General features: G+C 51.2%; 52 protein-coding genes (2 of these 52 running past the window's edge). 10 read left to right on the top strand and 42 right to left on the bottom strand.

Annotation, left to right across the window (positions count from 1 at the left end; all coding sequences use genetic code 11):
- From CLC93_RS04670 to CLC93_RS04615, 12 genes are all read right to left on the bottom strand, one after another.
- A protein-coding gene (locus tag CLC93_RS04670) for a carbon-nitrogen hydrolase family protein (protein WP_095504788.1) crosses the window boundary here: on the bottom strand, nucleotides 1-782 show its 5' portion. Its footprint begins 49 nt before the window's first position; only the first 782 of its 831 coding nucleotides appear in the window; its start codon is at nucleotides 780-782; its stop codon lies beyond the left edge, outside the window.
- Nucleotides 694-4,701 carry a YhdP family protein gene (locus CLC93_RS04665; RefSeq protein WP_095504787.1) on the bottom strand — a complete coding sequence of 1,336 codons (4,008 nt, stop codon included), beginning with the start codon at nucleotides 4,699-4,701 and terminating at the stop codon, nucleotides 694-696. Before CLC93_RS04665 ends, CLC93_RS04670 begins: the two co-directional genes overlap by 89 nt.
- Complete coding sequence (rng, locus tag CLC93_RS04660; RefSeq protein ID WP_095504786.1) at nucleotides 4,702-6,192, bottom strand: ribonuclease G; 1,491 nt, start codon at nucleotides 6,190-6,192, stop codon at nucleotides 4,702-4,704. It abuts the gene before it with no gap.
- Nucleotides 6,189-6,770 carry a Maf family protein gene (locus tag CLC93_RS04655; protein ID WP_095504785.1) on the bottom strand — a complete coding sequence of 194 codons (582 nt, stop codon included), beginning with the start codon at nucleotides 6,768-6,770 and terminating at the stop codon, nucleotides 6,189-6,191. The genes rng and CLC93_RS04655 overlap by 4 nt, the downstream gene beginning before the upstream one ends.
- Nucleotides 6,771-7,259, bottom strand: coding sequence for a rod shape-determining protein MreD (gene mreD, locus CLC93_RS04650; protein WP_095504784.1), 489 nt, complete (start codon nucleotides 7,257-7,259; stop codon nucleotides 6,771-6,773).
- Entirely contained in the window at nucleotides 7,259-8,104 is an 846-nt protein-coding gene (gene mreC, locus CLC93_RS04645) for a rod shape-determining protein MreC (RefSeq protein ID WP_095504783.1), read from the bottom strand. Before mreC ends, mreD begins: the two co-directional genes overlap by 1 nt.
- A gap of 40 nt (nucleotides 8,105-8,144) precedes the next feature.
- A complete protein-coding gene (locus tag CLC93_RS04640) occupies nucleotides 8,145-9,191 on the bottom strand; it encodes a rod shape-determining protein (RefSeq protein WP_095504782.1) in 1,047 nt (348 codons plus the stop codon).
- Between the two features lie 191 nt (nucleotides 9,192-9,382).
- Nucleotides 9,383-11,659: a DUF6701 domain-containing protein gene (locus CLC93_RS04635; protein WP_095504781.1), complete on the bottom strand. Its 2,277-nt coding sequence runs from the start codon at nucleotides 11,657-11,659 to the stop codon at nucleotides 9,383-9,385.
- A 400-nt stretch (nucleotides 11,660-12,059) separates the two neighbouring features.
- Nucleotides 12,060-12,533: an MSHA biogenesis protein MshP gene (locus tag CLC93_RS04630; RefSeq protein ID WP_095504780.1), complete on the bottom strand. Its 474-nt coding sequence runs from the start codon at nucleotides 12,531-12,533 to the stop codon at nucleotides 12,060-12,062.
- The gene (locus tag CLC93_RS04625) at nucleotides 12,523-13,326 is read right to left on the bottom strand and encodes a PilW family protein (protein WP_095504779.1); all 804 of its coding nucleotides are present in this window, start codon (nucleotides 13,324-13,326) and stop codon (nucleotides 12,523-12,525) included. Before CLC93_RS04625 ends, CLC93_RS04630 begins: the two co-directional genes overlap by 11 nt.
- Nucleotides 13,326-13,838 (bottom strand): type IV pilus modification PilV family protein, encoded by a 513-nt coding sequence (locus CLC93_RS04620; protein ID WP_095504778.1) that lies wholly within the window; start codon nucleotides 13,836-13,838, stop codon nucleotides 13,326-13,328. The genes CLC93_RS04625 and CLC93_RS04620 overlap by 1 nt, the downstream gene beginning before the upstream one ends.
- Nucleotides 13,828-14,301 carry a prepilin-type N-terminal cleavage/methylation domain-containing protein gene (locus CLC93_RS04615; protein ID WP_095504777.1) on the bottom strand — a complete coding sequence of 158 codons (474 nt, stop codon included), beginning with the start codon at nucleotides 14,299-14,301 and terminating at the stop codon, nucleotides 13,828-13,830. Before CLC93_RS04615 ends, CLC93_RS04620 begins: the two co-directional genes overlap by 11 nt.
- Nucleotides 14,302-14,491: 190 nt before the next feature.
- Here CLC93_RS04615 and CLC93_RS04610 point away from each other — a divergent pair, with 190 nt between their 5' ends.
- Complete coding sequence (locus tag CLC93_RS04610) at nucleotides 14,492-16,162, top strand: O-antigen ligase family protein (protein WP_169902814.1); 1,671 nt, start codon at nucleotides 14,492-14,494, stop codon at nucleotides 16,160-16,162.
- A 53-nt stretch (nucleotides 16,163-16,215) separates the two neighbouring features.
- On the opposite strand, the gene CLC93_RS17895 is transcribed toward CLC93_RS04610, so the two are convergent.
- The 18 genes from CLC93_RS17895 to CLC93_RS04520 form a co-directional block, all read right to left on the bottom strand.
- On the bottom strand, nucleotides 16,216-16,662 hold the full coding sequence (locus tag CLC93_RS17895) for a type IV pilin protein (RefSeq protein ID WP_095504775.1): 447 nt from the start codon (nucleotides 16,660-16,662) through the stop codon (nucleotides 16,216-16,218).
- A gap of 229 nt (nucleotides 16,663-16,891) precedes the next feature.
- Nucleotides 16,892-17,359, bottom strand: a complete 468-nt coding sequence (bfr, locus tag CLC93_RS04600; protein ID WP_095504774.1) for a bacterioferritin — start codon at nucleotides 17,357-17,359, stop codon at nucleotides 16,892-16,894.
- Nucleotides 17,359-17,835: a bacterioferritin gene (bfr, locus tag CLC93_RS04595; protein ID WP_095504773.1), complete on the bottom strand. Its 477-nt coding sequence runs from the start codon at nucleotides 17,833-17,835 to the stop codon at nucleotides 17,359-17,361. Before bfr (CLC93_RS04595) ends, bfr (CLC93_RS04600) begins: the two co-directional genes overlap by 1 nt.
- A gap of 83 nt (nucleotides 17,836-17,918) precedes the next feature.
- Nucleotides 17,919-18,113, bottom strand: coding sequence for a bacterioferritin-associated ferredoxin (locus CLC93_RS04590; protein ID WP_095504772.1), 195 nt, complete (start codon nucleotides 18,111-18,113; stop codon nucleotides 17,919-17,921).
- Nucleotides 18,114-18,252: 139 nt separating this feature from the next.
- A complete protein-coding gene (locus tag CLC93_RS17890; RefSeq protein ID WP_095504771.1) occupies nucleotides 18,253-18,801 on the bottom strand; it encodes a prepilin-type N-terminal cleavage/methylation domain-containing protein in 549 nt (182 codons plus the stop codon).
- A 24-nt stretch (nucleotides 18,802-18,825) separates the two neighbouring features.
- Entirely contained in the window at nucleotides 18,826-19,341 is a 516-nt protein-coding gene (locus CLC93_RS04580) for a type II secretion system protein (RefSeq protein WP_095504770.1), read from the bottom strand.
- Nucleotides 19,342-19,527: 186 nt separating this feature from the next.
- The gene (locus CLC93_RS17885; RefSeq protein WP_095504769.1) at nucleotides 19,528-20,040 is read right to left on the bottom strand and encodes a type II secretion system protein; all 513 of its coding nucleotides are present in this window, start codon (nucleotides 20,038-20,040) and stop codon (nucleotides 19,528-19,530) included.
- 165 nt (nucleotides 20,041-20,205) lie between these two features.
- Entirely contained in the window at nucleotides 20,206-20,805 is a 600-nt protein-coding gene (locus CLC93_RS04570; protein WP_095504768.1) for a type II secretion system protein, read from the bottom strand.
- A gap of 119 nt (nucleotides 20,806-20,924) precedes the next feature.
- Nucleotides 20,925-21,428: a hypothetical protein gene (locus CLC93_RS04565; RefSeq protein ID WP_095504767.1), complete on the bottom strand. Its 504-nt coding sequence runs from the start codon at nucleotides 21,426-21,428 to the stop codon at nucleotides 20,925-20,927.
- Nucleotides 21,429-22,646 carry a type II secretion system F family protein gene (locus CLC93_RS04560; RefSeq protein ID WP_095504766.1) on the bottom strand — a complete coding sequence of 406 codons (1,218 nt, stop codon included), beginning with the start codon at nucleotides 22,644-22,646 and terminating at the stop codon, nucleotides 21,429-21,431.
- Nucleotides 22,646-24,409 carry a GspE/PulE family protein gene (locus CLC93_RS04555; RefSeq protein ID WP_095504765.1) on the bottom strand — a complete coding sequence of 588 codons (1,764 nt, stop codon included), beginning with the start codon at nucleotides 24,407-24,409 and terminating at the stop codon, nucleotides 22,646-22,648. The genes CLC93_RS04560 and CLC93_RS04555 overlap by 1 nt, the downstream gene beginning before the upstream one ends.
- 1 nt (nucleotide 24,410) lies before the next feature.
- The gene (locus CLC93_RS04550; protein ID WP_095504764.1) at nucleotides 24,411-25,550 is read right to left on the bottom strand and encodes a tetratricopeptide repeat protein; all 1,140 of its coding nucleotides are present in this window, start codon (nucleotides 25,548-25,550) and stop codon (nucleotides 24,411-24,413) included.
- The gene (locus CLC93_RS04545) at nucleotides 25,547-26,449 is read right to left on the bottom strand and encodes an ExeA family protein (protein WP_095504763.1); all 903 of its coding nucleotides are present in this window, start codon (nucleotides 26,447-26,449) and stop codon (nucleotides 25,547-25,549) included. Before CLC93_RS04545 ends, CLC93_RS04550 begins: the two co-directional genes overlap by 4 nt.
- Before the next feature lie 5 nt (nucleotides 26,450-26,454).
- Complete coding sequence (mshL, locus tag CLC93_RS04540) at nucleotides 26,455-28,119, bottom strand: pilus (MSHA type) biogenesis protein MshL (protein WP_095504762.1); 1,665 nt, start codon at nucleotides 28,117-28,119, stop codon at nucleotides 26,455-26,457.
- Nucleotides 28,120-28,138: 19 nt separating this feature from the next.
- Nucleotides 28,139-28,447, bottom strand: a complete 309-nt coding sequence (locus tag CLC93_RS04535; RefSeq protein ID WP_095504761.1) for an MSHA biogenesis protein MshK — start codon at nucleotides 28,445-28,447, stop codon at nucleotides 28,139-28,141.
- Entirely contained in the window at nucleotides 28,440-29,123 is a 684-nt protein-coding gene (locus CLC93_RS04530) for an MSHA biogenesis protein MshJ (RefSeq protein ID WP_095504760.1), read from the bottom strand. Before CLC93_RS04530 ends, CLC93_RS04535 begins: the two co-directional genes overlap by 8 nt.
- Nucleotides 29,123-29,719 (bottom strand): PilN domain-containing protein, encoded by a 597-nt coding sequence (locus CLC93_RS04525; protein ID WP_095504759.1) that lies wholly within the window; start codon nucleotides 29,717-29,719, stop codon nucleotides 29,123-29,125. Before CLC93_RS04525 ends, CLC93_RS04530 begins: the two co-directional genes overlap by 1 nt.
- The gene (locus CLC93_RS04520; RefSeq protein ID WP_169902812.1) at nucleotides 29,716-30,588 is read right to left on the bottom strand and encodes an MSHA biogenesis protein MshI; all 873 of its coding nucleotides are present in this window, start codon (nucleotides 30,586-30,588) and stop codon (nucleotides 29,716-29,718) included. The genes CLC93_RS04525 and CLC93_RS04520 overlap by 4 nt, the downstream gene beginning before the upstream one ends.
- Before the next feature lie 95 nt (nucleotides 30,589-30,683).
- On the opposite strand from CLC93_RS04520, the gene CLC93_RS04515 reads away from it, so the two are divergent.
- Complete coding sequence (locus CLC93_RS04515) at nucleotides 30,684-31,652, top strand: 1-aminocyclopropane-1-carboxylate deaminase/D-cysteine desulfhydrase (protein WP_095504757.1); 969 nt, start codon at nucleotides 30,684-30,686, stop codon at nucleotides 31,650-31,652.
- On the opposite strand, the gene CLC93_RS04510 is transcribed toward CLC93_RS04515, so the two are convergent.
- Nucleotides 31,621-31,836 (bottom strand): hypothetical protein, encoded by a 216-nt coding sequence (locus tag CLC93_RS04510; RefSeq protein WP_095504756.1) that lies wholly within the window; start codon nucleotides 31,834-31,836, stop codon nucleotides 31,621-31,623. The genes CLC93_RS04515 and CLC93_RS04510 overlap by 32 nt on opposite strands.
- 480 nt (nucleotides 31,837-32,316) lie before the next feature.
- Here CLC93_RS04510 and CLC93_RS04505 point away from each other — a divergent pair, with 480 nt between their 5' ends.
- The gene (locus CLC93_RS04505; protein WP_095504755.1) at nucleotides 32,317-34,737 is read left to right on the top strand and encodes an EAL domain-containing protein; all 2,421 of its coding nucleotides are present in this window, start codon (nucleotides 32,317-32,319) and stop codon (nucleotides 34,735-34,737) included.
- On the opposite strand, the gene CLC93_RS04500 is transcribed toward CLC93_RS04505, so the two are convergent.
- The gene (locus tag CLC93_RS04500) at nucleotides 34,734-35,693 is read right to left on the bottom strand and encodes a GlxA family transcriptional regulator (RefSeq protein ID WP_095504754.1); all 960 of its coding nucleotides are present in this window, start codon (nucleotides 35,691-35,693) and stop codon (nucleotides 34,734-34,736) included. The genes CLC93_RS04505 and CLC93_RS04500 overlap by 4 nt on opposite strands.
- A 113-nt stretch (nucleotides 35,694-35,806) precedes the next feature.
- On the opposite strand from CLC93_RS04500, the gene CLC93_RS04495 reads away from it, so the two are divergent.
- Nucleotides 35,807-36,598: an MBL fold metallo-hydrolase gene (locus CLC93_RS04495; RefSeq protein ID WP_095504753.1), complete on the top strand. Its 792-nt coding sequence runs from the start codon at nucleotides 35,807-35,809 to the stop codon at nucleotides 36,596-36,598.
- A gap of 105 nt (nucleotides 36,599-36,703) precedes the next feature.
- Here CLC93_RS04495 and ssb read toward each other — a convergent pair whose 3' ends face one another.
- The gene (ssb, locus tag CLC93_RS04490) at nucleotides 36,704-37,354 is read right to left on the bottom strand and encodes a single-stranded DNA-binding protein (RefSeq protein WP_095504752.1); all 651 of its coding nucleotides are present in this window, start codon (nucleotides 37,352-37,354) and stop codon (nucleotides 36,704-36,706) included.
- A gap of 21 nt (nucleotides 37,355-37,375) precedes the next feature.
- A complete protein-coding gene (locus CLC93_RS04485) occupies nucleotides 37,376-38,743 on the bottom strand; it encodes an MFS transporter (RefSeq protein ID WP_095504751.1) in 1,368 nt (455 codons plus the stop codon).
- A gap of 209 nt (nucleotides 38,744-38,952) precedes the next feature.
- Between CLC93_RS04485 and uvrA the strand changes: the two genes are divergently transcribed.
- A complete protein-coding gene (gene uvrA / locus CLC93_RS04480) occupies nucleotides 38,953-41,775 on the top strand; it encodes an excinuclease ABC subunit UvrA (protein ID WP_095504750.1) in 2,823 nt (940 codons plus the stop codon).
- A 205-nt stretch (nucleotides 41,776-41,980) separates the two neighbouring features.
- The gene (locus CLC93_RS04475; protein WP_095504749.1) at nucleotides 41,981-43,426 is read left to right on the top strand and encodes a DUF7467 domain-containing protein; all 1,446 of its coding nucleotides are present in this window, start codon (nucleotides 41,981-41,983) and stop codon (nucleotides 43,424-43,426) included.
- Here the strand turns inward: CLC93_RS04475 and CLC93_RS04470 are convergent.
- Entirely contained in the window at nucleotides 43,423-45,807 is a 2,385-nt protein-coding gene (locus CLC93_RS04470; protein ID WP_095504748.1) for a penicillin acylase family protein, read from the bottom strand. The two genes, CLC93_RS04475 and CLC93_RS04470, sit on opposite strands and share 4 nt — an antisense overlap.
- A 127-nt stretch (nucleotides 45,808-45,934) precedes the next feature.
- Between CLC93_RS04470 and CLC93_RS04465 the strand changes: the two genes are divergently transcribed.
- The 3 genes from CLC93_RS04465 (at nucleotide 45,935) to CLC93_RS04455 (ending at nucleotide 49,324) form a co-directional block, all read left to right on the top strand.
- Entirely contained in the window at nucleotides 45,935-46,795 is an 861-nt protein-coding gene (locus CLC93_RS04465; RefSeq protein WP_095504747.1) for a M20/M25/M40 family metallo-hydrolase, read from the top strand.
- Nucleotides 46,796-46,922: 127 nt separating this feature from the next.
- Nucleotides 46,923-48,752 carry a DEAD/DEAH box helicase gene (locus CLC93_RS04460; RefSeq protein ID WP_095504746.1) on the top strand — a complete coding sequence of 610 codons (1,830 nt, stop codon included), beginning with the start codon at nucleotides 46,923-46,925 and terminating at the stop codon, nucleotides 48,750-48,752.
- A 128-nt stretch (nucleotides 48,753-48,880) separates the two neighbouring features.
- Nucleotides 48,881-49,324, top strand: a complete 444-nt coding sequence (locus CLC93_RS04455; RefSeq protein ID WP_095504745.1) for a DUF3429 domain-containing protein — start codon at nucleotides 48,881-48,883, stop codon at nucleotides 49,322-49,324.
- Here CLC93_RS04455 and CLC93_RS04450 read toward each other — a convergent pair.
- The 4 genes from CLC93_RS04450 to metB all read right to left on the bottom strand — a co-directional run bounded on the left by CLC93_RS04450 (nucleotide 49,314) and on the right by metB (nucleotide 55,979).
- Nucleotides 49,314-51,326, bottom strand: coding sequence for a bifunctional 2',3'-cyclic-nucleotide 2'-phosphodiesterase/3'-nucleotidase (locus tag CLC93_RS04450; RefSeq protein WP_095504744.1), 2,013 nt, complete (start codon nucleotides 51,324-51,326; stop codon nucleotides 49,314-49,316). The two genes, CLC93_RS04455 and CLC93_RS04450, sit on opposite strands and share 11 nt — an antisense overlap.
- A gap of 52 nt (nucleotides 51,327-51,378) precedes the next feature.
- Nucleotides 51,379-52,269, bottom strand: a complete 891-nt coding sequence (metF, locus tag CLC93_RS04445) for a methylenetetrahydrofolate reductase (protein ID WP_095504743.1) — start codon at nucleotides 52,267-52,269, stop codon at nucleotides 51,379-51,381.
- Nucleotides 52,270-52,419: 150 nt separating this feature from the next.
- Nucleotides 52,420-54,810 carry a bifunctional aspartate kinase/homoserine dehydrogenase II gene (gene metL / locus CLC93_RS04440; protein WP_095505017.1) on the bottom strand — a complete coding sequence of 797 codons (2,391 nt, stop codon included), beginning with the start codon at nucleotides 54,808-54,810 and terminating at the stop codon, nucleotides 52,420-52,422.
- Between the two features lie 2 nt (nucleotides 54,811-54,812).
- Nucleotides 54,813-55,979, bottom strand: coding sequence for a cystathionine gamma-synthase (gene metB / locus CLC93_RS04435; RefSeq protein ID WP_095504742.1), 1,167 nt, complete (start codon nucleotides 55,977-55,979; stop codon nucleotides 54,813-54,815).
- A gap of 199 nt (nucleotides 55,980-56,178) precedes the next feature.
- Between metB and metJ the strand changes: the two genes are divergently transcribed.
- Entirely contained in the window at nucleotides 56,179-56,499 is a 321-nt protein-coding gene (gene metJ, locus CLC93_RS04430; RefSeq protein ID WP_095504741.1) for a met regulon transcriptional regulator MetJ, read from the top strand.
- 80 nt (nucleotides 56,500-56,579) lie between these two features.
- On the opposite strand, the gene arnF is transcribed toward metJ, so the two are convergent.
- The 3 genes in view from arnF to arnT are tightly spaced (each overlapping or abutting the next) and all read right to left on the bottom strand, a layout consistent with a single transcriptional unit that may run on beyond the window.
- Nucleotides 56,580-56,981, bottom strand: a complete 402-nt coding sequence (gene arnF, locus CLC93_RS04425; RefSeq protein ID WP_095504740.1) for a 4-amino-4-deoxy-L-arabinose-phosphoundecaprenol flippase subunit ArnF — start codon at nucleotides 56,979-56,981, stop codon at nucleotides 56,580-56,582.
- Complete coding sequence (locus CLC93_RS04420; protein WP_095504739.1) at nucleotides 56,978-57,331, bottom strand: EamA family transporter; 354 nt, start codon at nucleotides 57,329-57,331, stop codon at nucleotides 56,978-56,980. The genes arnF and CLC93_RS04420 overlap by 4 nt, the downstream gene beginning before the upstream one ends.
- On the bottom strand, nucleotides 57,331-57,671 hold the end of the coding sequence (gene arnT, locus CLC93_RS04415) for a lipid IV(A) 4-amino-4-deoxy-L-arabinosyltransferase (protein WP_095504738.1). Its footprint extends 1,330 nt past the window's final position; 341 of the gene's 1,671 nt are visible here — the last part of the coding sequence; its start codon lies off the right edge, out of view; the stop codon is at nucleotides 57,331-57,333. Before arnT ends, CLC93_RS04420 begins: the two co-directional genes overlap by 1 nt.

Genomic DNA, 57,671 nt, shown 5'->3' with positions numbered 1-57,671 from the left:
ATCATACGCTCTATTTCGAATATTTGGCTAACTCGGATTTCACTAGAGACCCATCCTGTGCCCTGGGCAAGCTGCTCAATTGGCTCTCCCCAAGGGTCAATAACAATGCTTTGGCCCCATGTGGCGCGGCCATTGTCGTGCTCACCCCACTGCCCTGCAGCGGCAATAAAGCACTGATTTTCTATGGCTCTGGCCTGTAATAGGGTTTGCCAATGGGCCTTGCCAGTTTTGGCGGTAAAGGCTGCCGGCACCAAGATTAACTGCGCGCCTTGCGCCTTGTACCATTGAAACAACTCTGGAAAGCGCAAATCGTAACAAACCGTCAAGCCGACTTTGACCCCATGCCAATCAATCTGCGCTGGCGCTTCACCAGGACAATAGCTATCGCTTTCTGCGTAGCGGCCACTGCCATCGGCAATGTCGACGTCAAACAGATGCATTTTGTCGTAGTGCCCCGCACACTCGCCGTCCTCATTGAACACAATGACTCGGCTGTAAAGGCGGCCGTCTGGCGAGTGCACTGGTAGCGTGCCAGCAACTAAGGTGATTTGATATTGCTTTGCCCAATCAGAAGCTTGCCTTGCTATCGACTGATGAGCATCAGCCAACTCGCGATTTTGTCCTTGGTGCTTGGCAAATACCCAAGCAGCTTCTGGCAAAAGCACCAAATGTGGGCCATCAGTGGCGAATTGGTCAGCCTTTTTCGCTAGCGCCTGCGACAGGGTTTTGAGGTTTTGGCTCAGATGCTGGCTCGATTGCATCTGCAGAAGGTGGACTTGCATTCTGGCTCTCCTTGTCTGTCGCCGAGGTGGGGGCTCCCGCCTCAGTGCCACCGGCCGCCTCTGGCAACAGCTCCTGCGGCACTTCGATTTCTTTACTTTCACGCCCAGTTTCGTTGACCAAAGGTTCGCTAATGGTACCGGTTAGTGTAAAGCGAATTTCCGAGATAACCTCGATCACCGGCTCCAATACTTTACTAATCGCAAATGCGCCAATCCCTAGGTTCCAGGCATTGGTGGTTAGCAATACCACGGTCGGTACACTGGAAGTAATGTGCGGCGAGAAGCGAACATCATAGTCGATTTTCTCGTTAACCAGGTTAGTGTAGCCTTTCACTTTGAGTACGCCGGCACCGCCATCCATTACCGAGTTTTGAGTGTCGACCACTCCATTTGCGAAGGTGAGATCACCACTGAACTTGTTGTAGTAGAAGCCCTTGCCAAACACGTCACTAAAGTCGAGGGACAGTTTTCTCACCAGCGAATCTAGGCTAAACAAGGAGAAGATCCGTGCCCCCTTGTCACTCACCTGAGTCAGGTGACCTTTGCCTAATTCAAAATTGAGGTCGCCAGACAGAGAGGCAATATCCGGGTTGAATGGTCCGCCGTTCCATTGCAGTTTTGCTTGGGTTTTGAGTGGCGATTCTTTTACACCAGGGTCAAAATCTAACGCGTCTGTCAGCTTGTCAAAGCGCTTTGAATTGACGCTGAACTCGATTTCAGTGATGTCATTGTCGACGTGATACCACCAGCCTTTACCGCGTAACTCGCTGAACTCGTCGTCTAGCTGAAGGGTCTGAATTTGATAGCCTTTATCACCAGGACTGCCTTGTAACACCAAGTGTCCCAGCTTAAATCCACCCAACTGAAAATCGTCGATGTCGATGGCCAGCGGTGGCAAGTTGGCGGCTAAGGTTTGCGAGTCCACTTCGCTAGGCTGACTCGAGTCCTCGTCGGATGGGGTTAGATACAAACGCGAAGCCACCAGCTTTAGCCCTTGAGTCGACCAGTTGGGATAAAAGGTCAACCCAGCATCCACTTCTGGCGAGCGCGCCAGTACTTGCCAAAACTCGCGATTGGGCTCGGCCATCAAATTGAGGTCGGTGAACGGAACCCCCCACAACTCAAACTGCTCAAACTTGCCTTCGACTCGCGCCAATTGGGGGAAAATGTTGGTGCGCTCGGCTGACGCTTGTTCGAGTGCCACTTGGCCTTGCTCGAGCGACTCTTGGCCATATTCAGTGCGCGAATCAATAAAGCTTTGAATAATTGGTAGCCAGTCGTCAAAGTTGGCTTGCTCCAGATTGAGCGAAATACTGCCCTGATCGCGACGGACCTTGTCGCCTGGCTTAAACAGTCGACCAATCATGGTGTCGTAGTGAGCAATCTTGGCACCGGTTTCCGAGTCGAAACCTGCCCAAAACTCCGCCTGTTTATCGTACTTAACTCCAAGGAATAACTGTTTGTTATCTCCGACAAGCTCTGCGCGCATCGGGCGCTTTTGCTCGGGGGTTTTAGCTAACTTGCCCGGCAGCGCTAACGACACTTGCTCAAGATCGCTGCGCACTTGCGCCTGTATTCGAAAACCGCCGTCGTCAAACACCATTTTGAGCTTGCCGCGCCAGTCCAACAGGCCGTCGTAATAATCGCGCAGCGGATTGTCCAGCTCGCTTGGCAACTCCTCCAGAGCCCACAACCCCGATAAGTCGATACCAACGCCATAGCCCTGATTCATCGACTCGCTAACAACGTCTAAGTTAACCGGCTGGCCATAAAGCTTGCCTTGCAAGGTCTTGGCTTCCACCTTGTCATTGGCAAAGCTCACCTGCCCCGACATTTCGGTCAGTTGAATACCCGGCGTATGAACGTATAACGGGATTTTATCCAAGCTCACTACCCCCTGGGCCAGGGTATTACCGTTAGGATAAAGCGCGATGTCTAAATCCAAATTGGCGGACAAATCGCCTTGGATCTCCACGATTTCCAAGGTGGCGCCCACCGAGTCAGCTAAGGCTGATTCGGTCATCACTTCGGTGACCTGCCAGCCCGGTGCGCTCAGATCCGCTTCGACCTTGAGACGGGATTTGGGTTGTAATCTTGGAATACCAACGTAGGCGCCTTTAGCATTAACGGATTTGAGTTTGCCCTTCTGAACCCAAAGGTCCATGCGAGCGTCCTCAAACAAGGCGTCTAAAGTTAAATCGGTCACCGCTGGCCAGTCGGGCTGGAATTTAAAGCGGCCCTTATCCAGCACAAACTCTGCTTGGAAAGAACCGTCGTTTTCATCGTAAGGGAAGCGATTCAGCGGCCCTTGCCACACCACCTTAGCATCGCGCACATTGCCTTTTTCTAGCGCCTCTTCAAGGTATTCAGATAGGTCTTCGCCCATGGCGCCGCGCGGGAACAATCGGCCAATCTCGGATACGTCGCGAATTTCTGCGCCCGCCAGTAAACTCAGTACCGGCGACTCACCTTCAGCAATTGCGATGGCAGCACGGCCATCCAGCCCCAAATTGCCGGTGTCTAATTTGATTTTGGGAATTAATATTTGCGAAGCGCTTTCGCCTTGGGCGTGATACACCAGCCAACTTGGGTCAATGTTGAGCTTTAGCGGATCGCTAAACTGGGAATCCATGGCGAAATTCACCAGCTGCTTGGGTAGGTGAGCGGCAATTTGTGTCGGTCGCCCAGCCAGTTCAACAGCCAAACCATCTACGCCGGGAATGCTATCACTTTGATTCCAACTCAGGCCTTCGGCCTTGGCGCCAAAGGACCAGCCTTTGGCGCTGTGTTGTAGCTTTAAGCCTTTTACCAGCCCGGTCAAATTCAGGTCTTGCCACTGCTTAATATTGTCTAACTTGACGCTTGGCGTTAGCGCAATGAATGGCTGCAATTGGGACAGTTCTAGCTCGTCTACATATATTTGGACGCCGTTAAAGTCGGTGTGTAAAAACACTCCGAAGTTTTGCCAGGCTTCACCATTCGAGCTCATTTCAAAGTCGCGACTGGTGACCTGCCAGCCGTCGTCACGAGGCAGCCATTGCAACACTCCAGAGTTCAATTCGAAGTGTTGTGGCGAGTCACCGACGTTCCATGCCAGCTCTGAGGGAGTGAACTCCAGCATCGCAGTCTGGAATTGTCGATTGGCAAATCGCGACCACAGCTCAAAGTTGAGAACGCCACTAAGCTGCAGTTGCTTTTGTAATTGTCCTGGGTGCCAGCCACCTAAATCTAGGTTATCGGCGGCCACATAAAACTGTCCTTTGAGCTTGTCCGGCTGATAGCCACTACCGCGCAATTGCACACTAAGCTCGAGCTGTTCGTCGTATTGGTCAGTGGCGTCTAGGGCTAAATAGCCGCTACCACGGTGATGCTGTCCTTGGTTGACGAAACGAAACTCGTTGAGATAAATGGGCTCACTTTGCCAATTGGGATGAAGCAAGGTGACCTGAGCACGCGTGATCGAATAACGCTCCAATCGCTCCAATAACAGCTCGTACAACCAGTCGCTGTTACCTGAGGTCTCAGGGGAGCGCATCGCACCTAGGTCCAACACGACATCCACACCATCAAAGGCCACCTCTTCGATTTGCGGAGAAGCCTTTAGCAAGGTCTGCCAGAAGTCCAACTTAAAGCGCATTTTCTCCGCGCTCAAAGACACCGGCACGCCGGGCTGCTTAGGTACTTCGACATCGTTTAAGGTAAGTTCGGGGCCATACGCCGCCCAAGCCGCTTCAATACGCCCTAAGCGAATATCCACTTGGTATTGCTCATCAACGTACTCTTCAACGTTGGCTCGAAGTTGGTCGAGTTGAGGAAGTAGTCCACGCACTAAGCTGACAGCCAGCGCAAACAACACCAGCACCACCGCAAGGGTGGCGCCGCATCGTCTGTACAGTGTGTTCAGCCAGCTGCCTTTCATTTACATCATCACCACGTCAAACTTTTCTTGGTTGTATTGCTGCTCGTTGCGCAAGTGAATTTTCTTGCCCAAATACACCTCAAGCTCAGCCAGTAGCTCATTGTCTTGAGTGCTCAACGACTCGTGCACAGCAGGTGCGCAATACACCACAAACTCGTCGGCGTCGTAGGTGCGATCCACTCGAATGATTTCGCGCAAAATTTCAAAGCTCACCGTTTCAACGGTTTTCAAGGTGCCCCGACCTTGGCAACAAGGGCAATCGGAACACAAAATGTGCTCCAAGCTTTCACGGGTGCGCTTGCGGGTCATCTCCACCAAGCCAAGCGAAGAGAAACCACTGATGTTGGTTTTGACCCGATCGCGACTCAGCGCTTGCTCAAGCGCGGTTAACACTCGATTCTTGTGGTTCTCATTCACCATATCGATGAAGTCGATAATGATGATCCCACCAAGATTGCGCAGTCGCAGTTGTCGGGCAATGGCTTGGGTCGCTTCGAGGTTGAGATTAAAAATGGTCTCTTCGAGATTGCGACTGCCGACAAACGCCCCAGTGTTGAGGTCGATGGTGGTCATGGCCTCGGTTTGGTCGACAATCATGTAGCCGCCTGACTTAAGGTCGACGCGCTTTTCCAACGCTCGTTGGATCTCGTTCTCAACGTCGTACTGGTCGAACAAAGGATTGGGACCGCGATACAGCTGAAGCTTGTCGTTCAGTTCTGGCATGAACTCCCGACAAAACAGCGCCAGCTCTTCAATGGTTTCGCGGGAATCCACCATGACTCGGTCAAGCTTGGTACCGACAAAATCTCGCACTATTCGCACCGGCAAAATCATATCTCGATACAGGTCTTTGACCCCTTTGCGGCGTTTGCGCTCAAGCACCTTTTGCCACACCTGACGCAGGTACACCGCATCTTGGACCAGCTCGTCCTCGCCCACGCCTTCGGCGGCAGTGCGAATGATAAAGCCACCATTTTCATCGACGAAGGGTTCGGTGAGCTTGCGCAAGCGCTCGCGCTCGGCTTCCGATTCGATGCGTTGAGACACACCCACATGGGAGGCGCCAGGCATAAACACTAGATAGCGAGACGGCAGGGTGATGTCGGTAGTCAGGCGCGCGCCTTTGGTGCCCAGAGGATCTTTAACCACTTGCACCACCAACTCTTGCCCTTGATGGACAAGGCGACCAATGTTGTTGGCCTGCAGTTTTTGCTTGTCGTCATCGGCAACGCATTCGTTGTGATTGACGATATCGGAGGCGTGTAGGAAAGCGGCTTTCTCTAAACCAATATCCACAAAGGCCGCCTGCATACCTGGCAGTACCCGAGTGACCTTACCCTTGTAGATATTACCCACCAAGCCGCGCTTCATGCGACGTTCAATGTGGATTTCTTGCAGTATGCCGTTTTCTACCAAAGCGACACGAGATTCAGTAGGGGTAACGTTAATCAAGAGCTCCGCGCCAAGGCGGCCGTCTGCGTATTCGTTCATTGACCCCATTCCATCGCTGATGCGATCAGCTGTCGTGTTTCTACTAAGGGTAAACCCACCACAGCTGAATAGCTGCCGTTGATGGCTTCTACAAAATTACCCCCAAGTCCTTGGATACCGTAACTGCCCGCCTTGTCGGCCGGCTCTCCCGTCGCCCAATATTGAGCGATGTCTTCATCAGTAAGACCGCAAAAACGTACTTTAGTTGTCACCACAAGCGATTGAATTTGGTTGCCATTTGTTACAGCAACAGCGGTCAAAACCCTATGCTCACGGCCAGATAAGGCGCGTAGAGTGGCGACACAGTCGGCCTTGTCTTTGGGCTTACCCAGCACTCTATCCTCTAGCACCACTATGGTATCAGATCCCAACACCAGCGATTCCCTCTCGCACAAGTGAGCCCCGGCCAGCGCTTTTTCGCGAGCCAGACGCTCAACTAGGTCGCAGGCTGGCTCGCCAGGTTTGGGTTGTTCGTCGATATCGGCGCTCAGTTGAGTAAACTGGTAGCCAAGCTGGCACAGCAACTGCTTTCTGCGCGGGGATGCAGAAGCCAGTACCAGTGGTAGTGATTTGCTCATTTAACGTACCTTGAAGTCTCGGCGAATTCGGCGCAACAGCCAGTATGCCCAAGACCAGATGATCAGGTTGGATACCACGGGAAGCAAAATAATTGGGTCGAATAGGGATTTACTGGTTACGAACTGAATCCAGAAAATAACCAAGTGGTATACACCACTGAGCACAGCCAGCAAGATAGCCTGTTGCCATACCGGGAAGTTTCGCAAGCGCTGGAAGTGCAGCGCCACCACATAAATCACCAGCGCCAGTGCTAGCGCGCGCACGCCCATGGTGGCACCCAAGAGAATGTCGAGCAGTAACCCCATCAACCAAGCGGTGAGAATGCTGTAGCGATGCGGCAAAGCCATGGTCCAGTAGGCCAAGGCGATGAACAGCCAATCGGGTCTGGCCGCCGAAACCACTTCTGGCAAAGGCATGATTTGCAGAAGCAACGCGAGGAATAGCGTGGCCCAAACTACGGCGCGCCCATTGGCGGCTTGCAGTGCCATTAAGAAGCCTCCTCTGCGTCTAGCCCAGGGCGCTCACCCTCGGGCCAAAGAAGTAGCAAGTATCGAATCCGGTCTAAGCTCGCCAGTGGCCGAACTCGAATCTTCGCGTAGCGACGTCCGTCACCGCGCTCCACAGAGTCTACTCGAGCCACCGGATAACCTTCAGGAAAACGCCCGCCTAAGCCCGAGGAAACCAGCAGGTCTCCCGCTTTAATGTCTGTGCTGGTTGGCAGATGACGAATCTCAAGCTCGTCGAGATTGCCCACCCCTTGAACCACAGCGCGCACATCGTTGCGAGCCACGCGCACTGGGATGGCATGAGTCGCATCGCTAATTAGCAGCACTTGCGAGCTCATATACGACACTTGAGTGATCTGACCAATGATGGCTTTGTCATCAATCACTGGCTGTCCGACAAACACTCCGTCTTTGCTACCGGCACCCAAAGTAACGTAGTGATGATAGGGGTCGGACTCAACGGCCATCACCTCGGCTACCATCTTCTGGGCATCTTGATGCATGGGTGAGCCAAGCAATGCGCGCAAACGATTATTCTCTTGATTGAGCTGCTCAAAGCGTTGTAAGCGCTCACTCATCAACAACTGTTGCTTGAGCATCTCGCGATTCTGGCGCTTCAACTCATTGCGACTGGCAAAGCTCTCGTTGGCCCAGTCGAGCATATCGCCGGGAACGTTGGCTATCAGTTGCAATGGAGATAAAAGAGAAGACAGAGATTGACGGGCAGGCTCGATGCTTTCTTTGGCGAACAGCAAAACCAGCGATAACACAATCGCAATGGTCAAGCGAAACTGGATCGATACACCGCGGCCAAATATTGGATTCATTTATTGCAAAGGGCGGCCTGCGCCGCCCTGTTATTAGTGACTAGATTTCTTCGGAGAACAGATCGCCGCCGTGCATGTCGATCATTTCCAGCGCTTTACCACCACCGCGAGCTACACAGGTCAGTGGATCTTCAGCAATCATCACAGGAATACCGGTTTCTTGCATCAGCAGGCGGTCTAGGTCTTTTAGCAGTGCACCACCGCCGGTCAGTACCATGCCGTGCTCAGAAATGTCCGATGCCAATTCTGGTGGCGATTGCTCAAGTGCAACCATGACTGCGCTTACAATGCCTGATAGTGGCTCTTGCAGGGCTTCCAGAATTTCGTTGCTGTTTAGGGTGAAGCTGCGTGGCACACCCTCGGCTAGGTTGCGACCGCGAACTTCGATTTCGGTGACTTCTTCGCCTGGGTAGGCAGTACCGATTTGAGTTTTGATGCGCTCAGCGGTGGCTTCGCCGATTAGCGAGCCATAGTTGCGGCGAACGTAGTTGATAATCGCGTCATCAAACTTGTCACCACCGATGCGTACGCTTGAAGAGTAAACCACACCGTTAAGCGAGATGATTGCAACTTCGGTAGTACCACCACCGATATCAACCACCATAGAACCGGTTGGGGCCGACACAGGCAGGTCTGCACCAATGGCCGCAGCCATAGGTTCTTCGATTAGATAAACTTCGCGGGCACCTGCGCCAAGGGCCGATTCTTTGATGGCACGGCGTTCTACCTGAGTGGCACCAACCGGTACACAAACCAGCACGCGAGGGCTTGGCAGGAAGAAGTTGTTGCTGTGAACCTGCTTGATAAAGTGCTGCAGCATTTTCTCGGTCACGTAAAAGTCGGCAATTACGCCGTCTTTCATCGGACGAATGGCTTGAATATTACCAGGGGTACGACCCAACATCTGCTTCGCCGCGGCACCAACCGCTGCTACAGACTTTTGTGAACCGTTGCGATCACCTCGAATGGCAACCACTGATGGCTCATCCAATACAATCCCTTCTTCGCGAACATAAATCAGTGTGTTCGCGGTGCCTAAATCGATTGATAAATCGTTAGAAAATACGCCGCGCAGCTTTTTTAACATGAAACAGGCCTGTTTTTATAAACTTGTCAAAACTCGGAAAACAGCTCACTTTAACAATGGAGCTCGCTTTCCACAAGGGTTTCGGGGCGATCGATAGCAACAAATTAGCCTCGAGTCCGATTTTTCAAATTTGACACCCATTCAGTCAAAAAAGTGCCGCAAAGCTCGCAAAATTTTGACGCTGAACCGAACTAATTGACTTCACGCCAAAAGATGACTCTATCGTTACCTCGGTAGGTACCAAAGTAAGCGCTTGCCCTTGGATTTTGTAAGGTGGGAGCCGAGCTGTCGTTCCAATTCCAATACCAGCGCAACCAAGGCGTATCAGATAGTTCGAGCGGTGCGGTTACCTGTCCGCGATAACCACCAGCACCGGTCCAAATTAGTTCGGACTGACCGGAGAGAATAGCGCCACCGCTATTGCCACGGGTGACGCTCTCATCTGTGGCCAATTCTGGCGCATAGCGATAACCGGTTGCGCTATCACTGGAGGATTTGCCCAAATTAGGGCGGGTAATCAGGCTACAACCGTCTAAGGTGTTGGTTTGCCATCGATTGTCTACCCAATACTCAGCAACCACAGGCATTCTTAATTCAACGTCTTCCGGCCCGTAGGTGTTGGTGAGCACCAATCGTCCTTGGCGCAGGTGAGTCATGCCTAAGCGCTTAGCATCGCATTCGTTGGGGGTAGATGTGGCGCAATCTCCAACAACTGAGTCCGCCATATCTGGGCTGGCCAGAGTGGCGTGATTACCATCGTTATCGACAATCTGAGTACCAACCTCAAGCTGCTCGTAAGGCCCGTCTGCCAGCGGAGCTGCTGGTCTGCTAAATTGCGGTTTCTGCGTGACCTGAGCTCGGCCAGTTGCCCAAGTTAAAGGGGTTTGCGCTGACATACGGGAAGACAAACTATCGCCGTCGCGATTGTTCACCGCCACCCAATTGCCGCTGCCTTTGGCAAAATCGCCAAAGTAATTCAGGGTTCGTCCACCCGCGACATTCTGCGCGTCGACCGTCATGTTCAAAGTAAACGGCTCGTCCATGTAGCTAAAGTCACCCGCAACGCAGGCTGGCATCACACTGGTGCCGGAGACGCTAAATTGGGCTGGGACAAAGCGCCCGATAGGTTTGCTGGTACCTTGAATATCAACATTGGCCCCTAGGTAAGTCGCAGGGGCTTTTGCGGTGATTTCAAATACGCCGACTTCGCTGACAGATTGGTTTACCTTAGTTTCGGCGTTCGCATCGGATTTATGGTCATAGCGCACAACGCCCAAATCAGCTAAAACCCCGCCACTTGGCGCTCGCAATACAGGGGAAAGGTCTATACCGGCATGCTCATAACTTGGCGTCACTGGGTTGTCGCATAAATTGGTGCCAGCTCCACTGTCCCAAGCCATGGCTTTGATGGACAGCTCAAATGTCTCGCCTGCTTTTTTGAAAACAGGGCAACTAGCGTCACCCGCCTCACACTGTGCACTGGCGTCGACACAAAAACCCGCTGGGTAGCTTACGAAGGTGGAAGTTTTACTAATGACTAAACCTTCTTGTTCGGTTCCGTCTCGCCCCGCGTATTCAGCTTTCACTGCTACTTTACCAGCGTCCGCATAATGGACTTTTATAAAAGCCTCGCCATTGGCGTCAAAACTGACTTCTATTGGGGTTGGTGCTTCGCCACTTTGGTTTATTGGCTTGTCGTTAACACTCACGTCAGCGTGCGAAATTATTCCGTCCGGCAACGCCGTTAAGTGTGAACTTTGAAAATTTATCGATTCTTTCGTACCTGAGAACAAAGGTACACAGGCCCTTCCAGGCTCCCCTTCCTTCACGGCTTTGAGCAAAACATTCTCGACAAGCTTATTCGCTGGAGTGTTGGGAATCTCCATTATGAAACCAGACCGTGCAAAGCTAAGCGTACAGTTGGCCTCACTTGGAGTGCCTCCAGCGATTGAGCACAAAGTTGGATTGGTATTCGACGGAATCGAGCCTGAAACACTAATGTTTATTGGCGTTTCATCGTTGTGGCGTAAATCCACAGTAGTTACACCGTCGGCAAAACTCAGATTTGCACTTGGTGACCAGCCGCCTTTACCCAATGGAGTCTTTACCATAGTCGCGGTGACGTTTCCGGTTATTAATTGGTCGCAAGCCTCGTTGGCACACGCTTTTACGGTGATCGGCTCGGCTTGGCAGGTAAGCGGTGAATCACTGTACTCGAGTTCGTAATGATGAATCAGTTGGCCGTTCGGCGGTGGTGAGCCAGGTATGCAATAGTCACCAAAATCAGTATCTTCGATCTGTGAGGGATCCAAGGGGTTGGCCTTAGCAGTGGTGCCATTCAGAGTGATAGTACCAGCCGCGCCGATACCACCAACAACCTCAACCTGACCCGAGATTGTTACGTTGCCGGTTGCGTAGATAACAGCATTGATGTGCGCGTTGCCATTAATGACTATATTCCCATTCACATATATGAATAGGTCTGAAGCCTTTCCTCCCTTATTTAATGCCGTGTTACCGATACTCACACTAGAGAAATAAAGCCTAGAGGTCCGCTCGGTAGTAGTTATGAAGTCCCCATTACCAAAGCTGCCAGAACCAAACTTATAATCGCCTTTGCCAAAGCTATCAGAAAAAGCGCCGCTATTTAGTTCACACTCATCTGGGCTATTTCCATTTCCAGCATAGCAAACTAAGTTTCCCAAAAGAGGTAAATCCGGAGGCTCTTTCGGACCATTTTGATCACCGGGATTATTAGTACCATTACCTCCTGTTGGGGGGTCGGTAAATATTGGCCCGCAGTAGGGTAGTTGATCAGCGTCGCTAGGCTGACTAACTAGCATCAATACAATCCATAAGACCGCTCGTTTAATCACTTCGAGCCCCCACTTCTACCTGTCGGCTCACCCGTATACAGCTACCGCCTGAACTGTTGCAATCCGCACTCGAGCACACGGCATTAGCGTTGATGCGAAACTCACTAACCGTATTGATAGTTTGCTGAGTACAGCCAATCGTCACTTGGCAACCATGAAAACCCACCAACCCTGTATCGGTTCCAATATCCCAACTTGGCGCTACAACCGCACAGCCTGCTACACCACCAGCGATAGGAAACAACTGCGAAAGACCGCGATCGGCCGCGCTATTGGCTGCGGCTAACGCTCGGGTTCCCCACACTTCAATGGTGACCGCTTCGCTAGAGTCTTCGACCACTCGTAGCAAAGCGCTGGCTAACAGTGCCATAACTGTGATGACGAAAATCGCGACCACGAGTGAAGAGCCTCGTTGCTGACGATAGCTTTGTATTGGTTGCGTTTGGCGATAATGACTAGGGAACATTCACCACCTGCACTTGATGTTGATAGCGAAAACTCTGACCAACCACTTCAAACTCGGGCTGAATATGGATCATGGCGTTATTCACCAAGGTCGCGGGCGTTAAGCTAATTGGCGGGTCCAGGGACAAGTCATTAATCACGCCTTCCGCCATCAGCACACCATCGCCCATGAAAGCAGGTAACGGCTGAGTGGCATTGGCCCAGTTGTAGCCGGCGTATCGGTATAGGCCACCATCGATACTAAAGCAGTAACTCACCGCTTCATTCACCAGATAAAAACGCTTGCTAGCAGAACCTTCGCTAAAGCGCACCGAACCGTGAAACTCTATGGTATTGCCAGTGAGGCGGGTAACGTCGAAAATCTTAGCCAGTGAACCATTAGACGCTTGATACACCTCCGATGGCTGTAATGGGTATACCAACATCTGATAACCAGACACATCACTAATTGCTGGGCTTAGGTTAAAGACTGTGGCGCTCACACGAGCGGTATCAGGGAATACCGGCACATCCACATAGCTTGCGCTTGCTTTAATCGGCACGAATTCTAAACATTGAAAGCCACCACCGCTGGTTTGGCGAACGCTATTAGGTACCGCTGAGCGCAACTCACGAGTCATGCGCTCAATCGCAAAACGGCTTTGGCTAAGTACCTGGTCGACCGTAGTAGACTCAACAAAAATACGAGTCCCGAAAATCACGAATCCGCTGACACCAACTGCCAGCACACCCAGAATAAGAATGACGGTCACTAACTCGACTAAGGTAAATCCACTTTGCTTAACTCGGATCATCAGTAGTTACTCCTGATCGCTGAGTAACTAATGGGCTCGCCGTTAGGAGTGGTAACTGTCACCTCAACCAGCTTTTGCGCTTGGGTGGCATCGAGATAGCTCACCGAGACCGCCAAACCATAGTTGGGATACACGTCTTGATAGCTAGCACTTGATTGCAGCATCAAGCTAGATGCGTTTAGCCCGTGGTAATCATCCACATCATCATAATCGTCTCGGCTTTTACCCGCCTCAGGCCCAAAATCGGCTTCGTCAGTGCAACTTGGTGCACCGGCAGAGTTGCACGCAGGCAACCCACCATTGGCACCGGAGGCATTGTCATAACGCTTGCCCCAGATTTCGTTCATTATCGAGTGAGCTAACTCTGCAGAGCGAACGCGTTGCAGGGAGTCCGCTGCCTTATCCGCTTGCGGAAACAGCACAGACGTCAATAGCACGATAGCGATTGCGCTGACCAGAATGCCAATCACCAATTCCATTAACGTAAAGCCACGCTGAGTACTAGTTCGCATGTATGTACCCCTCGGACTCAATGGCAATCGAAAGGGTCTCTTCAGCAATCACGCTAATACAATCGCCTGCGCAACCTAAGCTGCTGCGCCCAAAATTGTCGAAATCCACGTTAAAACTGTCGCTTGCAGTAGCGGTCAGGCGCAAAAATGCTCCGGCATCTAAGCTCTGAACTTGCTCGCTTCGAAAGGCACTACCAGTGCAGCCCAAAGGCATATGATGAAGCTGATAAGACAAAGAGGTGACCTGCACTCGAAAGCAGCGGTCTTGGTTGTTGAGCGCCAGTAGTTGGGCCTTTCTAAGCTCAGAAATGAACTCATCTCGCAGGGTATAAGAGGAGAAATTCGAGGTGTTCATGAAACGCGGAAATACCACCACAGCCAAAATGGCAATGATGATGATCACTGTCACTAGCTCTACTAGTGTAAAGCCAGCTTGTTGTTGAGAGCGCTGTCCCCGAAACAAACTTGCTATCCAATTATTTTTTTGATTATTCGCTAATGTTATCAGCCTAGTAACACAGGGTACAGCGCGGAAGATAGGCGGAAAATTTTTGCGCTCATATGTGCAAGCCAATCGGTATTTTTGAGGACAATTGCGACCCTAGTTTTATTTCAAGGTAGAATAAACACCAAATCACTAGATGCATCCAGCCATGAGCCTCTATCAAAAACTATTCTGTGCTGTCTCGGCTTTCCTTCTGTTATTTGGCGCTCACTATTTCCAGCCCAACTTTGGCGGGGCTGGATTAGAACTTCCTGTCAACGTGGTGGTTTGGGGAATCGCCGGTATTTTAATAGGGATAGCACTACTAGAAGTAGGTCGAACTCGTTCGCTTGTCGTTCATCCGCTAATGCTTTGGGCTGGTGCGATAGTCGCTATTCTTTGGCTGCCTTACTTTTTACCAGATAATCCAAGAGCCCATCTAGCTTTTCAGCGTTTGCTCGGACTAACCGGCGGATGGCTTTTGATTTGTAGTCTATTTCAAATGCGCCTAACTCAGCGCCATTGGTATGAATTCTACTGGCTGTTATTGTTCAGTGTGGGAATTCAGGCGGTCGTATGCCTTAGCCAATGGTACCTATTTCAGCCAGGGAACTGGATGGGATATGTGCCAGGTAATCCGCCTTCTGGCGTCTTTCAACAAAGAAATGTTGCTTCAACTTTCATGCTTTTTGCTGTGGTGGCAAGCGCGCTAATTGTTCAAAGCGGCGAGCTAAAAGCCAAGTGGCAAAAGCCTGCGATATTCATCATCAACGCCTTAGCTATCTGGGTATTGGTCCTCAACAGTTCTCGTATTGCGACCCTTAGCTTGTTTGTCGTGTTAGTGCTTTCAGCTCCATGGTTGCTGCGCAAGGCCGATATAAAAGCGTACCGTCTGATGCTGCTCGGTATTGCTTCCGGTCTGGCTATCGCCCATATCATTCCCTTGCTTTCGGGCGCTGCGGAAACGGCCAATGTCATGCGTGTCGAACGCGAGATGTTTGCCGATTCTGGCCGCATGACCATTTGGAAAGTGACCTGGGAGTTGATTAAAGAAAAGCCTTGGTTCGGTTGGGGATACGGTTCGTTTGAGTACTTTTACGTGATGAAGCAGGCCGAGCTGTATCATGCGGGAGAGATTTCGCGAATGATGCACAATATGTCGCATCCGCATAATGAGCTTCTGTATTGGGTATCTGAAGCGGGACTTATACCAGTGCTCACCATAATTGGCGTACTAGGTTGGCAATTAGTCAGACTAGCGTCCAACTGCCGGGAAAAGGCATTATTTTTCCCATCAATGCTCGTTGCACCTGTGTTGCACTGTACCACCGAGCTACCTTTCTATCACTCGGCTCTACTCCTGTTAATGAGCGGCGTGTTACTTTGCGTAGCTAGTTCGAATACCACGGAGTCAACTAACCAATCATTTTCATGCAAATTTACTATTGCTACGTCATTGGTTTCTACCATTGTTGTTACTAGTAGTCTGTTTTTCCTAGCCTCAGGATTGCAAGCTCATCAGCAACTCGGAAAATTTATAAAGAGCGAATACACAGATATCGAAGCTCTTCAACAAATAGTCGTTCCAGTTGCGATTAGTAACAGATATCAATACTACAGTTGGAAACTGCTATTAAATAATTCGCCTGCAGATACAGAGTCGGGCAGGAAGCATATAGAAAATGTCTGCCGCTGGAGTAATTCAAGGTTTCAGGATACAGGCAAAAGAATGTACTTAGAAAGCCAGAAAACTGCTCTAGAAAAGCTAAATGATACGGAACGTCTGAGAGTCGTTTACGATCAAATCACTTATCTGTTTCCAGATTCTGAATTCCCTTGAACCGCGAAAACGAAAAAGGGCCCGGTTGGGCCCTTTTTAAGTATTCCAGATGATTAGCAGTCCGAGATATCTACATCACCATATACTGGAGTTCCATCAGAAGTATCCAACGCGTAGCTGAATCCACAGTTCGCCGCTGGAGTTGCTCCTTTAGGGGCGACTACAACTGTAGTATCAACAGGTGCTACGGCCCATTCACCGGAGTCTATAGAAATAGCAGCAGCTACAGCCGAGCTGGTAACATTAACGTAGCCGCTTGAAGAAACGGGAATGCCATCTACATCGGTACCGTTGTGGGTACCGTTTGCCTTCTCGATTTGGTATTTAGCATGAACAAGATTGTTCGCACTCTGTAAAGCGCCCTTTGCTCCAGAAAGCGCCGAAACTTTCGCATCATCCTGCAAGTTAATAAATTTAGGTGCAGCGGTAACCGCCAACACACCCAAGATGATGATTACCACCACCAGCTCGATCAAGGTAAAACCTTTTTGTTGTTTCATTATTGTAATTCTCTTTTTTAGCTAAAATTTTGTGCAACTCGCTGACTAAAGCCGTCGCTCCATCGAACAAGCTGCGAACGCGCAATTGCATCGAAATAATAACAAAGCAACAAAAAGGAACAAACACTTTGTGTGAATATTGCGTGAAAGAACACGAGTTCCGCTCTGATTTAGTATGTTTGAAACCAAAGCGCAACCACGTGTTTACAAGGAGAGTGTGAGTAGTTTGTTACATCTGAGCTTGCTGGTAATTCTCTAAGCCGATCTTGTCGATCAATCTCAGCTGTTGCTCTAACCAATAGGCATGATCTTGCTCAGTGTCTTCCAGTAGCTTCTCAAAGATTTCGCGAGTGTGATAGTCGTTTAGCTCTTCGCATTCAGATATCGCGCCTTTAAGCTTGGCCGCTACGTCATACTCTAGCTGCAAATCGTTCTGAAGCATATCGGGCACATTTGCACCGATTTTTAGCCCTTCTCGAGTGGTCATGTCTGGCACGCCTTCAAGGAACAAGATGCGCTGAATAATCATAGTAGCGTGCATCTTTTCATCATCAAACTCATGAGCGATGCGCTCAAACAATTTAGTGAGGCCCCAGTCTTCGTACATTTGAGAGTGAATGAAATACTGATCCATTGCGGCCAGTTCGCAGGCCAAAACGCCGTTTAATAACTCTATGACTCTGTCATGCCCTTTCATTAGCCGTTCTCCTCCATACTGGCTTGCAGATAATTTTGCTCGCCGGTTTGTTCAATCAAGTGCTGCTGGGTTTCCAGCCAATCGAGATAGTCTTCTTCTTGCTTCAGTATTTCTTCGAGAATCGCTCGAGACACATAGTCTTTTTCTGATTCACATACAGAAATGGCATGACGTAGCGGTGGCAACTGGTCTTGCTGAAAAGAAAGATCGCAAGAGAGCATTTCAATCGGATGTTCCCCAATATTGAGTTTCTCAAGGTGTTGAAGGTTAGGAAGCCCTTCCAACAACAGAATCCGCTCGATCAATTTGTCCGCTTGTTTCATGTCCAAAATGGATTTGTCGTAAGCCTTGTCGTTTAGCTCTTCGAAACCCATGTTGCGAAACATGCGTGCGTGCAGAAAGTACTGATTAATGGAAGTAAGTTCGTTAGTGAGAACTTGATTGAGCTGGGCCAGAGTGACCCGAGAAATACGCATAAGCTGACTCCCTACGGCCAGAGTAAAACTTAAGCGTAGTACAGAGAAGCGGAGTCACAACACATCCGCTTCGAAATGTAGGGTTAGGCGACTTCGTAGTAAAGTGCGGCTTGTTCCGCGTGCGTGTCTTGTAAGACCTTGCGAGCCTGGCAGGCACACTTGCCACATACTGAGGCAACACCCAGATCGCGTTTTAAATCGCGAATATGGTTAGCGCCATTCTCTGCGGCTTGTTTAATTTGCTTGTCTGTTACTGCTTGACACAAACACACGTACATCGACGAAATCTCCTATGAAACTGAAATGAGAATAGCACCAATAGGAATCATTCGCATTATCTTTTAAAGTTTTTATGCCTAGATGTGACAATTGCCACACATCTCAAAGGATGAATGGCACTTTTGCTGTGAAAGCGGATTAACAGTCGTCGGTGACTAGGACGTATCTAGGTTGCTCGCCCACGGCTTGGGCAGAGGTGTACTCAATGCGACAAAGTTGAGTGCGGTTGAAACCGGCGGGATAGAGATAGAATTGGCGACGGTTCACCGAATCTAGGCCAAATCCAGAATCAGCTACCGTGCGGTTGTTGCGTAACCGAATGATAGATTCCACTTCAAGGATTTTGGCTAGGTTTTGAAGGGCACGGTTGTCGTTATTGCCTTCGTTGCTCAGATAACCGAAATTAGTCGCAACGACAGTTCCTGACTTATCTATCGCTACCGAACCTAGGTGACGGCGACGAGGGTTGGCTCGACCAATGGATTCTTGGCCTTGTATGGCTGCTTTAGCGTAGATCAGGGAGTTGGCGCTTTTCAGCGCTGCGATAACGCCTTGCAGTGAAGCGACACGCGCGTCTTTTTTGAAATCAAGAAACTTAGGGGCCGCGGTAATAGTAAGTACACCAAGTATTACTATCACCACAACCAGCTCTATCAGAGTAAACCCTAGTTGAGACTGCTTACCCATAAGCGGCTTCCCAGGAGTTTCTTATCAGCAACCGTCTTTAACGACTTGGTAGCTTGGACTATTTCCTGAAGCGGTCGCTGGTGTATAAAGTAAGTGACAGGAAACGGTTGGATCGGAACTAGAATAATTAGAACCTTGTTGGTAGATGGCAATTGCTGTTGTAGCCACCGCGTCAGTGTTATTTACTACTGCGGTGGTCAACCACTCTGAGTCGGTACCGCTAGTTGCTAGGTCGATGTCCAAGGCAATGTTGAGTGAGTCGAAATCAGACGCAAGATAGCCAAAACGAGTGTCTACTAAATCCGATGAGCCTCCAATAACTAAGTCTTTGTGATCACCACTTTCAACACCAGAAATTGCAGCCTTGGAAAACACCAATGCATTCGCTCCTTGAAGAGCACCTTTCAGACCCTGCAGGGTAGAAGCGCGCGCATCCGATTGAAGATTAATGAACTTTGGTGCCGCAGTAACTGCCAGAATCCCCAAAATAATAATGACTACGACTAATTCGATTAAGGTAAAACCCGCAGATTTTTTCATAGCATTTTCCCCAAATAGCGCACGCTAAAAGCTTTTTTATATTCATAACTGAGGGTTATTTTCTATTTCCCTCTTTTTGCACCGTACCACCAGAGCTCATTTAACACAATTATAACTTTTGTATATTTGGCACAAAAAAAGCGGCTATAAAGCCGCTTTCAATCAATCATTAACTCTAAATAGGTATTAGCATTTACCCATTTTTAATTCTATTTGCGGGCGATCATTGGCGCTGGCTCCATGATATTGCAAATGGCAACTTTGATCGTCGGTCGTGGTTAAATCAACAATACTTCCACGTTGATATATAGAGATAATAGGACCAACTCCCGCAACTGATTGATTACTAATAAGATCGCATACCCAATCACTAGTCCCGTTAGTATCCGTACTCATATCGATCTCTAGTGCTGTAGTTAACGCGGTACACGAAGGGGCTACATAACCGTATTGAATTGCAATCGAGTCTGAGTTGATGCTGATTGAACTGGATGCCTCCCGCTCTTTGCCCGCAATCGCGGCCTTAGAAAACACCAAAGCGTTGGCACCCTGAGTGGCAGCCTTTACCCCTTGCAGAGTCGATTTACGAGCATCGCCTTTGAGATCGATGAACTTTGGCGCAGCGGTTACCGCAAGCACACCTAGTATGATAATGACCACCACTAGCTCTACTAGGGTGAATCCGCTTTGTTGTTTCATCTAAAACCTTTGAAGCTAATACTTAGACGAAGCCGCTTCTTTCAAAGCGACGGCTTTTATTGGCGGACAATGTTAGCAACCACTTGCTAACAAGACAACGGATATGGATCGCAACTCAACAAAAAGCCCGGCATCAAGCCGGGCTAAAAAGAGAGATAGTTTCAATTAGTTATTGAATACAGTCACTTGGCCAGATGCAGGGTTGTAGGTAAAACCTTTACCTACACTAGTATCTGGCGTCGCTGGGTTTGGACGACCATTGCTTTGATCCAGCACCAGGCTGTTCACCAAGTGGTAGCGACACAAGTCAACAGTACGCGATTCGCCATTCAAATCAACCACTTGACCACCACCGTTGTTCTGAACGGTAATGTAGATGCGAGAGTCACGAGCATCTTGGTTTTGAACTACGTTGCGCGGCGCGTTTTGCAGTACGTTGTTGAACACCTCTTGGCAGGTAGCATTGCTCATCGAGGTTACTAGAGTATTGGTTGAACCCGTTGGGAAACCGTAACGGTTGTCCAAGCGGATAGTAGTGCCATCTAGAATAACGTTGTCATTGTTACGACCATCCACTTCCCACTGCGAGCGTACAAAGCTCACTGCGGTTGCCAGGCCACCAGACATGCCTTCAACGCTGGCGTCTTCGGCTTCCTCAGTCACGTTTAGAAAACGTGGAATAGCGGTTGCTGCTAATAGGCCTAAGATGACGATAACAATCACCAACTCGACCAAAGAGAAACCTTGGTTCTTCATACGATTCATAATTCGCTTCCCCTAATTAAATTGCTGCACTCAATTGTTAGTTGTTAGCGATCTCGGTCGCCGCTATTTAGCAACATCTTCATGTTAACGATAATGTTACAACTGAGACAAGTAAAACCTTATATAGAATTATTATTAGCCTGAGAAATCGTCAATAAACGTCCACTGCTTAATTGATAACTCAAACTATCACCTTGTACGCTGACAAATCGGCAAGCCATATCGGCTTTATCATAATGCGCACTTAATTTTCCTTTGCCGAAATCTTGAGCACTTTCCTCGCCCAATATTTGTTGCCACAACTTGATGCAGCCTTCAGCGGAGCGAATATCAGGTACTGGCCAGCCATTTTCTGACATCCGCACCCAAGTCGGGTTGTCATCTCCCCACAGAGTCACACTTACTCGTTCGGGTCTGCCCTGCGTCAACCACATGGAGCGCAACATACTGTCCATGCGGATCCAAGTATTCTGTTTGCGACTAAAATCGTCGCGGTCGATGCGAGACTCGACTTCCAAATAACGACCACCAAATACCGCTAGAATGATCATCATTACCACTAGGGCGATGACCACTCGGCCGGAGCGCAGCAAATCCGTTTCTGCTTGTTGTTGACGTCGCACTTAGCCTCCTTTGACTGCCTGCAACATATCCCACATCGGCAGGTAGATACCCAAAGCCAAAATCAAAACAATCACAGCTACGAAACCAATCAACATTGGCTCAATTTTGGCGGTAAGGTTTTGTAGGTCAAAATCCGTTTCGCGCTCGTAAAACTCAGCCGCATCGTCGAGCAGCGAATCTATGTTGCCGGTCTCTTCGCCCACCGCAACCATCTGCAAAACCAAAGGAGTGAACAACTCGCTTTGGTGCGCCGATTTCAACAGCGAGTCACCGCCTTCAATCTGACGTCGCATCTGCACGATTCGGTCGTGCATATAGGCGTTGTCTACCGCGTCCGCTACTAAGCTAAGCCCTTGAGTCATGGGCACCCCAGCGCGCAGCATCATGGCAAAGCTGCGTCCAAAGCGCGACAGTGTAGAGCGTTCGATAATGCTGCCAACCGCCGGGATTCCCAGTTTTTTCTTATCCCACTGATAGCGCCCTTTCTCGGTACGTACGTAGTATCTGAGCCCCAATATGACGCCGATAACCCCAAGCAACATAAAGGGCCAATAATCCAAGAAAAAATCTGAAGTCGAGATCAGCAGCTTGGTGGCCCAAGGCAGCTCAGCGCCAAACTTGGAAAACATGTCGGCGAATTTTGGAATCACCATCATGTTCAACACCACCATGGCAATCACAATGGCGAGCAAAACGAAGATTGGATAGCGAATGGCCGATTTAATTTGGCGACGGGTTTCCTGTTCACGCTCGATGTAACCGGACAATTGCAAAAACACATCGTCCAAACGCCCGGTATTCTCCCCGACGTGAACCATGGCAACAAATAGGTTGCTAAACACATCGGGATGATGGTTCATGGCAGTGGACAGCGGTTTACCTGCGGTCAACTGTTCGTGAATCGCTTCTAGAGCTTGCTGCATTCGCTTCGAATGCGCAGTCTCTGACAGGCCTTTGATTGCGCGAAGAATCGGAATGCCTGATTTGGTCAGCGAGAACATTTGGCGCGAGAAGATATGCAACTCGTCCAAACTCACCTTGCGTGCCAATAAATCCGACCATTTGATTTGCTGACCGGATTTGGCCTTTTGTACCTCGAGGGGAATGATTGCTCGGCGCAGCAAAGCATCGGCTGCCGCCGACTCGGAAGCGGCTTCCACCGAACCGTTGACCAAGGCGCCTTGGCTATCTCGTCCTCGATACTGGTACTCAGGCATTATCCAATTCCTTGAGTCGCTTCAATGTTGGCAAGGTTATCTGTGTTGCTAAAATCGGCCTCGACATCTTCCACCAATCGCGCCACCTCTTCGATGGTGGTCTGTCCGCTAAACAAGAACTCCATCGCCGACTTGGCTAGCGGCACAAAGGACGGACTGGCATGCGCTGCCGCAGAGAAGGCTTGTGGATCGCCGATTCGCATCGCATCCATCATGGCTTCATCCAACTCAAGGATCTCAAATACACCCACTCGGCCGCGATAGCCGGTGCCGCCACAGGCCTGACAACCAACACCTTTTCTAAACACGCCTTCACCTGGGTCGCGTCCGCTAATGCTGGTTACCCAAGCGCGCTCTGCAGCACTGAGCTGATGGTCTTGGCCACAGTTATAGCAGACTTTCCGAACCAGTCGCTGAGCGATAATCACTCGTAGCGCACTGGCCACCAAGTAGGCCGCAGCGCCCATGTCCAACAAACGCAACGCTGAAGTAATGGCGTCGTTGGTGTGCAGAGTCGACAGTACGAAGTGACCGGTCAATGCGCCTCGAAGACCGATTTCCACAGTCTCTTGGTCACGCATCTCACCCACCATGATGATATCTGGGTCTTGACGCAAAGTGGTTCGAAGCACGTTTGAAAAGTCCAAGCCAATCTTGTGATTCACCTGCACTTGGTTGATACGCGGAATTTGATATTCCACCGGATCTTCCACAGTAATAATTTTTTTCGAAGCCGTGTTCAGCTCAGACAAAATGCCATAAAGAGTGGTGGTTTTACCCGACCCCGTAGGACCGGTCACCAGCAGCATTCCGTGGGGACGGCGAATGTGCCGGCGTACGCGCTCAACCATAGGGTCCGGCATACCGGTTTGCTCGAGGGTCAGCAGGCCCGCGGACTGGTCAAGTAAACGCATTACCACTGACTCACCATGAGCCACCGGCATGGTCGACAAACGCACGTCGACCTTGTGCTTTTTCACTTCGATGTTGAAGCGACCGTCTTGCGGTAAACGCTTCTCAGAGATATCCAGACCAGCCATTAGCTTGAGACGCAACACCAGTGCCGAGGCGATTTTAACCTCAGGCAGTATGGTTTCGTTGAGATGGCCGTCGATCCGTTGGCGAATCCGCAGCGCATCTTCACCCGGCTCAATGTGAATATCCGAGGCGCGCATTTGAATGGCGTCTTCAAAAATCGACTGCAACAACTTAACCACTGTGGTCTCGTTGTCACCATCGTCCATGGTGAGGTCGCTGAGATTAAACGAGTCATCGGCGGCGTACTCTTCATCGAGCTGCTCAGCCATTGACGCAATTTCGTCGGTACGGCGATATAGGTTATCAAAGGCGTCTAACAGCTGGCGCTCAGGCGCTACCGCAAGACGCAAGCGCTTAGGCTCTAGCAAGACTTCAATGTTATCCAGCGCTTGCAGGTCGGCCGGATCCGACATGGCCACCAGCACAGACTCAGCGTCTTCTTCGATTGGCAGCGCGCGATAACGACGGGCCTGTACCTCAGGGATCCACTTTAAGATGGACTGAGGTATGTTGCGCTTACTGATATCCAGCAATGGAATGTTCAGCTGCTGCGCCAAGAAAGTCAGTAGCTGTTGTTCGCTCAAACACCCAGATTCAATTAGGGTGCGTCCCAGTTTTAGGCCGGTACTTTGTTGTTTTTTTAGCGCAGCGTTGAGTTGGTCATCGGTAATGATGTGTTCTTGGACCAACAAATCGCCTAAGCGCATTTTCAGTTTAGGTTGCATTTCAACCTCCTAACTGGGCGATTCGATTCGTGAGGAATTGCCTGCCGTTTTCCGACAGCCCGCTTGTTGATAAGGCGCGTCGATAAGCCAACAGAGCTTCCCCTTGTTCTCCTTGCGAGTCCAACGCAAACCCCAAACCCAGCCACCACTTGGCCACATTGGGTTGAAGTTCCGACAAGCTTCGATAGCTGCTTTCAGCCAAAACAAACTCTTGCTCAGCTTGAGATATCTCACTGAGCAAAATCAGCCCTTTAGCGTGCTCAGGCACGGCGATGAGTTGCAGCGATTGAAGCAAGGCCATGGCATCTTGCATGCGATCACTTTGTTGCAGAATTCTCGCCTGCAGCACACCAAAATCGATTTCTTGCGGATATTGCGTACGACCTTGCTGTAACACGCTCAAGGCCCCTTTTATGTCGTTTTGGCCAAACAAGAGCGCAGCAAGTTGTTTACGGACTTGATGCAAACTTCCATCTAACTTCAGCGCGGTACGGTAGTCAACTGCCGCTTTTTTAAACTGCCCCTGCTGTTGCCATTGTTCGGCAGATGTTATCGCTCGAGCAATCTTGTCTTTTTTAGTTAACACAACTTCAACCAGCTCAAAGCTGGGCTCTGGTTTGGCGCTGTCTGGCTTGCTGACTTGTGGCTTGCTCGAATGACTCGGCTCGGGTTTAGCCGGCTCTGCAGTCACTGGCTCTGCTTCAACAGAAGTCGCTGCGATGCCATTTTCCTCAATGATCTGAGGCGCTTCAGCCTTAGGCTTCGCCTGCTCAACCTGTGCCTGGCTAACCACTGGGTTGGCGTCGGTTTCACCCGTCGAAGCCTTGGCAGTTTCGCCTTTCGAATCGGCAGATGCTGTCTGGTCTATCGCCGAACTAGGCCTCACTTCAGCCTGCTCAATGACCGCGACTGGTACCTTGTTACTCATGCTCGCCGTCTCGATAAACTGAGGACTCTCCAGTTTAGACAGAGCCAGCCAACCAAACGCCAAGCCGCCACCGCCTAATCCAAGGGCGAGGCCAACCCACAATCCCGAATTTTGATACCAAGCCTTGGGCGCCTGATACGGGGTTACCGCGATCGCGCCTTGAGTGGCCTTGCGCTCATCGAGCTCTTTGAGCATCTGATTAATCACGCTCATAGGGCGCTACCTTGCAACCAATACCACAGCACTGCTGCGGCTAAACCTAGGGTTAACCCCAAAACCGGCGCTCTAAGTGACATCGGGCTGTTAGCGTCTTCGGTATCGGCAATCGCCGCTTTCAGTTGCTTAGCGCTCACTCGACGAACACCGGCACCATAAGCTAGTAGTAGGCCTTTGTGACAAAGCAGGTTTACCAATCTGGGGATCCCTCGTGATGCTTTGTACAGCTGACGAATTTGCCCCTTCTCAAACACAGCACCGCCTTGCCACCCAGCGACCTTAAGTCTGTGCTCGACGTAGCCATGAATTTCAGCCTCGGTGAGCGGGCGTAACTGGTAGGAAAACCCGATGCGCTGACGCAACTGACGGAATTTGTCTTGTGCTAGACGCTGGTCTAGCTCGGGCTGGCCCAACAATACCACTTGCAGCAATTTGCTGGTTTCGGTTTCCAAGTTGGTAAACAAACGCAAAGCTTCCAGACTCTCATCCGGTAGCGCCTGTGCCTCGTCAACCACGATAACCGCGCGCTTGCCTTGCTCGGCGAGGCTCAACAACTTTTCGTGGATTAATTGAATCAGTTGCTGCTGGTCGACCTTAGCGGAATAGCTAAAGCCCAATTCACAGGCCACCGCCCAACGCAGCTCTTGCGGTGATAGATACGGGTTGGGAAGGTAGACGCATGCAAACTGATGGGCCATATCATTGAGTAACTTACGGCAGATCAGTGTCTTACCTGTCCCCACTTCACCAGTGACTTTGATGAAGCCCTCGCCACCAACCAGGGCTGTATGTAAAACTTGCAGCGCCTCAACATGAGGCGCCAATCCAAAAAAGAAGCTGGTATTCGGGGTTAGCGAGAACGGAGCCGTCGCTAACCCAAAATGCTGCAAGTACATACCGATTAACCTTCCTCCGGATACCAACGATCAAGTAACTGCTTGGAGCGCTCCAATTCGTCTTTCCAAGTGTCTGCGCCAACCACCACAGGCTTGAGCAAAATGACTAGCTCGGTTTTGCGGTTCTCTTTTGTTTTGTTGTTAAACAAGTGGCCCAGCACGGGAATATTGCGCAATACGGGTACGCCAGAATTGAGCTCAATTGCTTGGGTCTTCATCAAACCACCAATCACGACCACATCGCCACTGGCGGCCTTAATAACGGTATCTGACTCGCGAATTTCACTTTGCGCTAACGGCAAACTCAGGCTGCTATCGGCCACATCGATTTCTTTGATTTGCTCTTTGACATCGACCACTGAAGGGTGGACGTGCAGCAACACGTTACCTTCGTTGTCGATTTGCGGTGTCACATCTAGCGCGATGCCACTAAAGAAAGGGGTCAGCTCAACCGAAGGTGTGGTAATTGGACTGGTGCCAGTGACCGTGGTTGACGAAACGTCAGTAACAAAGTACTCGTCTACACCAACTTTAATGACGGCTTTTTGGTTGTTGGCGGCGGTTACTCGAGGGCTAGACAGCACATCCACATCGCCTTGCGTGTCTAGCAGGCTAATCATGCCGGCAAAGTCATTACCGCTGAATTTAAGCGAAGTGATACCACCGATGGCTCGAGTAATCTCGTCGCCTAACTCGCCTTGGGTGTTGCCAAAGGTAAACTCGGCGCTGCCGCTGCTGGCAACAATTTTTTCCCAGTGGATCCCTTGCTGGAATCCGTCATTTAGGGTCACTTCAACCACTTTGGCTTCCAAAATCACCTGGCGCTGCAAGTGGCTTTCGGCCGTTTTAATGAACTCGCGTACCTGACGCAGCTCATTGGGATAAGCGCGAATGGTCACCAGACCCGCTTGTGGGGTTACCACCACCTGCCGGCCATCGTCAGTCGAACCAATAATCGACTCCAGAGTGGTTTTTAGCTCTGCCCAGAAATTGGTTTCGGTGCGACTTTGGATAAAGGTACCGTTGGTGCGGTTTTGATTGTTCTGCCCCGACTGATTGTTCGAGCCCGAGTTAGAACCCGAGTTGTAATTGTTGCTGTTGTTGGAGCCAGAGCGGTTGTTGTTGTTTTGCTGGTCGCTGATTCGGCCCGAGTTAATGCTGGTTAAGCTAGTGCCATTGCGCTGCATGTACAGATAGTTAAGCGGAAAAGTTTCGGTGCGCATGCCGGCCGGGAAAACTCGTAGAATACGGCCATCCAGGCTGACTTCGTAACCGTATAAATCCTGAATCACGGTTAGCGCTTCCGATAAGGTCACGCCTTTTAGCGACAAGGTTACAGTACCCGAGACATTGGGGTGCAAAGCCACCGACAAGGGCGTGCCTTTCACTAGACTTGGGAACAGCACACGAGCATCGAGATCGTTAGCCGCCACGTCAAAACGACGTTCTTGCTGCAGGCTAGGCGAAAGCTCGGCCAATGGCGACAACCCTGACAGCTCTTGTGCTAACGCATCCGGCAAAACGGGCTTGGATACCCGCGCCGCTTGCTCCGCCTGAATCTGTGCCAGAGCCTGCTTCGATTCGGTTGGCTGTGGACGATCCGCGGTCGTCTGACACCCCAACAAAAACAAGGCAAAGATTGGTGCCACTGACTTATACAAAGTCGTCATTCCTATTTCCCCTAAATCCCTAATTTTTGGTGACGGTCGTAAAAAGAGTAAGTACTCGACCGTTTTCCAAACGCACCTGATTGTTATCTATGTAGTTGATGCGCATACCACTAACTCGCTGACCCACCTGGTAGGCCTGCTGGTTAATTACAGCGGTTTTTGCCCCGCCGTTTATCAATACTGCGTTAAGCACAAGCCCGGTACTCTCCACACTGAGCTCGCCTTTGACAGGCTCTAGGCCCACCGCTGGACGTGTTGGGTCCAATAATTGGGTCGCAGATACGCTACCCGCGAGCAAGCAGGTCAATGTCAGCAGCAGTTTAGTCATTTGAAGCAACACTAATGAACTCCTCTCGCATACTCACACTGTAAACTTCTAGCTGAAGCTGGCCCTTTGGATATTTGGCGACCTGATAATCCAGCTCGTACCAATACAAGTTCTCCGGTAACTCCTCTACCGCTACCAAAAACTTAAGCAAAGAAAAGTAATCCCCTTCCAGGGTCAAATTGATGCCGTGAGCATAAATATTGATGTCTTGCTCTGCGCTGGTATCGACATTGGCTTGCGTTTGCTGTGCCTGGTCTAACAGGGCAATCGGTGCCAGCGACTTAAACGACACCAGCTTGATGCCTTTTGCACTGCTTAGCACGCTAGAGAGCAAGGCTGGCATGTGTTGCGGCTCAACCATGTCCACCATTTCCGATTGCAACTGCTCTTCAATGGCCTGGTCTTGCGCCTCGATTTGCGCAAGCTTCTGCTCAAATGCCAAATTCGGGTCTTCGTTAAGACGAATTTCAAAGATTTGGTTTTGCTGTTCAAGCAGCTTAATCTCCTGCTGCTTGCCCTCGGCGCGACGCTCGCGCTCAACCCAATCTTGAATATTGGCGTCGATGAACGACCAACCTATGGCAAAAATCAATACAGCACAGCTCAGTCCAATGAGCACTCGCTCGCGCTGACTCAGGTGATCGAATTTATGACGATAAGTGGCCAATGCCTGCATTACTGCGCTCCCTCGTCTAAAAGACTACTCAGCACAAAGCTCAACGCCTGATTCTTTTGCGACTGCATGGTCATGCTGTGGAACGACTGGCCGCGCAGAGTTTCTGTGGTCTGTAATTGGTCAACCCATTTCGGCAAGCTGCTAGCCATAGTGGCGCCGCCTTCGAAGCGAAATTTACCTTCGCTGGCGTAGATTTGAGTCAACCACAAATCGCTGCGGTGCACGCTAGCTAAGTCTTTCATCAGCGGAGAAAAGCCGGTACTGGTGAGTCGTGAGCGCTCGTTTAGTTCGCGGATCAGCAGTTGTTTCATCGCAAGCTGACGCTCGCGACGGTTCACTTGCTCAACCAACTCTGGGCGTGGCGCGTGGGCTTTAACTCTGTCTTTAAGGTCGTTGTGGGTCTGCTGAGTCTGTGAAAGCTCTCGCTCCGCCACTCGCACCTCAGCAAGGGCCTGGCTGGCCTGCCAACTGGTAAACACGCCGATTAGCAGCATTATCACTAAAGCCGCTACGCTAAATAGCGCCAAACGGTCAAAGCTCAGGCGGTGCTGCTTGGGAAATAAGCTGTCGCTATAGAGATTGATGCGTGTCTTCATGACGCAACCTCCTGCTCAAGCTCCATCAAAGCCATTCTGGCCATAATCGGCGCTACGCTTTCAGCCGGCACTTGCTCTACCGCCTGATTGAAATTCTGATTTAACAAAGGTTGTAGTGCGTCGCCTTGATGGGATAACAGCAAGTTAATGCTTGATACTGGTGGCTGGCGCAATTGCGACTCGAAAAAGTCCATCGACCGCCGAACTTCCAGGCTCAGACGATCCGCCACATCTTGCTCGAGCTCACTCGACTGCGCATTGGCTAGCTGATTGAAACCGCGCAGACGACGCTGCAGATATAGCTCACCGTCTTTTACCACGGTCAGCAACATCTCTTGCTCAGGTAATTGCGAGAGCAACATGCGTGCACTCTCCTCACCGCTAAACAAGTGAGTGAGCGCAAGCTCCTCGATGACGACATGGCTAATGTTGATTTGATGATCTGCGGCAGACTGCAACACCTTAGACAGCCAAGATTTGCTGACTATCACAACGTTGACTTTATTGCTGCTGACCACCGGCGCCGAGAAGTAGTCGTAATGAATGTCGTCAACGCTGAGTGTGACTAGGTCTTTAATCGCCCACAACAGCGCCGGAGCAAGCTCATCGTTCGCGACTTTTGGGCGGTCTAGGGTAACAATTTGATAATGAGGAGGCGCGAGTACAAGCGCTGCATGCACCGCGCCTGTCGCTTCGGCGGCGGCTTTCATGGCGCCATCGAAGTCGTCTTCGAGCACCTTAAACTGCTCAACGACGGCTGGAGTGTCAGTGCCAGGCGCTAGGTAGGCGGTCAAGCTATCGACACCCAGATACAAGCCCGCCTTTTTCGCGGACGCACCGGATTTCCAAAACTGTAATCTGCGTAACAAGCCTTTATCCATAAAGCGTTACAAGGTCCAATTGACGATTTATAAGAGTTATTATGTAGCGACTATACCAAGTAATTCGGGCCCCATGTCTTCCCATGAGTTTTATTAGTGAGTTCAATCACCATAGCCGAGGCGCATCTGTCGACAGGATAACCCATTCTGTACTGAATTCCCATAATGTAACGCTTTGGTTAAAGAGGGATGACGCGATTCATCAGCTGATATCTGGCAACAAGTGGAGAAAGCTTAAATATCAGTTAGTTAACTCCAAAAATGATGGAGTTAAAACCCTGATAAGTTTCGGTGGTGCATTCTCTAATCATCTGCACGCACTAGCGGCCGCGGGCAATACTTTTGGATTTAACACAATCGGTGTCATTCGAGGGGAGTACGACCCTAACAACCCAACCTTAAAGCAACTGCAAGCCTTAGGGATGAAGCTAGAGTTTGTCAGTCGCAAAGAGTATCGAGACCGCCACGACCTCAACTACCAACAGAGCTGGCAGCAGCGAATTCCCAATAGCCGAGTCATCGCCGAGGGCGGTAGCAGCGAGCTCGCACTGCCTGGGGTAGCCGAAAGCGTTGATGAACTGTCGCAACAGCTGGGTGCGTTCGACGCACTGTTTTGTCCAGTCGGCTCGGGTGGCACTGTCGCCGGCTTAGTGCAAGGGGTGGTACAAGCGAAACTCAACACCAAGGTCTACGGTGTGTGTGCGGTAAAGGACAACTCCCTCGAGCACAAAATACAAGACTTGCTAAAAGATGTTGCCCTGATACCCGACTATCAGCTAATCAGCGGCTATGAGTGCGGTGGTTTTGCAAAAACCTCTAGCGAGCAATTCGCGCTGATTGACGACTTTTATCAAACCAACCAAATTGGCCTAGATCCGGTTTATACCAGCAAAATGATGTTGGCAATTTTTGATTGGGTCAGACGTGGAAGATTGGATGGGCAAACCGTCGTGGCGATTCATACCGGCGGCATGCAAGGCTGGCAAGGTATGAGCTACCTCAACCAGCTGCCGGTGGGATTTACGATTCCCGAATATGATATTTGCGTTTGAATTGCGAAGCGCGGCCAAAAAACCACACCAACACTGGAACCGGCAACAAGGCGGCTAAAAACTCAATCGCTTCGTTCGCGGCTACTTGATAAAAACAAGCCAGCACAAACAGTGCAACGAGAAACAGAATAACGCGATGGGCGTTTTTGTTTTTGGTAGAAAAAACGGCGTACCAATGAATCATGAAGGTTCCTAATTACCGCAGACGACTTATTCTTATTGTTTTAGCGAGTGCTGAAGTTTAACAAATTTTTTCTAAAAATAGATGCCCAGGTTCATCACCTGCGAGCTCACTTCATATTCGTCTTGCGAAAGGGATTATTAATAAACGAAAGTCGCTTGTAAAGGTCAAATTGTGAGCAATTAAACTGCTGTTTTGTAGGGTTAATTTTTAACAGCATTTTGACGGAATCACGTTTTTTTGACACCCATAACAACACACTTCAAAAACCGCTTAAGCCACTGTTTTAAAACAATTTATCTTGTAAATTAGCATTCCTGACTTGCTATTGTTTAATTTTCGAGCGAACATGGTAAAAATGGCACTTGTCAGTTATTTGGCAATTATTTCGAGGGAAGCGTTAAATAATTGTTTATTTTGAGTTATAACTATTCTTAGTGCTGTACGTTCGATTATTGGCAGTTTCGAAAGCAAGGACCGCGGATGCCACTCAAGTACAAAATTTTTAGCTCCATATTAATGGTCGTGATCTGCTTTATTTTGCTGGTCAACTTAGCCGTGAGCGGCATGATCAGTAATATGGTTCAGCAGCAAGCTATCACCACCATGGAGCGGGCAGCCACTGCCACAGAGCGCTACGAAAACCAGCGTCATCAACTCATTGCATCCCTCGCCCGCTTAGTCGCCGATTCGGCCTACTTGAAAAACCTGATGATCGAAGCCCATCGCCAACGCGCGCTGCCTAAGATCGACCCGAGTAAACTGACTACCTCAAACAATGCGCCGCTGCAGCTCATCCTAAATAGCGACGCCAAGCTGTTGTTCCACCTTCAACAACCCCAGCAAAGAGGCGAAGACCTGTCGTTAATGCCTGGCATCGACGCGGTCAAACAAGGCGAGTCCTTTAAAGGTTATTGGACGCTAGATGACAAGATGTACCAAGTGGCGGTAGCGCCGGCACTGGTGGCCGACAGAGTCATCGGCATGGTGGTGTCTGGTTACGAGCTGGCCAGCCCTAATCACCTACAAGTGATAGAGCAGATCAGCGGAGTAACGGCGTTCACCCTAAAACAAAATAACGCGGTGAGTTTGGGCAGTAACCCCCACCCATTGGCTGATATCGTTTATGCATCGCGCCAACCCGAAGCCAAGCTGGTGAGCAAAATTGGCGAGCAACGTCTGATCAATGTGGAACTCAACGGCTGGCAACACTACCTATTACCCATAGAGCTCAATCAACCCGATCACTACGTGGTCTTGTTTCACTCCATCGACACTCTGAGCAGCAGTGTCGGTCCCATACGCAACATCACTTTGGTTAGCAGCTCGATAGCACTGGCGCTTGGAGTGGTGGTTAGCTGGTTGTTGGCGATGCGAATTAGCCGCCCGATGAAAGAGCTGACAGACGCTGCCAAAGTGTTTGGCGACGGTAACCTAGATTACCGAGTCAAACTCAGCTCTGACGATGAAATTGGCAAGCTGGCGAACGCCTTTAATGCCATGGCGGGCGATCTACAAAAGCAGGAAGAGAAAGCCATTGAGCTGGCTTATCGCGATTCTCTCACCAACCTGCCCAACCGTCGCCACTTCAACGAACAATTGGAGCGCTTGGTGTCTTTGGCGAAACAGCAAAAACGCCAAATTGCCGTGTTGTTTATCGACTTGGATAACTTTAAGCGAATTAATGACTCCTTGGGGCATAGCGCCGGTGATAGTCTGTTGATTCAACTGGCCGAGCGCCTTTCCTCGGTGATCCGCAGCAGCGACTACATATCCTGGTCTATTGAAAACAACGCCAAAGTCCAAATAAGCCGTCTCGGTGGTGACGAGTTCACCGTGATCATCGATCGAATTCAAGATGCCAACTGTGTCGCGTCAATCGTCAAACGAGTGCGCTCGGTATTCGTCGAGCCCTTCATGTTGGAAAACCATGAGGTTACGGTAAGCGCCAGTATCGGTATTTCGATTGCGCCGCAAGACGGAACCGACGGTGAGAGCTTGATGAAGCACGCCGATTCGGCCATGTATGCCGCCAAGTTTTCCAGTAACAGCAAGGTCAAATTCTTTGCCCCAGAAATGGAAGCCAAAGAGTACCGACTGTTGAAACTAGAGAGTGACATTCACCGCGCCATCAAAGAAAAAGAATTCACGGTTCACTACCAGCCTTTCGTCGACCTCAAACGCAACAAGATCATTGGAGCCGAGGCCTTAGTGCGTTGGCAACATCCCAAAGATGGCATCATTTATCCCGATGCCTTTATCGAGCAGGTAGAACAGCTTGGGGTAATTGTCGAACTCGGTGAATACGTACTACTCAGCGCGTGTAAGCAATTCTCCGCTTGGCGTAAAGCCGGCTATGACTTGGAAAAGCTGGCGGTTAATGTGTCGACCCTGCAACTACAGCACCCTAAGTTCATTGAGCGCTTCCGCCACATTTTGCAGTACACCAAGGTGCCACCGAACTTCGTTGAGGTGGAAATCACTGAGAGCGTTCTGGTAGGGAATGCCAACAAGACAGTGGCACTGTTTAGAGAACTGCAAGCCATGGGCGTTAAAATCGCTATCGATGACTTTGGCACCGGCTACTCGTCGCTGAGCTACTTGAAACAGTACCCAATCAACATTCTCAAAATCGACAAGAGCTTTGTGTCAGAGATCATCAGCGCTTCGCCCAACACGGGCATTGTCTCGGCCATCATCGCCATGGCCAAGAGTTTGAATTTGGACATAGTCGCTGAAGGTGTAGAAAACGATTGGCACGTTCACTTCTTAAAGCAAAAGCAGGTGAATATTGTGCAAGGCTACTTCTACAGTCGTCCGCTGCCGCCAATTCAGTTCGAGAAAATTTTGCAGCAAAGCAATTGGAACAAATCCAAGCCAGCGGAAATCGATCAAGAGTCCTAAGCTTTGGCGGCAAATGCTTGTCGCCACTGCTTTGGAGATATACCGTAAGCCAACTTAAACTGTTTCCGATAGACTCCCTCATTACTGAATCCAGACAATTCTGCCACTCGAGCGATCCCCAACCCCACTTCTTCTAGTAGCTGTTGCGAGTAATTCAGGCGTTGGTTTATCAGCCACTGAGTGAAGCTGATACCAGTCAACGCCTTAAATCGACGGGTAAAGCTGCGACGGCTCATGGCACTTTGCTCAGCCGCACTATCCAAGGTTACCGGTGCCGATAGATCGGCCAAGATACGCTCTATGGTGTTGCGGATCCCCACTTGCGTTACTTGAGCTTCTGGCAACACAGTCGGTATGAACTGCTTTTGACCACCACTGCGATAGGGGGGAGCAACTAATAATCGAGCGACTTCGGTTGCCGTCGCATTACCCAACTGATTTCGCAAAAGATGAAGACAGCAATCGAGTCCAGCGGCGGTACCGGCTGACGTTAGCACACTGTCCTGCTCGACAAACAGAGGATTTGGGTCGAGTTCCACCTTGGGAAACAGTTGACGAAACTGCTCTGCGTAGGCCCAGTGGGTGGTGGCCTTTCGACCGTCTAGCAGGCCCGCGTAGGCCAGCACAAACGCGCCCAAACAAAGACCTACTAGCTGCGCTCCCCGCTCCTGAGCCAAACACAAACCGTCAAGTAACTCCCGCGAGGGGCTGACCTCTAGCTTGTCCCAGCTCGGAATAATGATGATGTCGGCGCTAGCGAGCCAATCCAGCCCCTCGCGTACCTCAAGGCCTAAGGGCGATGCGCTGTCAAAGCGTCCCGGAGACTCGGCGCAAACCCTGACGTCAAAGGGCTTAGTGCCGATAAAAGCATCGTGAAACACCAAACAGGGAACCGCCAGATGGAAGGCACTGATTTGTGGAAAAGCCAAAATGGCGACTTTCTGCTGTGTAGACATGGAGCGGCTCCAGTTTGGCCCGATATGAGCGAATTATGTCTCTTAGGCCAATGTCGCGCAAATCTGTGCTGAGGCAAACTGTGCAACAAGCTTGACCCAACCTTGGAACTGTTATGAAAATTCACCACTTGCGCAGCGCGACCTTCATTATTGAATCTGGCGACACTTTTATCCTGGTGGACCCTATGTTAGGTGCTGCGGGCTCCCTGCCACCATTCAGCCTGATGCGCTTTAAAGCTCAAAAAAATCCGCTTGTAGACTTACCCACTAACGCTGACGCTCTACTCGATAAAGTGACCCATTGCTTGCTGACTCACTCCAATACTTTTGGAATAAAAGCGCTTCAGCACGCCGATCACTTAGACCCAGCCGGCGAGCAGTTCCTGATTAAACGCAATATTCCAGTGGCCACTCCGCAAAAAGACGCCAGCTATTTAGAAGCCAAAGGGATCAACGTCAGTACACCGCTTAAAGCCTGGCAGCCACAGGCCTTTGCCGGCGGCACTGTGACACCAGTGCCCTGTCAGCACGGCCACGGTTGGATCCACAAGCTAATGGCAAATGGCTTTGGTTTAGTATTGGAACTGCCCAATGAGCCGAGTATCTACATTAGCGGCGATACTGTGTACACCACAGACGTCAAGCGAGCCCTCACTGAGCTCAAACCGGATATTACTGTGGTCGCCGCCGGACAGGCGCAAATGGACGTGGGTCAGCCATTGTTGATGGCACTGGATGAAGTGTTGGCCTTTATCCAAGCTTCCCCAGGTCGGGTGATAGCCAACCACATGGAAGCGTTAAACCACTGCCCGGTTGACCGAGCCACTCTGGCCAAGGGCCTCGAACAAAAAGGGATAAGGGACAAGGTTTATATCCCTCAAGACGGTGAAACCATAGCTCTGTAACCATTGCTCTGTGACCCTGGCGCTACAGCCCTAATGCTGTAATTGGCGCAGACACAAAAAAGCCCCGCTGAGCGGGGCTTATTGATTTTGGCTGACAAATCCGATTTAGAACGGGATATCGTCGTCCCAACCGTCATCCAAATCTGGCGTGTGGCTGGTTTGCTGCTGTGGCTGCTGCGCTGGACGCTGCTGTTGTTGCTGCTGGAAGCCGCCACCTTGGTTGTTTTGCTGGGTGTTATTTTGTTGAAAGCCCTGCTGAGGCGCTGCCGCTTGAGCTGGCTGTTGTGCCGGCTGTTGCGCTGGACGCTGCTGAGCGGAACCTTGCTGCTGGAAGTTACCCTGGCCTTGAGCCTGTTGTTGGAAACCACCACCTTGGCTTTGCTGACCGCCAAAGCTCTGACCTTGACCACCGCCTTGACCACGGCTGTCTAGCATTTGCATTTCGTTAGCCACGATCTCTGTGGTGTAACGATCTTGGCCAGACTGATCTTGCCACTTACGGGTCTGCAGTTTGCCTTCTAGGTAAACCTTAGAACCTTTCTTCAAGTACTCACCAGCAATCTCCGCCAAACGACGGTACATAACGATGCGATGCCACTCGGTACGCTCTTGCTGCTGACCTTGTTGGTCTTTCCAAGACTCACTGGTAGCAACGGTTAGGTTGGCTACTGCGTTGCCGTTAGGCATGTAACGTACTTCCGGGTCGTTGCCCAGGTTTCCTACAATGATGACTTTGTTGATGCCGCGACTGGCCATCTTTCTCTCCAGTATTCCGTATTAATCGATAGAGCCTATCACAGCTCGAGCTTGGCTTAAATCGAATTGATCGTCGACTTTTAAATAGGCTGCATTTTCTTCCAAAACCACTATGGCTTCAACCACACCTACCAGCGCGCTTAGCTCAGTAGCCAGCTGCTGCGCCGCAGGTTTGTCGTTGACTTGAGTCGACAGGGTGAAGCTCTTTAATAGCTTAGGGTTTTGCATTCCAAAACTCAGCCCAAACCAAAAAATAATCAGCAAAGCTCCCCCAAAAAACACTCCGCTCGCCCCCACAAATTGGTAGGCGGCACCGCCGAGCATACCGCCCAAGAAAGCACCGAAGAACTGACTGGTGGAGTAAACCCCCATGGCAGAGCCTTTCTCACCAGTGGGGCAAAACTTTGAGATTAAGCTTGGCAGTGAGGCCTCTAAGAAATTAAAGCCAACGAAAAATAATAATAAAGCGGTGGCCAATGCCCACAAGCTGTGAGGCAAAAAGCCCATGATCAGCAATGAGGTGATCATCAATAGCATGGCAAATTGAAAGGTCTGCTTGGAGGCGTTGCGCTTCATGCTGTAGATAATCAGCGGCACCATCAGCACAAAGGCAGCGGCAAAGGCTGGAAAATACAGTTGCCAGTGGCGCTCTTTGGCAAGCCCTGCATCCACCAAATCCAGTGGCAAGGCCACAAACACTGCCGTCAGTACCAAATGCAGAATAAGAATCCCAATATCTAGACGCACTAGCTGAGGATCTTTTAGCATTTTAAGCAAACGCTTTGGCGAGGGTGTAGTATCGCCAGCAGGCGCTTTGGTAATGGGGGTCGGTACAAACCAAGCCACCACAGCCATACCACCCACTGCAAAGGCGGCGGTCATCAAGAACAAGCCATCCAGTCCAAACTGCTCGGCAGCAACCGGGCCAACCAAGAGTGACAAAGCGAATGACAAACCAATACAAGCACCGATAATCGCCATCACCTTGGTGCGTTGCTGCTCGCGGGTTAAATCGGCAGCCAAGGCTAGTACCGCAGACGCAATTGCCCCCATGCCTTGCAACGCTCGACCTATCACGACTTCATAAATGGTATCGGCGTTGGCGGCGACCAAGCTACCAAGCGCAAAGATACTCAGGCCCAAAAGGATGACGGGTTTGCGCCCCCAACGGTCTGACAAGACTCCCATAGGAATTTGCAGCATGGCCTGAGTCAAGCCATAAGCGCCAATTGCGACACCTACCCAAAATGGCGTGATCCCTTCTAAGTGAGTGGCGTACAAAGCAAAGACAGGCAGAATCATGAAAAGGCCCATCATACGCAGGCCGAATACGCTGGCTAAGGTTATGGCGACTTTACGCTCCAGACCGGAGAGTCCATTGGCCGACATGGCTAGCTTCCTTTATTTTCTTGATGAAATTTATGGTTCGATAGGGGCGCGATGTTAGCAGTTTCAGGGGCTTGATCCTACCGCTGAAGACGATTCAGCCAGATACTTGAGCTAACTTCTCGGATTTACTCACGTTATCAGATAAGTGGTGATCCCAAAAGGCGGTTCGTGCGATACTGGGGGTTTTCTCGTTTTGGCTCATTGGTGCTATGGATAAGATAGACGTACGGGGCGCTCGCACCCACAATCTTAAGAACATCAATCTCAGCATTCCTCGCGATAAGCTCATTGTGATCACAGGCCTTTCAGGCTCGGGCAAGTCGTCGTTGGCATTTGATACTCTGTACGCAGAGGGTCAGCGTCGCTACGTTGAATCCTTGTCAGCCTACGCTCGTCAGTTTTTGAGTTTGATGGAAAAGCCCGATGTGGATCATATCGAAGGCTTAAGCCCTGCGATTTCTATCGAACAGAAGTCCACCAGCCACAACCCCCGTTCTACCGTGGGTACCATTACAGAGATCCACGACTATCTGCGTTTATTGTTCGCTCGCGTGGGTGAACCTCGCTGTCCAACTCACGGACAAGCACTGACCGCACAAACCGTCAGCCAAATGGTCGACAAGGTATTAGAGCTACCCGCAGACAGTCGCCAAATGCTTTTAGCCCCAGTGGTCAAAGCCCGTAAAGGCGAGCACGTTAAGCTACTCGACTCACTAGCGGCGCAGGGCTACATTCGCGCTCGAATCGATGGCGAGGTGCACGACCTCTCGGATCCACCTGAGCTGGACTTGCACGTTAAACACACCATCGAAGTGGTGGTCGACCGCTTTAAGGTGCGTCCAGACATCAAGCAACGTCTGGCGGAGTCCTTTGAAACCGCCCTCGAGCTTGCTGGCGGTGTGGTGCACGTGGTGGAAATGGGCGAGGACGCGTCAGAGCCTTTGGTATTTTCGGCCAACTTCGCCTGTCCGCATTGTGGCTATTCGGTGACCGAACTCGAGCCACGGATTTTCTCTTTTAACAATCCCGCCGGCGCTTGTGGTACTTGCGATGGTTTGGGCGTACAGCAGTTTTTTGACGAAAACCGAGTGGTCACCAATGAAGACCTAAGCTTGGCCGGCGGCGCGGTGCGCGGCTGGGATCGCCGCAACTTTTACTACTTCCAGATGCTGACCTCATTGGCGGAGCACTATCTATTCGACATTGAAGCGCCCTACTCTGAACTGAGCGACAAAGCTAAGAAAGTGGTGCTCTATGGTTCTGGGCGCGAGAAGATTAACTTCCGCTACATGAACGACCGCGGTGACGTGGTGGTGCGCAACCATCCCTTTGAAGGCATTCTGAACAATATGGAGCGCCGCTATCGCGAAACCGAGTCCAACGCGGTACGCGAAGAGCTGGCCAAGTACGTATCAACCCAAGCCTGTAAAGCCTGCGGTGGCAGCCGTTTGCGCGAAGAAGCGCGCAATGTATTCATCGATGACGTCAATCTGCCCGAAGTCAGTAATTGGTCGATTGGCCAAGCATGTCAGTACTTTGAAAGCCTGGCGTTGACCGGTCAACGCGCCCAAATCGCCGCCAAAATTCTAAAAGAGATTGGCGATCGCTTGGGCTTCTTGGTCAACGTCGGTCTTAACTACCTGACCTTATCTCGCAGCGCCGAAACCCTTTCCGGCGGTGAGGCGCAGCGTATTCGCTTGGCCAGCCAAATTGGCGCGGGCTTAGTCGGTGTGATGTACGTACTCGACGAACCCTCTATTGGATTGCACCAAAGGGACAACGAGCGACTACTGAAAACCCTGCTGCACTTGCGCGATTTGGGTAACACAGTGCTGGTAGTTGAGCACGATGAAGATGCCATTCGTCTGGCGGATCACGTGATTGATATTGGCCCTGGTGCCGGTGTTCACGGCGGTGAAGTAGTCGCTAGCGGCGCCCTTGCTGATATTTTAAACAGTGAGGACTCACTGACTGGTCAATACCTATCCGGTAAGAAGTCGATTGCTGTGCCTAGTGAGCGCACGCCAATGGACCCAGACCAGCAAATTAAACTGTTTGGCGCTAGTGGTAACAATCTCAAGGCGGTGGACTTGTCGATCCCTGTGGGTTTGCTTACCTGCGTCACTGGCGTATCAGGCTCGGGTAAGTCCACTCTAATCAACGACACCTTTTATCGCATCGCCCACAAGGTATTGAACAAAGCGGTCAATGACGAGCCTGCGCCTTACACCAAGGTAGAAGGCATGGAGCAGTGCGATAAGGTAGTGGACATCGACCAAAGCCCAATTGGTCGTACACCTCGTTCAAATCCCGCGACTTACACCGGAATATTTACCCCGATCCGCGAGCTATTTGCCGCCACTCAGGAAAGCCGCAGTCGCGGTTATAAACCCGGCCGTTTCTCCTTTAACGTCAAAGGCGGTCGTTGCGAAGCCTGTCAGGGCGACGGTGTCATCAAAGTAGAAATGCACTTCCTGCCCGACGTGTACGTGCCTTGTGATGCCTGTGCCGGTAAGCGCTACAACCGCGAAACCTTAGAAGTTCTGTACAAAGGTAAGAACATCCATCAGGTGCTGGATATGACGGTGGAAGAAGCGCGAAGCTTCTTTGATGCGGTACCAGCGATTGCCCGCAAGCTGCAAACCCTAATGGACGTAGGCCTAAGCTATATTCGTTTGGGCCAAAGCGCGACCACGCTTTCCGGCGGTGAAGCACAGCGGGTTAAGCTCGCCAAAGAGCTGTCGAAACGGGACACGGGCAAGACCCTATATATTCTGGATGAACCGACTACCGGCCTTCACTTCCAGGACATTCAAATGCTGCTCGACGTATTGCACCGTCTGCGAGATCACGGCAATACCATCGTCGTCATTGAGCACAACTTGGATGTCATCAAAACTGCCGACTGGATTGTAGACCTTGGGCCGGAAGGCGGCTCGGGTGGTGGTGAGATCTTAGTTGCAGGTACGCCAGAAGCGATAGCTGAGTGCGAGCACTCCCACACGGCTAGATTCTTAAAGCCAATGCTCTAAAAACTCACAAGCGCACCAACCGGTGCGCTTTTTTTCGATGCTATAACTGACTGAAAAAAAGCACATATTTAAAGACTAGCTAAAGTCGTCTGATTTTCTGCCTCAGTTTTCCTATAAGCCTTCCTAGACTACCTATACTTTAGCAACGCTCATCGCAGATCCTGCGGCACTTCGCAGGGTTTAGCGAAGACTAAGGAGAGTTGTTATGAAGCTTTATCCCCGTAGTTCTCTTAAGAAAATCTCATTAGCGGTTGGCATAGGTATTATGGCGGCGTTTTCTAGCGCTAGCTTGGCGGATGGTGATGAATATCTCGGTCCTGTGGTGTCTGCCGACGTTCAAACTGCATTAATGAACGGTAACCGCATTCGCATCGCCGGTACCGGCTTACACGACGAGCAAGAAGTCCCCAACATTCCCAACGAAATCAGCTTTACCCTGAATCCTGGTGAAACCGTCGAGCGCGTCTTGCTCTATTGGCAAGTGTTTGACGATGATTTGGCCTATGACACGGACATCGATGTCAGTCGCAATGGTGGCACCGACATGATGGTAAGTGGTGAGGTAATTGGGGAGTTTGTCAGTACGTTAGGAGGCTCCCCCGCGCCATCTTTTTACGGTGCTTACAGTGCAACCATCCGCGCTGATGTCACCGACATGAATTTGATACAAACTGGATCGAATACCCTGACGATAGACGGGTTAAATTTGATCGCACTGCCCAATGCCAACTTTGGTGACGATGGCAAAAACGGTGCCGGTATCTTAGTGATTCTCAGCGACGGCAGCAGCACAGAAGTTCAACTGGCCGATGGTCATGACGCCGCTTGGTGGCAACGCAGTGGTACCTTGGGATCAACCGTCCCCGTAGTTTTTAACTTCGCCCCAAGCGCTAGCGAGCGTATGGCGAGCATGTCGATGTTTGTCGCCAGTGTCGAAGGCGCCCAAGCGGGCAATGACCGCCCTAACATCATTCGATTCACCAGTGGCGGTGTAGTCACCGAGGTTTACGACCAGCTCACCTCAAACCGCGGCTTTGAGTGGGACGACTATCAAAACGATGCTGTGGTTATTCCCGCGAGCGCCGACAGTTTACAGGTCGAAATATTGTCCGCCGCTGAAGGTGGAGGCCCTTACTCGAGTGATGGTGGTGTAGACCCTGCCTCATTCGTCTGGCTAACCGCCGGCTTAACCATACAACCCGAGGCCATGGATGCCTGTCCTGACGGCCAACGTCCAAAAGTACTGACCTTCCGTTACCTAGGTGGCAGCTGTGCCATGTCGGATAACCAACAAACCGACTTTAAATGCCAAGGCGATTTAGACGGCACACCTGATGTGATGCTGAAATACACCGACAAATTTAACGGCAACAAAGCTCAGTGGGCCGCCAAAATTCAAGGCGCCAACAACGATGGCTACGTTAGCTTGATGCCAAACGAATCCTTTACCTTGTACACCGATAGCAGTAATCGACTGCCTCCGCAGACCCAGTTTGTGATAAAAGCTGAGCAATCCATGCAGTGGCTGGACATTCACACCTCTTGCTCACAGCCACTTAATATTGGCGATCGCTATGGTTCGCTAGAGCTGATTGGGTTTGAAACTCGAGACTTTGGCCCGAGTAACAATCAGGGTGGAGGAAAACCTTAACTCTTTGGAACTAAGGTCAACTGCCACTGACTAGTCCCAGCCTTCAGCGGGCTGGGGCGACCTTCCACCCAATCCTGATGGCCGCTTTTAAAGAATGGCGACAGCGGATGACCGCTTTGCCCGCCTGGCATGTGGAAAACTGCCTTGTCTTCATTTCCCGGCGAGACAATTAAGCGCTGACTCGCGCCAAATCGGCGTCCTTGTACCCGTGGCATGTCGGTATCACCGGCCATAGCTTGCGTGGGTACCGACAAGACTCCACTGATTAAATCGGGAGTCCAATCGGGTAGTAGCCGGGCAAAAGGATGAGTGACTTGCAGCTGGTTGTGCTGCCCCCAGCGCGCGGCTTGCAAGTGACCGTGACGCTCTATCAAGTCTTGAGCGGCTAGATCCAACAACACTAGCATCCATTCGTCCCAACTTTGATGAGGAGCAGGCACCCAATGTCTGGGTTTTACATTTGCCAATTGCCACATCGCCTGTTCTTTTTGTCGCAAGCGTCGCAACTGGCCGGGTTTAAATTTAAGACCTGCTTGCTGCTCTAAGTAGGCTTGAACCGCTTGGTACAAGCCCTGACGATAGCGGCGGTGGAACTGACGAACCACAGTATAGGCCGCGTCGTCTTTGGCAGCATGGCCACTCCAGTCGTCAAGTAACTGGACTATGGCGTGTTGCTGATTGGTCAAGCTCGATTGGCTTTGTAGCAGTATCTGCAGATAGTCACGCCAACGCTCTAAGAACAAGGCCTCGTCATCCAGCGCAATGGCCAACATGCCGGCTTCATCGATTTGCTGTTGTGCTTGCAAGCGCTGGGCGATTTGCCCACCACGAGCTCCGGTGGCATAACCACCATCGCCCACTTGGGTAAACATACCGTCCCCCATCATGCGAGCATTGGCGGTCCACAGTCGATGCTCGGGTGGGTTGATCATTTTCGGATAGTCTTGATGCGCCAACCAGCCAATCCAGGTTTGAGCGGCTTGCTGCCATGGCACCCTTTGGTTTGATACCGTGCGTCCTCGCAGGGGCATCTTGCCGCCGAGGGTCCAACCTATGCGCCCCTGTTCATCCACCACTAAGCAATTTTGTGGTGGAATACCTGAGTTCTGACACACTTCGATGCCTTGCTCCAAGCTTTTGGCCAGCGCCATATCCGCAAGATTGAAATTGGTTGCTGCTGGAAAGTGCGCGAGCCATCGAATGGCGACAGTGGCACCGTCCAGCCCAGTGGTTACCGGCCCCCAATGGCTGTGACGCAATTGCACAGTTTGCGCCTGCTGCCCTTTGACTTGAATGCTCTCTTCGAAGACTTCAAAGGGACGCCAACCGTCCGAGGTGCGATAATTTTCGCCCGAGTCATCCACTTCCAACACGATTTGATCGCTCCAATCGCCGTAGCTGTTGGTAAAGCCCCAGGCAACATGAGTGTTTGAACCGACCACCACCACAGGTGCTCCTGGTAAGGTAACGCCGTACAAGGACACGTCTTCACCTTCGTGGCTGTAGTGCAACTCGGCTCGATACCAAGTGTTGGGTAGCCTTAATCCTAGGTGCATATCGTTAGCGAGTATCGCCCCGCCAGTGCTTGTCAGCGCACCAGCCACTGCCCAGCTATTGCTGCCGAGAATATTGGCTTGGGGCTCCCAAACTTGGGCGACGGGCGATGACAATTGGTCGAGTCGAATGACACTCTCGTCCGGAACTTGGGCACTATCAAAACTGCTGCCATCCAAAGCGCTGTCCCAATCTGTCCCAGCAGGCGATAGATATTCCAGTAGTTGTTGACTGCCGTAGTCGGCCACCAAACTACGGGTGGCATCATACTCTGCTTGCTCGTCATTAAGATCGGTAAACATGGCGTAGACGGTGAGTAGCGTATCCTCTGGCTGCCAAGCTCTTGGCTCTTGACCTAACAACCAATATTCAAAGGGTTTACTCTCAAGCTGATTCAACCCCTGATTTACTCCAGCACTGTAGGCCTCAACTAGTTCTACTTTCTCTGCAGACCATCCCTCAATCGCTAGCTTGGCAGTCTGTTTGAGCTGATGCATTCGCATCCGTTTGTCACTATCGATAGCAGCACTGCCAAACAATTCGGCTAACTCGCCCGCGGCCAAACGGCGACTCAGATCCATCTGAAAAAAACGCTCTTGTGCGTGCAACAAACCCAATGCGACGTAGGCATCTCGACGAGATTGCGCCACAATACTCACCAAGCCCTGAGCATCGCGGTCAATTTGAACTGGGTTGTCGAGATTGGCCAGACTAATACTGCCCTCCAATTGAGGTAGACTGGCTTTCAGTTGCTGATAGCCGAACCCTGCGCCCACCACCAGCGCTACTACAATCAGTAAAAACAACCGCCATACCCACTTGCCCATTGCTACACTTTCCTTATTCGTTTCCTTGTGCAGTTTCAGTGTAGCGCTAGTTAAGCAATTGTTTAAATTGATTTTTAGAGTTCTTATCCCTTGCCTATTCGCGACCCTATTGAGCGCTTGCGCTCAAATGTCACGGTGCCAGCTGCCGCAATTACCCAATTGGCTCGATGCACAACAACTGGCGGCGGATGCCAAAACCCTAAGTAGTGGCGAGATGCTAGGGCGCAAAACCGGTACCGAAGGCGCCAATCGCGCCCGCAACTATCTGATAGAACGCATGCAGCAAATAGGAGTGCAACCTTGGCGAGGGCAATTCCTGCACCCATTCAATTATCCCTATCGATTTTCCGAGTACTCAGGCATTAATCTTATTGGCGCCATACCCGCCACTACTCCCGAAGCAGATTTATTGGTGGTGATTGCCCACTATGACCACTTGGGCAACCAAGGCCGGCGCGTCTATTTCGGAGCCGATGACAATGCGTCGGGAATGGCGGCTGCGCTGGCCATCGCGCAGCAAGTAATCCAGCAGGAACAGCGCAACCACACGGTGTTATTTCTGTTTAGCGATGCTGAAGAGCGAGGCTTAAAGGGCTCCAAGGCATTCGTAAAACAATGGCCGGACCTACCGATTAACCTGGTACTCAATCTGGACATGGTTGGGCGTCAGTACGGTAATTATCGACTGGCAGTAACCCATTCCAACGATCCTGAGGTCAAACAAAAGTTGGTAGAGCTTAGGCCTAATTCAGCCAGCTGTTTTGCTTTTGGTCAGCCTCGCTTCTCGACCACCGGCAGTCGCATCGACTACAGTCGCGCCTCAGATCACAACTCATTTTCTCGCTACGGCACCCCATGGGTGTACGTAGGCGGAAGCCAACAACCGGACTGGCATACCTTCAGAGATACCTTTGAACGGCTCGACCAGGAGTATTTCGAACGAGCGACAGTCACAAGCTGGCAGATCCTAAGTCTCTGGCTAGACTGAAATATGAGTGGGGTCGCGGGTAAAATTTTGCTATACTCTCGCGCCTCGTATGCGGAGGATCGACAGGGGGTTGGTTTTCTGCCCCTATTATCAGTGCCGTGCAGGCACAGACCCAAGGCGAACTTGAATGTCTTCCAATGACGTAACCTTTTCCGATCTCGGCTTAGCCGATCCTATTTTAAAAGCGCTGGAACAGTTGGGCTATGAAACCCCAACCCCAATCCAAGCCGCAAGTATTACTCCACTGCAGCAAGGTAAAGACCTGCTCGGCCAAGCCCAAACCGGTACCGGTAAAACCGCCGCGTTTGCGCTACCACTACTGACTCGTGTAAACGCGAGCAAGTCAGTTCCACAAGTATTGGTATTGGCTCCAACCCGCGAACTAGCGGTACAAGTTGCCGAAGCTTTCCAAAGCTACGCCAAATTCATGAAAGGTTTCCACGTGATGCCTATCTACGGCGGTCAAAGCATGGGTCAACAGCTGCGCCAGCTGAGCCGCGGTCCTCAAGTGATCGTGGGTACCCCTGGTCGTGTGATGGACCACATGCGTCGTGGTACTTTGAAGCTTGACGATTTGCAGTCGGTCGTTCTCGACGAAGCCGATGAAATGTTGAAGATGGGCTTCATCGACGACATCGAGTGGATTCTGGACCACACCCCGGAAGAGCGTCAACTGGCCTTGTTCTCTGCCACCATGCCAGATGCGATTCGCCGCGTTGCCAACAAGCACTTAGACAACCCAGAGTCGATTGCGATTGCCGCAAGCCACACCACGGTTGAGCGCATTGAACAACGCTTTGTACAAGTGGCTCAAAACAACAAATTGGAAGCACTGAGCCGAGTACTCGAGGTAGAAGATACCGACGGTATTATCATCTTTGTGCGCACTCGTAACTCAGCGGTTGAGCTGGCTGAAAAGCTAGAAGCCCGCGGTTACGCTGCCGATGCACTGCACGGCGATATGAACCAAGCCGCTCGTGAGCGCGCCGTAGAAGCGCTAAAAAAAGGCAAGTTGGACATTCTAATTGCCACCGACGTTGCTGCCCGTGGTTTGGACGTTGAGCGTATCGAGCACGTTATCAACTACGACATTCCGTACGATACCGAAGCTTACGTTCACCGTATCGGTCGTACCGGTCGTGCTGGCCGTTCTGGTAACGCCATTCTGTTCGTCACCGGACGTGAAATGCGCATGCTGCGCACCATTGAGCGCGCGACCGGCAGCCGCATTGCGCCTATGTCTATCCCAAGCCCAGAGACAGTCTCTGAGCGCCGCTTGGACCGCCTAGGCACTCAAGTAGGGCAAATCATCAACGAAGGTGGTTTGGACTTTATGGATGCCGCGGTTGCCAAGCTTTGTCAGCAACTGGAAGTGAACACTGACACCCTAGCAGCAGCACTGTTAAAGCAAGTACAGAAAGCTCGTCCACTAGAAATTGAACCTCTGCCAAGCCGCCCAGAGCGTCGCGAGCGCAGCGACCGTGACGATCGCGATAAGAAGCGTCGCGGTGGCAACGAGCGTCCAGCGCCGTCAGACTTGGGTATGCCAGTACCGCTAAAAGACATGCCAGATGTCACCATGAAGCGCTACCAAATCATGGTTGGTCGTGAGCATGGCGTGGGCGTAGGTAACATTGTTGGCGCGATTGCCAACGAAGCCGATATCGATTCGCGTTACATTGGTCAAATCGAATTGTACGATGCGATCTCCACAGTTGACCTGCCAGACGGCATGCCAAAAGATGTGCTAGGACACCTGCGCAAAGTGCGTGTTTGCGGTCAAAAGCTGAATATCTTTGAAGCAGGCACTAAGGCGCCGTTTGACGATAGCAAGCCGACTTACGGCAAAGGACCTAAACGCCACAAGGATGGCGATAAGGCTCGGAATAAAAGCGGATTCAAACACCGCAAAGGCGGTGGTGATAAGCCGAAAGGCCGTAAGCCTCGCAAAGACTAATAGATAAAGCGCCCTAAGGGCGCTTTTCTTTTGAGCGCTTGTTTTTGACGCATACAAATCAGCAAAACCCCAAGCTTTGTCTACACTTAGGCTAATTTCGTCAACAAAAACAGCCAGGGAGGGGGTGAGTGAATAGCTATCGAGTACTTGGTTACCTAGGCATCACCCCTATGCTGTTTATACTGGCGGCAATCATCTGGCAACGACTATGGCCTGCCGACACCCAGCTCGCCGACCAAGCTGTCACCGATTGGCTGTTGCACGCCTTTTTAATGTACTCGGGACTCATTCTGGCCTTTATGGGAGGCACGCTCTGGGCACCCAATGCTCAGCCCAAACCCGCCAAATGGGAGCCTTGGTTGGCAGTGTTACCGACTTTCATGGCGCTGATTGCAGTGTTACTGGATTCACTGTTGAGCTTGGCCATTCTCACCACAGGTTACACCGCCATTCTGGCCATCGAAATGGGCCGCCCCCGCTGGGGTGAATACGCCAGTTGGTATCAAAACCTGCGCTTCACCTTAAGTCTTTGGGTGGTCATGGCCCATCTCGCCATGGGTTTTATTGTTTAGATAAATCCAGCCGATATTCGGCAAAACCCAACTCATCTTGACCCACTTTATCCATAGGCCAATGGCTGAAATTATCTATGTAGTTTTGCGCAGCGGCTGACTCTTGGGTCACAAAACGAATATCCAAGTCACTGCCATTTGCGATGGGTTTTAGCGACCAATTCATGTCTGGACGCACCTCAACCCAAGAATCGAAACTGCCCGAGGCTGGGTTATAGCGCGAACGCTCGCGAATGAAGTCGATCAGCAATTGGCGTGTCTCGTAACCCGACTCAAAAACCACTTGCTCTGCTGTCGCTCCGGCGAACTTATTACCAAAGGCACGAAAGTTGTTGGTTACCACCACGAACTCCTGCTGCTCAAAGGCATCTCCTTTGAGAACATCGCCATTGTCTGCCTGATACTCCAATCCCACAATCCGCTCAGCGGCGTCATTGACGATGCGACAATCGCCGTTGTAGCGACTGGGTTGAGTCACATCAATTTGATAGTGCAGCCCTTCAATCACATCGAAATTGTAGGTGCGATGGCCGCGCCAATTAATTAAGGATTGCGCTTCAGTAGAGCCAGTGTCGATTTGATTAAACTGGTTCGCCGAACACTCGAGCCACTCTTTGAGTTGCGCTCCCGTGGCTTTTAGCGCCACCAGAGTGTTGGCATACAAATACAAATCGGCCCCGTTGCGATAACTGAGCTCGCCCGCTCCCACCTGCACATACTGCTCATTGTCGTTTGGAGTGGCGTGACGGCCACCGCTTTTAAGCGGGCTGGCTACCGATACCATGGGCAAGTCCACCAAATCGTTGGGTAGGTTCTTACGCACGTAGGCCAATTGGGCGTCGGCGACAATTTGCACCGAAGGGTCGTCTTGCAGCAGGCTCAAATAACTGTTCAGCGGTTGTGATGCCACACCGATGGGCTGTTGCATAAAGGCTAAAGTGGCGTGATGATCATCGTGGAGTACTCGGTGCATATCGGCACTAGCGGCCACTTTCGATTCGCCGTCAGCAAAGATAGGCAACGACTGAGTTTGACTGGCGCTCACTTGCCAGCCTTGCGTCGCTGAATAGTTGAGTGTCAAATCAATCTGGCCTAAATGATCGCCCCAACGACCAGGCATAACTGCCGCCACGCCATTAAGACGCCCTGTATCGATATCCACACCTTCAATGCCAGCAAACTCGCTTGAGGGAAACACACTGTGGCTGTGTCCTAGCAATAGCGCATCAACGCCATCCAACTTGGACAGTGCTAACGCCACATCTTCCTGATTGGGACTGGTTAGGTCAGCAGGATCGCCCAAGCCAGTATGAGCAATCACAACAATCAAATCCGCCCCTTCCTTGCGTAGCTCGGAAATTTGAGTGCGCGCGCTTTCAACCATGTCCAAAGCTTGCACCTCACCGGTCAGGTGTGACTTATCCCAAACCATTATCTGAGGTGGCACTAGTCCAATAAATCCAACGTTTAATTGGTGAGGCTGCCCATTTGTGTCCGTGAAGGTGCGTTCAAGCAGTACACGGGGCCTGAATTGATGCTGGCTCGCGTCATCGGCGGCCACTACATTGGCGTTAATGTATGGGAAGTCCGCGCCCGCGAGCGCTTTAAACAAGAAAGTCAGGCCGTAGTTAAATTCGTGATTGCCCACATTGCCCACGTCGTATTTCAACTCATTCATGGCCTTGTAGGCAGGATGCTTATTCCAATCCAGCAAAGGCAAGCTGGCCATGTAATCCCCCATGGGGCTGCCCTGGATCAGATCGCCATTGTCGATTAATAAGGAATTGGGTGTGCGTTGTTGGGCAATCAAAGACGCCACGCGAGCCAAACCTATGCTTGGATCGTCTCTGTCTTGGTAATAGTTATAATCCATCAGATTGGCATGCAAATCTGAGGTTTCTAGCAGTCTGAGCTGAATGGTAGCGTCAATGCGCGGGTCGGTAGGTGTGGGCTGGCAGGCCACAACAGAAATACACGCCAGCAGGATCAGTAAGGGTTTCACGAGCCTAACCTAAATCAATTGGTAAGGCTCGATTATAGTCTTTATCAGGCACTTAGCCTACTTGTGGACGCACCCCAAGCGTGTGACAGATGGCGTAACTGAGCTCGGCTCGGTTAAGGGTGTAGAAGTGAAAGTCTTTCACGCCTTCGCGCGAGAGTACTTTAACCATATCGATAGCGACATTGGCACCTACAATCTTACGAGTTTGTGGGTCGTCATCTAAGCCTTCGAACTGACTGTACAGGTAATTCGGTACATTGACGTTAGTCATACCGGCAAAGCGCTTGAGCTGAGTGAAGTTGGTCACTGGCAAAATGCCTGGAATGATCTCTACATCGATACCGGCAGCGGCGCAGCGGTCACGAAAGCGCAGGTATGACTCGACGTTAAAGAAAAACTGAGTGATAGCGCGATTAGCGCCAGCGTCGATTTTGCGCTTTAGGTTCACCAAATCCGCTTGAGCGTTAGCCGCTTCTGGGTGTACTTCTGGGTAGGCGGCCACTGAGATATCAAAGTCGCCTTCTTCCTTTAACAAGCGCACCAAATCGGCTGCGTAGCGAGTTGGACGTGGGCTGCCTTCAGGTAAATCGCCGCGCAGGGCAACAATTTGCTTAACCCCTTTGTTCCAGTATTCGCGAGCTAAGTTGCGCAGCTCTTCTTCGCTGGCATCTACCAAGGTCAGGTGCGGAGCGGCCACCAAATCGGTTTCCGCATGAATGCGGTCGATGACAGCATGAGTTTTATCGCGCACGCCTGAGTTGGCACCATAAGTAACTGACACGAACTTTGGCTTTAGTGGAGCTAAGCGCTCAATCGAGTGCCACAGAGTTTCTTCCATGGTAGGCGTGTTCGGTGGGAAGAACTCGAACGAAACATTGATGTCTTGCAGCTGTGCCAAATTCTCGTTTAGCGATTGCAGCTGTTGTGCGTGGTGAAAACCCATGGAACTCTTCCCCTGTCAATTCGAAGCTACGGCACTAATCTCGCCAAGTGAGTATCACAAGTTAGCTTAGCGCCGAGTTAATGATGGACGTTTAGACGTCTATACATCCAGATACTAACCTCGACGCTGATTAAGTCAATACAAATTTTCTCAATCAGCCAATAAATCTCGACAGATTTGCGCCAGATCGGTTTGTACCGCCGCCGCGGTCACTTCTCGACCGGCGCCAGGGCCGCGAATAATCAGCGGATTGGTGCTGTAAAACTCTGAGGAAATCACGAACACATTGTCACCTGGTGTCAGGTTGGCGTAGGCGTGATCCAGTGCCACTGACTCTAAACCCACCTTGGCAGTCAAACTGGTCGCGGTGCGATTGAGTGCTGCCACATAGCGCAAGGCTTTACCATCTACCTTGGCTTGGTCAAACGCTGCTTGCATGGGCGCATCGAGCTCAGCTATGCGCTGCATGAATTCGTCTAGTGAGCATTCGGCCAAGGCGCTCGGTACCAGGGATTCCAGCTGAATGTCTTCAAGCTCCAACTCAAGCCCCATCTCACGCGCCAAAATCAGCAGTTTGCGTTGCATGTCACGACCAGACAAGTCGTCTCGCGGATCTGGTTCTGTGATTCCAAGTTCTTTGGCTTTAACCACCAACTCAGAAAACGGCGAACTACCGTCGTAGTGCTCAAACAGCCAACACAGGGTTCCTGAGAAAATGCCACCCACTTTGTTGACCTTGTCACCACTGTGGCGAAGGTCATTGATGGCGTATTGCACCGGCAGACCTGCGCCCACCGAAGCGTTGTAGCGCCAGAACAAGCGGCGACTGGCCAACTGATTCTTAAGATGACGGTAGAAAGGCATAGGACCAGAGCCAGCGAGTTTGTTGGCGCTGACCAGATGAATGCCATGACTGAAAAAGTCGGGGTAACGCAGGGTTAACCCGGAACTGGCAGAGACATCCAGCGCGATGATCTCATCGAATGGCAGCTCGTTAAGCTGCTCGAACAGAGATTCATAGCCCCAAGGTAGCCCCTTGGACAAGCGTTGCTGCCACTGCCCGGCGATGATGCCATTGGCATCGATAACCGCGCGCTTAGAAGAGACTAAGCCCACCAGCTGTAACTCAGCTTCAAGGTCGCGTTGTAACCGAGGGCGGGCTTTTTCAAACAGTTCAAGCCAGGCTTCGCCAATATTGCCAGCGCCAAACAGCGCCACGCCAAAGCGCTTACGTGGTCCGGCACAACGTCTGTGTACCTGTGCGGTCAGGCTGGCCACCTGCTCGTTGGATACCAAGGTCACCAAGCTGTGGCTGTCTTGATACAAAGGCGACGCGCCACGGCTTAACAGCCGAGCAAAACCTTGACGATAATCGCTTACGGCACTGCTCACCAAGGCTACCAAACCTTGCTCTGCCGACACTCTCATCGCGCCCACGCCGTATTCAGTTTTCAGCTCAGCTAACAAATGGCGCGCCGACGGCGATTGCTCTTGAGTAAATGCCAGCGAGGCCACACCGTTGTAATCGCGCCAATGGGCCAGCGGTGGTAGTCCGTGAGCATCGAGCTGGGCCAACAAGGTCTCTAGTTCGGTATCAAGGGCAAAGGTAAACAAGCTGACTTGCTTTAGTGCCGTTACCACAGGCTGACTGGCACTTTGCGAGTTTGGCGAAATTAGGGTGAAGTCTGTATGCGGCGCGTAACTAGAACGTACCGCTAACGAAATTTGAGTGCCTTCGAGCGGCTGTAAACAGCGGCTGTGAAGCACTGGGCTGCCAAGACGTGCCAAGCGGTTGGCTTCTTGCAGACTCATGGATTTGAGAAGCTTGGCATCGCTGATTCGATTCGGGTCGGCGTTGAACACCCCTTCCACATCGGTCCAAATAGTGACGCGATCAAAACCGGCCAAGCGAGTAATCAAAGTCGCGCTGTAATCCGAGCCATTGCGGCCAAACAACAGGGTTTGACCAAGCTCTGTAGCGCAAATAAAGCCGGTGAGCACCACTCGATAACCTGGATTATCGCGAATGACTTGCTGCAAGCGCTGGCTGGATTCCTGCTCGCGCACCATAGGGGTGACATCTTCATCCGCCACCAATACATCGCGAGCGTCCAGCTGCATGGCTGATACGCCCGAGGCAGACAGCACCTCGGCCAACAAGCGCGATGACCACAACTCACCAAAAGCTATGATTTGGCTGGTTTGGTACTCGCTTAAGTCTTCTTCGCTGAGCAAACGATGTAACACGCGCATGTCTTCGCGCAGCTTGTCGCTAAGGCGCTTGTGCGCACCACCAACCAAACAATCGTCCACCAGCTTTTGCTGGTATTGGTGCAGCAACTCCAATTGCTGTTGCCAGCCGAAATGATCGAGACGGCCGTCGAGCAATTCGTATAAACGATTGGTAGTTTTACCCGCGGCAGAGACCACAATCCAATCATCGCTTTGGCCATGGGTCAGCAGGATGTGGGCGACGCGTTTGTAGCAATCGGCATCGGCCAGGCTCGAGCCGCCGAATTTGTGTAAATGACGCAATGCCACCACTAGTCTCCCTTCACAACCACAGCGTCTAGGGCTTGTTTGAGGTCGGCGACCAGATCGTCTCCGTTCTCAATGCCTACCGACAAGCGAATCAGCGTGTCCTTCAAGCCCGCCTCATGACGTGCTTCTGGCTCCATGGCGCGGTGGGTCATAGTCGCAGGCACCGCCACTAAACTCTCAACCCCGCCTAGGCTTTCGGCCACCGAGAACAAGGCCAGTTGCTCAAGGAAAGTGGCGACTTGTTGCTGATCCCCCACCAGCTCAAAGCTGAGCATAGAGCCAAAGCCCTTTTGCTGCTTTATGGCCAGCTCGTGGCCGGGATGGTCAGTAAGGCCCGGGTAGTAGAGTTTGGCCACCGCTGGGTGTGCGTTTAAAAGCTCGGCCACCTTGGTGGCGTTGTTCTGATGGCTGTTAAGACGACACTCCAGTGTACGTAGACCACGCAGGGTCAAGTAGGAATCAAAGGCACCGCCAGTAGCACCAATGGTGTTGGCCCACCAAGCCAGCAGTTCACCCAGCTCGTCGTCTTTGGCCACCACAGCGCCCCCGACCACATCCGAGTGACCGTTGATAAATTTAGTTGTGGAGTGCACCACAATATCGGCACCTAGAGTTAGCGGAGTCTGTAAGGCCGGTGATAAAAAGGTGTTGTCTACGGCAAGCAGTGCACCGACTTTGGCACACTGTTCAGCGGTTTCGGCAATATCAACGATGCGCAACAGCGGATTAGACGGGGTCTCAAGCCACACCAACTTAGGGCCTTTTGCGATAGCCTCAGTTAACGCTTGGGTATCGGTCTGATCGACTACATCCAGCTCGAACTGGCCTTTTTTGGCCAAGTTGGTGAATAAGCGAAAGCTACCGCCATAACAATCGTGGGGAACCACTAAGCGGTCACCTGGCGATAACAGCTGCAGCACCACATTGATTGCTGACATACCTGTGTTGGTGATAATGCCTGTGCTGCCTTGCTCTAGCTTGGCAAGGGCGTCGCCTAAAATGCCTCGGGTTGGGTTGCCGCTGCGGCTGTAGTCATACTGACGCGGCTCGGTGTAATCGGCAAAGGAGTAATTGGTGGAAAGATAAATCGGTGGAACAATGGCTCCATGATGGGTGTCGTTTTCTATGCCCTCGCGAACTGCGATGGTGCCTGGCTGATAGTCTTTCATTACCGCTCCACGTGTTGATTTTGTGCTCTGAGACCCAGCATCAAAGATGTCTAGACGGCTAAATTAACCTATGACATAATGGGCGTCAAGATGCATAGACGTCTAAACACTTATCTGTATATACGGCGATTATTGACTGCTTTGGCACAAACTATACAATCGGTGCCACAATAACGCATAACATTAACTGGGTGGACATATGACCGAATGGGATGGCAATTACATTAGCCCCTACGCTGAACACGGCAAGAAAAACGAACAAGTCAAAAAAATTACCGTGTCGATTCCCATCAAGGTGCTGAAAATTTTGACCGACGAGCGCACTCGCCGTCAGATTGCTAACTTGCGCCACGCCACCAATAGCGAACTGTTATGCGAAGCCTTTTTACACGCCTACACAGGTCAGCCGCTACCCGCCGATGAAGACCTGCGCAAAGACAAGGCTGACGGAATTCCAAAGGACGCGCAGCAAATCATGCGTGAACTGGGAATCGATATCGAAGCGCTAGACGAAGAGTAAAGTGCCTTATCTCAATTCTTGAAAGGAGCCTGATGGCTCCTTTTTTGTGCCCACGACTGGGTATCTTTGTTTGTTTCTTGCTAGTCAGCGACTCTGTTAGCATCCGGTGCGTTGCACAAGCCAACCCCCACTAAGATTAGGCCAATGCCAATCGCTGCACCATGACTATAAGTCTGCTCAAACCAAGGTGAGCTAACCGCAATCAGATACACTAATGCGTAGCTAATGCCCAACATAGGATAGGCTTTGGACAAGGGCAAATTGGCCAGCACCCCCATCCATGCTGCCATTGAACCCAAGTATGCCAATAGCCCGGCCAGCACCCAGGCAGCAGCGCCTAGTTGCTCGGTATAAAGCGCCGGTTGCTGCAGCCAGTCCCACTGCGCCGGAAGCAGGCTCATGCCCCACTTCATCGCCAGCTGCGCAAAGCTCACCAGCGCTATGCTAGCTAGTGCAAATGCGTAACCTCTTGAAGCGCTCATAGCGTCAGCCCCATGCACACTATACCCGCAGCGACCAAGCCTCCGCCTAACCAGCGACGCTTATTCACTGTTTCTTTAAAGCCAAAACGGGCAATCAGAAGCATCAGAACAAAGTTGGTGGCCAACAAGGGGTAGGCTTGGCCGACTGGCCAGACGTGCAGCACCAATAGCCAAAATAGCGCGCCGAACCCCAACGCAAACAGCGCCGTGATAAGCCAAGGATGCAGTAGCTTGGCGCGCAAAGGCGTTTCAGCAGGCATGCGCGCAAACGCTGTCACCGCCTGCTTTTGTGCTATTTGGCCCAAACAAGTCAGGGATATCGACAGGCCAATCCATAGCCAGGGCCACATTACTGCGACCCTTGGTACAAGAACAACCAGTAACGGCCTTGACGGAACTCCTGATCGGGCGCTGGAATCTCCTCGAGAGTCGGACGCTCGCGACGACGCATGAATACCGCCACATCACCATCTTTTAGCGACTCGGCAATCTCTAGCGCTATCGCCTCGTTGGCAATCAGTCGATGTTGGCTGTCGTCTTGACCTACACCGTAACTGAGCTCACCGGTTTTACCCCACAGGTCAATATCGCTGCGAGACAAGTGCCAGGCCAAAGAGCCAGCTAACCCTACCTCTTGCGAAATCACTCGAGTGTCGTCGTTGAGGTACGGCTTCATGTTGTTAATGAAAT

Origin of the sequence: Paraferrimonas sedimenticola (assembly GCF_002282855.1) — a bacterium.
Taxonomy (GTDB): domain Bacteria; phylum Pseudomonadota; class Gammaproteobacteria; order Enterobacterales; family Shewanellaceae; genus Paraferrimonas; species Paraferrimonas sedimenticola.
Note: the sequence above shows the minus strand (reverse complement) of the source record. Positions and strands in the feature narration are given on the sequence as shown.

Excerpts from the sequence above, each read along its gene's own strand:
- CLC93_RS04665 (WP_095504787.1), bottom strand. The coding sequence starts at position 4,701 with ATGAAAGGCAGCTGGCTGAACACACTGTACAGACGATGCGGCGCCACC.
- rng (WP_095504786.1), bottom strand. The coding sequence starts at position 6,192 with ATGAACGAATACGCAGACGGCCGCCTTGGCGCGGAGCTCTTGATTAAC.
- CLC93_RS04655 (WP_095504785.1), bottom strand. The coding sequence starts at position 6,770 with ATGAGCAAATCACTACCACTGGTACTGGCTTCTGCATCCCCGCGCAGA.
- mreD (WP_095504784.1), bottom strand. The coding sequence starts at position 7,259 with ATGGCACTGCAAGCCGCCAATGGGCGCGCCGTAGTTTGGGCCACGCTA.
- mreC (WP_095504783.1), bottom strand. The coding sequence starts at position 8,104 with ATGAATCCAATATTTGGCCGCGGTGTATCGATCCAGTTTCGCTTGACC.
- CLC93_RS04640 (WP_095504782.1), bottom strand. The coding sequence starts at position 9,191 with ATGTTAAAAAAGCTGCGCGGCGTATTTTCTAACGATTTATCAATCGAT.
- CLC93_RS04630 (WP_095504780.1), bottom strand. The coding sequence starts at position 12,533 with ATGTTCCCTAGTCATTATCGCCAAACGCAACCAATACAAAGCTATCGT.
- CLC93_RS04625 (WP_095504779.1), bottom strand. The coding sequence starts at position 13,326 with ATGATCCGAGTTAAGCAAAGTGGATTTACCTTAGTCGAGTTAGTGACC.
- CLC93_RS04620 (WP_095504778.1), bottom strand. The coding sequence starts at position 13,838 with ATGCGAACTAGTACTCAGCGTGGCTTTACGTTAATGGAATTGGTGATT.
- CLC93_RS04610 (WP_169902814.1), top strand. The coding sequence starts at position 14,492 with ATGAGCCTCTATCAAAAACTATTCTGTGCTGTCTCGGCTTTCCTTCTG.
- CLC93_RS17895 (WP_095504775.1), bottom strand. The coding sequence starts at position 16,662 with ATGAAACAACAAAAAGGTTTTACCTTGATCGAGCTGGTGGTGGTAATC.
- bfr (WP_095504774.1), bottom strand. The coding sequence starts at position 17,359 with ATGAAAGGGCATGACAGAGTCATAGAGTTATTAAACGGCGTTTTGGCC.
- bfr (WP_095504773.1), bottom strand. The coding sequence starts at position 17,835 with ATGCGTATTTCTCGGGTCACTCTGGCCCAGCTCAATCAAGTTCTCACT.
- CLC93_RS04590 (WP_095504772.1), bottom strand. The coding sequence starts at position 18,113 with ATGTACGTGTGTTTGTGTCAAGCAGTAACAGACAAGCAAATTAAACAA.
- CLC93_RS17890 (WP_095504771.1), bottom strand. The coding sequence starts at position 18,801 with ATGGGTAAGCAGTCTCAACTAGGGTTTACTCTGATAGAGCTGGTTGTG.
- CLC93_RS04580 (WP_095504770.1), bottom strand. The coding sequence starts at position 19,341 with ATGAAAAAATCTGCGGGTTTTACCTTAATCGAATTAGTCGTAGTCATT.
- CLC93_RS17885 (WP_095504769.1), bottom strand. The coding sequence starts at position 20,040 with ATGAAACAACAAAGCGGATTCACCCTAGTAGAGCTAGTGGTGGTCATT.
- CLC93_RS04570 (WP_095504768.1), bottom strand. The coding sequence starts at position 20,805 with ATGAATCGTATGAAGAACCAAGGTTTCTCTTTGGTCGAGTTGGTGATT.
- CLC93_RS04560 (WP_095504766.1), bottom strand. The coding sequence starts at position 22,646 with ATGCCTGAGTACCAGTATCGAGGACGAGATAGCCAAGGCGCCTTGGTC.
- CLC93_RS04555 (WP_095504765.1), bottom strand. The coding sequence starts at position 24,409 with ATGCAACCTAAACTGAAAATGCGCTTAGGCGATTTGTTGGTCCAAGAA.
- CLC93_RS04550 (WP_095504764.1), bottom strand. The coding sequence starts at position 25,550 with ATGAGCGTGATTAATCAGATGCTCAAAGAGCTCGATGAGCGCAAGGCC.
- CLC93_RS04545 (WP_095504763.1), bottom strand. The coding sequence starts at position 26,449 with ATGTACTTGCAGCATTTTGGGTTAGCGACGGCTCCGTTCTCGCTAACC.
- mshL (WP_095504762.1), bottom strand. The coding sequence starts at position 28,119 with ATGACGACTTTGTATAAGTCAGTGGCACCAATCTTTGCCTTGTTTTTG.
- CLC93_RS04535 (WP_095504761.1), bottom strand. The coding sequence starts at position 28,447 with ATGACTAAACTGCTGCTGACATTGACCTGCTTGCTCGCGGGTAGCGTA.
- CLC93_RS04530 (WP_095504760.1), bottom strand. The coding sequence starts at position 29,123 with ATGCAGGCATTGGCCACTTATCGTCATAAATTCGATCACCTGAGTCAG.
- CLC93_RS04525 (WP_095504759.1), bottom strand. The coding sequence starts at position 29,719 with ATGAAGACACGCATCAATCTCTATAGCGACAGCTTATTTCCCAAGCAG.
- CLC93_RS04515 (WP_095504757.1), top strand. The coding sequence starts at position 30,684 with ATGAGTTTTATTAGTGAGTTCAATCACCATAGCCGAGGCGCATCTGTC.
- CLC93_RS04510 (WP_095504756.1), bottom strand. The coding sequence starts at position 31,836 with ATGATTCATTGGTACGCCGTTTTTTCTACCAAAAACAAAAACGCCCAT.
- CLC93_RS04505 (WP_095504755.1), top strand. The coding sequence starts at position 32,317 with ATGCCACTCAAGTACAAAATTTTTAGCTCCATATTAATGGTCGTGATC.
- CLC93_RS04500 (WP_095504754.1), bottom strand. The coding sequence starts at position 35,693 with ATGTCTACACAGCAGAAAGTCGCCATTTTGGCTTTTCCACAAATCAGT.
- CLC93_RS04495 (WP_095504753.1), top strand. The coding sequence starts at position 35,807 with ATGAAAATTCACCACTTGCGCAGCGCGACCTTCATTATTGAATCTGGC.
- ssb (WP_095504752.1), bottom strand. The coding sequence starts at position 37,354 with ATGGCCAGTCGCGGCATCAACAAAGTCATCATTGTAGGAAACCTGGGC.
- CLC93_RS04485 (WP_095504751.1), bottom strand. The coding sequence starts at position 38,743 with ATGTCGGCCAATGGACTCTCCGGTCTGGAGCGTAAAGTCGCCATAACC.
- uvrA (WP_095504750.1), top strand. The coding sequence starts at position 38,953 with ATGGATAAGATAGACGTACGGGGCGCTCGCACCCACAATCTTAAGAAC.
- CLC93_RS04475 (WP_095504749.1), top strand. The coding sequence starts at position 41,981 with ATGAAGCTTTATCCCCGTAGTTCTCTTAAGAAAATCTCATTAGCGGTT.
- CLC93_RS04470 (WP_095504748.1), bottom strand. The coding sequence starts at position 45,807 with ATGGGCAAGTGGGTATGGCGGTTGTTTTTACTGATTGTAGTAGCGCTG.
- CLC93_RS04465 (WP_095504747.1), top strand. The coding sequence starts at position 45,935 with ATGTCACGGTGCCAGCTGCCGCAATTACCCAATTGGCTCGATGCACAA.
- CLC93_RS04460 (WP_095504746.1), top strand. The coding sequence starts at position 46,923 with ATGTCTTCCAATGACGTAACCTTTTCCGATCTCGGCTTAGCCGATCCT.
- metF (WP_095504743.1), bottom strand. The coding sequence starts at position 52,269 with ATGGGTTTTCACCACGCACAACAGCTGCAATCGCTAAACGAGAATTTG.
- metB (WP_095504742.1), bottom strand. The coding sequence starts at position 55,979 with ATGAAAGACTATCAGCCAGGCACCATCGCAGTTCGCGAGGGCATAGAA.
- metJ (WP_095504741.1), top strand. The coding sequence starts at position 56,179 with ATGACCGAATGGGATGGCAATTACATTAGCCCCTACGCTGAACACGGC.
- arnF (WP_095504740.1), bottom strand. The coding sequence starts at position 56,981 with ATGAGCGCTTCAAGAGGTTACGCATTTGCACTAGCTAGCATAGCGCTG.
- CLC93_RS04420 (WP_095504739.1), bottom strand. The coding sequence starts at position 57,331 with ATGTGGCCCTGGCTATGGATTGGCCTGTCGATATCCCTGACTTGTTTG.